Below are 56,458 nucleotides of genomic sequence, written 5' to 3'. Positions count from 1 at the left end.
CACATGCTGCTCGATCACCGACACGGCCAGCACCGCGGCATCCACCTGGCCAGCGATCACGTCGGGAATCAGGTTGGCCGCGCCCCGGTAGGGCACATGGGTCATGGAAATACCTTCCTGCTTTTCAAAAGTCACCATGGGCAGGTGAGCAATGCCGCCCGCGCCGGAAGATCCGTAGCTCAGCGGCTTGCCCTGGGCCTTGGCCTTGCGGGCCAGCTCGACAAACTCGGTCACGGTGTTGGCCGGGGTGTTCTTGTGGGTGAAAAGCATCAGCGGCAAGCTGATCAGCTGGCTGATGGGTACCAGGTCGGTCTCCACGTTGTAGGGCAGCTTCTTGTAGAGGTGCGGGCTCATGGTGAGCGAGGCTTCGGTGCCAGCGAACAGGGTGTAGCCGTCGGGCGCGCTCTTGGCGACCTGGTCGGCGCCAATGATTTCGTTGGCGCCCGGCTTGTTGAGCACCACCACCGGCTGCTTCCAGCTGTCGGACAGCTGCTGGCTCAGGGCCCGGATGAAGTTGTCCACCGGCCCACCCGCGGAATACGGCACCACGATGGTCACAGGCTTGCTGGGATAGGCCTGGGCGTGGACCTGGGTCACCGCCGTGGCGGAGCACAGGGCCAGGGTCACTGCGGCAACGGGGGAAAGGCGTTTTTTCATGTTGTCTCCTGAGGATGGGAAAGGGAAGCGGGCAAGACTGGGAAATCAGACGGGATCAGGCGTGACTTGTGGACGGGCGCTTGAGGATGAGCAGATCGCTGCGGCCTTCCTGCACCACCTGGCCGTGCTGGTCGCGCAGCTGCAAATGCCGGCCCAGGCGACCCATGCGGGCGCTGCTGCCAGGGTCCAGCTCGGTCACGGTGAGCTGCAGGCGCAGGGTCTGTCCCATCAGGATGGGGGCCTTGAAGCTCCACTCCTTGAGCGACAGCATGGCCACCGCCGTGCCCTCGAAAATTCCCATCTGGTGCATGAAGCCTGTCAGCAAGGCCACGCCAAAGGCGCCGTGGACGATGCGCTGGCCGAAGCGGGTGCCGGCGGCAAATTCGGCGTCGGCGTGGATGGGATTCCAGTCGCCCGAGATCATGTTGAACAGGGTCAGATCGGCTTCGGTGACGGTGCGGCCCGAGCTGGTGAAATGCTCGCCCACGGTGAAGTCTTCAAAGTAACGGGGGTTCATGCGGGCTCCTTGGGCTGGGCGGTTTCGGCGGCCAGGCGTTCCTGCGCCATCTGGCGCAACTGCGCACGGGAAATCTTGTTGCCGTTGGCGCCCTGGGTCAGCGGAAAGGCCGCCAGCATCCACACCCGCTGCGGCACCTTGTAGCTGGCAATCGACTGGCGCAGCGGGGCCAGCAAGGCCGCCGTGTCGGGCCCCGCCCCCACCTCGGGCACGATGAAGGCCACGGGGCGGTCCTGGCCCTGGATCGGCACCGCAACCACCTGGGCTTCACGCACCCCGGGATCGCGCTGCAGGAGTTCTTCGATTTCCGCCGGGTTGACCAGATTGCCGCCCAGGCGCACGGCATCGCCCAGGCGCGTCTCGAACACCAGGCTGCCATCGGGCCGCAGATGGCCCAGGTCGCCGGTCTTGAAATAGCCCTCGTGCATGGCTTCTTCCGTGGCCGCCGGATTGCCGAAGTAGCCCTGGAACAGGCTGGGCGCCTGAATTTCGATCTGTCCCGACTGTCCGCTTGGCAGCAACTGGCCCGTGGCCTCGTCGCGGATGCGAATGCGCGCCTGCGCCCCGGCCACGGGCATGCCGCCACCTTCCAGGCGCTGCGCCAAGGGCAGGTCGCCGGCCTGGGCGGAGAAAACCGCCAGCACCTCGCTGGAACCGTACAGGCCGTGCAGCGGGATACCCCGCGCACAACAGGCCTGGGCGATTTCGGTGAAATTCGACGTGAAGGCACCAAAGCCAAAGAAGCGCAGCGACGCAAAAGGCTGCGCCGCCTCCGAGCTTTCCGCCAGGCGGCGCACCATCTCGTCACTGCCAAAGCAATGCGTCACCGCATGGCGCGCCAGCAAGGCCGCGGCCTCGTCAGCTTCAAACAAAGCCGGCAAGACGACCGGCGCGCCCGCGGCGAACGCGGCCAGGGTGCTGTTCAAGCCAAAAGCGCCGCACAGCGGCAGCAGAGTCAGCAGGCAGGCACCGGGCGCATCCAACCGGTAAGCCGCCGTGCAGCGCAAGGCATGGTCCACCAGGGTGCGCTGCGGGTGCATCACCAGCTTGGGCGCCTTGGTCGTTCCCGAGGTGGAGAACAACACCACCGTGGCGTCGGGGTCCGAATCGTCCGGCCCGGTATCGAGCGCGCATGGCTGCCAGTCCAATGGAACCAGCCGCCAGGCCAGGCCGGCGGCAAGGTCGGCCACGCCAGCAGGCGCGGCGCTGCCGCTGCCCAATACGGCCACCTGCTGCAAATCGGGCACTTGCGCGGGGTCCAGGCCTGCCAGGATGGCCAAAAAGTCCAGCCGTTGATGGGGCAGCTGCGTCACCAGCAGACGGGCGCCGCTGGTGCGCAGAATGTGAGCCACCTCCTCCCGGCGGTAGCGGGTATTGACCGCCGCCACCGTGGCGCCGATGCGTGCGGCGGCCATCAGCAGCGCCAGCCATTCGACCCGGTTCACCAGCCACACGGCCACCCGGTCCCCGGGACCGATACCCGCGGCACGCAACCAGGCCGCCATGCACTGCACCTGATGCGCCAGCGACGCCACCGTGGTGACGCCCTCGCCGTGCACAAAGGCCGGAGCCTGCGGGTCGGCCGCCAGGCGGGCCTGCATCAACTGAGAAAAACGTAAATCCGACACAATCCGGGCTCCTCCAGGGACAACGGGCTTCGTGGGCCATCACGCTCCCGTGCTTTTTGGTGCAAGGAGAGCATCGATCGCGACTCGGCTCGATTGTTTCACCAGAGCGCCCCGTCAGGAAGACGGTCGGATCACAATGGATTGGTGCTTAATTCACATCAATCATTCGGGTTTGTACCAGGCATCACTGTCACTCCATTCCGCTTTGCTGCAGCGCCCACATGCTGGCGTAGCGCCCGTCCAGTGCCAGCAGCTCGCCGTGCGTGCCGCGCTCGACGATCTGCCCCGCGTCCATCACCAGGATCTGGTGCGCATCGACCACGGTGGACAGGCGGTGGGCGATGAGCAGCGTGGTGCGGTTGCGCGCGGCGCTTTGCAGTTCGGCCTGGATGGCGCGTTCGTTGGCCGAATCCAGCGCGCTGGTGGCCTCGTCGAAGATCAGCACCGGCGGGTTTTTCAGCAAGGTGCGCGCAATGGCCACGCGCTGTTTTTCACCGCCCGACAGCTTCAAGCCGCGCTCGCCCACCTGGGTGGCGTAGCCCTTGGGCGTGGCGGCGATGAAGTCGTGGATGCGTGCCGCGCGGGCGGCTTCCTCGATCTCGGCCTGGCTGGCGCCGGGGCGGCCGTAGGCGATGTTGTAGGCCACGGTGTCGTTGAACAGCACGGTGTCCTGCGGCACGATGCCGATGGCCTGGCGCAGGCTGGCCTGCGTGACGTCGCGGATTTCCTGCCCGGCCAGGGTGATGCGGCCCTGCTGGATGTCGTAGAAGCGAAACAGCAGCCGCGCCAGCGTGGACTTGCCCGAACCCGAAGGGCCGACCACCGCCACCGTCTTGCCCGCCGGAATCTCGAAGCTGATGCCCTTGAGGATGGGCCGGGCCGGGTCGTAGGCGAACTGCACATTCTCAAAGCGCACCGTGGGCTGTGCCAGCCCCACCAGCGGCTGCGCGCCGGGGGCATCGGCCACCTCGCGCTCGCGGTCCATGAGGGTGAACATCTTGTCCAGGTCGGTCAGGCTCTGCTTGATCTCGCGGTAGATCACGCCCAGGAAGTTGAGCGGGATGTAGAGCTGGATCATGAAGGCGTTGACCATGACCAGGTCGCCCAGCGTCATGTGGCCATCGACCACGCCCTGCGTGGCGCGCCAGAGCATGGCCACCAGGCCCGTGGCAATGATGAGCTGCTGGCCGGTGTTGAGCAGCGAGAGCGAGCTTTGCGCCTTCAGGCGCGCGGCACGCAGGCGCTGCAGGCTTTCGTCGTAGCGGCGGGCCTCGAAACTTTCGTTGTTGAAATATTTGACGGTTTCGTAGTTGAGCAGCGAATCCACCGCCTTGCTGTGCGCGGCCGAATCGAACTCGTTGGCCTGGCGGCGGAACTGGGTGCGCCACTCGGTCAGCAGCACCGTGAAGGCGATGTAGCAGGCCAGCGCAGCCAGCGTGATCCAGGCAAACCAGGCATCGAACTTGACGGCCAGTACCGTGAGCACCATGGCCACTTCGATCAGCGTGGCGCCGATGTTGAACAGCGTGAACGAGATCAGCGACTCGATGCCACGCACGCCGCGCTCGATGTCGCGCGTCATGCCACCGGTCTGGCGCTCCAGATGAAAGCGCAGGCTCAGCGCGTGCAGGTGCTCGAAGGTCTGCAAGGCAATCGAGCGTGCCGCGCCCTGCGTGGCCTTGGCAAACACCAGTTCGCGCAACTCGGTGAACAGCGAGGTGGACAGGCGCAGCAATCCGTAGGCCAGCAGCAAGCCGGCCGGCACCACCAGCACGGCAGCCGGGTCGCCGGGCCTGAGCGCCATGGCATCGACCAGGTTCTTGAGCAGCACCGGCACGCCCACATTGGCGACCTTGGCGCCCACCATGAACACGATGGCCAGAACGACGCGCCCCTTGTACTGCCACAGATACGGCAGAAGGCGTGAGAGCGTGGCCCAGTCAGAGCGTTTGTGCGCGGGGTCGTTCGGAGAAGGAGGGGGAGAAGAATCGCCGTGGTGGCGCATAGGGGACAATTCCGGGGGTTGCTTATTCACCCCGATTGTGCCCATGCCTGATTTGCCCCACCTCCCCGCACCCGCCTTGCCCTCCAGCCATGAACTGGTACTGAAGGTCATTCCCATGCCCGCCGACAGCAACGCCAATGGCGACATCTTCGGCGGCTGGGTGATGGCGCAGGTCGATCTGGCCGGTTCGGTGCTGCCCGCGCGCTATATCCAGGGCCGCATGGCGACCGTGGCGGTGAACGAGTTCATCTTCAAGCAGCCGGTGCGGGTGGGCGACATCCTGTCCTTCTTCGCCACGGTCACGCGCATTGGCCGCACCTCCATCACGGTAGAGGTGGAGGTGTATGCCGAACGCTTCTCGGACCAGGGCCAATACCTGAAGGTGACCGAAGCGCGCCTGACCTATGTGGCCATCGACGCCGACGGCCGGCCGCGCCCGGTGCCGGTGCCGGTGCCGGTGCCGGTGCCTACCTGAACGCCCTGCGTTCAGGCCAGAGCCACGGCGGGCACTGGTGCGTCCATGGGCCGCGCTGCGGCCGCCGGACGGGCACTGGTGGCGGTGCCCACGCCCACCTCGATTTCGCCCGACAGCTGGCCACCCTCTTCCACCACCAGCTTGCCATAGCGGATTTTCCCGCTGACCTTGCCGGTGGCAAAGACGACGAGCTTGTCGCGCACGGTGAGCGTGCCATTGAACTCGCCGCGGATTTCGGCGATATCGATGTCGGCCGAACCACGGAACGCACCCTGCTCGGCAATCTGGATGACCCGCGAATCCATGGTGGCTTCCACCGTGCCTTCCACCACCAGGGTGTCGCAATCGGTGATCTCCACCCCCTTGAGCTTGATGTTGGGGCCCACGGTGAGCTTGCTGCCACTGCTTTCTGCCGGCGCCTTGGCGGCAGCGGCTGCCACCGCTGCACTGGCACTGGGTGACACATTGCTCACGGTGCTGGGGGTGACCGTGTTGTGGCGGGGCTGGAAGGTTTCAGTTTCGCGCTTGCCAAAAAAGGGGTTCTGCACAGCCATCGGATCTCCTTGAAAAGAAGGCATCGTAGGAGTGCCGGGGCATTGCACCTTGGCGTCTTGCGCAAGATCAGTAACCAAATCGTTCGCTGGTTGCATGCACTTGCATCACTTGCATGGACACACCAGATCGGGCGCGTTCAGGACACGATATAGGCTGCGGCGGCCGCTGACATGAGCACGCCATCGGGTCCCAAAAACTCCATGCGCGTGGTGGCCACGCGCGAGCCCAGGCGCAGCACCTCGGCGCGCAACTCGAAATGGCTGCCGATGCCCGGCCGCAGATAGTCCACGCGCAGATCAATGGTGCCCAGCCGGGCAAAGCGGTGCAGGCGCTGTTCGGGCGTCTCGTCCATGTGCTTGGCGCCCATGGCGGCCATCACGGCCAGGCCGCCCATGGCATCGAGGCCCGCGCTGATCACGCCGCCGTGGATGCGGTTGTAGGCAAAGTGGCCGACCAGTTCGGGCTTCATGTCGATGCGGGCCACCACACGCTCGGGCGCGAGACTGACCACCTTGAGGCCCAGCACCTGGTTGAAGACAATCTTTTCCTCAAAAATGGTTTTCACGCCGGCAATGAACTCGGGCTCGAACGCGACGGGTGTTGCTATGGTTTTTGTCATCGGTGTCCCTGGGGCGGCGGGCGCAGCGCTGGTTTCAGCATTGGCTGAAGTCGGGCTTGCGTTTTTCCATGAAAGCGCCGAAGGCTTCGCGCGCTGCGGGCTCGCGCAGCATGCGGCCAAAGCTGGCGCCTTCTTCGGCCATCACGGCGAGCACCTGGGGGGCCTGGCTTTTTTTCATGAGGCGCTTGGTCTCGATCAGCGCCGACAGCGGCTTGGCGGCCAGCTTGCGCGCCTGTGCCTGTGCCACGCCATTGCATTCCGTGGGGGGCACCACGCGGTTGACCAGGCCCACTTCGAGCGCCGCCTCGGCCATGAAGGGTTCGCCCAGCAGCAGGGCTTCGGCAGCGCGGTGGTAGCCCAGCATCTGCGGCACCAGCAGGCTCGATGCTGCCTCGGGGCACAGGCCCAGGTTGACGAACGGCATGGAGAATGCGGCGTTGTCGCCCGCATAGACCAGATCGCAGTGGAACAGCAGGGTGGTGCCTATGCCCACCGCCGGGCCGCAGACCGCTGCAATCACGGGCTTGGGGAAAGCGGCCAGGCCGCGCAGGAAGCGGAACACGGGCGAATCCTGGGTGGCGGGCGGCTGCTGCAGAAAATCACCAATGTCATTGCCGGCGCTGAATACCGCCACGTCGCCCTGGAACACCACGGCGCGCACGCTGGCGTCCGCCTCGGCAGCAGCCAGCGCGTCGGCCATGGCGGCATACATGGCGGTGGTGATGGAATTTTTCTTGTCCACGCGGTTGAAGGTGATGGTGGTCACGCCCGCTTCGGTGTGCACGAGGATGTCTTGGGTGGCTTCGGTCATGGTGGGTCTGGGGGTGGTGAGGGGAAACGAGGGCGACACAGTGCCCGCTTCTTATTCCTTGTAGTAAACGATCTGGTGGCTGGTGGCCAGCATGGTGCCCGCCTCGTTCCACAGCTGCACGGTCTGGTCAAAAAAGCCGTTGCGAAACTCCTGCCCGCGCGCCTGGCCCAGCAGGTAGCCCATGCCGGTTTGCTGCAACTGCTCGGCGCTGGCGTGAAAGTACACCGTGATGGACACCGTGCCCGCTGGCACCCGGTGCGCACGGCGCAACCAGACACGGGGAAAGAACACATCGGCCAGCGCCGCCAGCGCGCAAAAGTCGAGCGGGCGCGGGGGTGCATCGCGCATCCACAGCTGGGTCAGGCTGTGGTCGCCACTGCCATCCCAGGCGCGTGGCAGCGTTCCAGTCACGGGTCGCATCTCATAGCGGCTGAGCCATTCCGAACCAAAGCCCGGCGGAATGGCGGGCAGGTCCGCCGGCTGCGGCACGTCGGGCAGGGGCACATCGCCCGCGCTCCAGGTCTCGCGGCGCACGGCCGTCACGGCGGTGGCGGTGGTGGTGACCACCTGGGCGCCATCGGCATCGGCCTGCAGGATCGACAGCGTCCAGTGCTGGGTAGAGCGATTGGTGCGCACCGGCGTGGCCTGCACGGTGAAAGGCCCCGCCACCAGGGCGCCTGCGTAGTTGACGGTGAGCGACAACGGGTCGCCCAGCCGCGCCGGGTGCTGCATGACGGCCTGCAGCAACGTGGCTGCGGTGATGCCGCCAAAGGGGCCCACCATGTTCCAGTAGCCCGCATGGGTCTGGCCCTGGTACTGGCCGGGGATTTCGGCGTGTAGCTGTATGGCTTGATCGAATGGGTGTGGGTCGGTCATGGCTGTAAGTGTGCCGCGAAACGGGCGGGGTGAGGGTCGTGGAGGGGACTGGGTTGGGGGTGGGTTGGATTGTGGGTGGTTTTGGTTGAGGGCGGAGGCCGGGTCTCGGCCCGGCGGCCGACTCACTTTCTTTTGCTTCGCCAAAAGAACGTAAGCAAAGAAAAGGCGACCCACAGCCTGCGACCCCTTCGGGGCAGACCTGCGTCGGGGCGGTTGCGGGGTGCGCCGTGGAACTCGCTTTGCGCTGCGCGCGCCGCTCGGACAGCCACGGCGAGTCAGTTCACGAGGCGGGTGTGTCCTGCGGCACACCCGCCACCCCGCAATCGCCCCGCCGCAGGCGCAGCCAGATGGGGTTGAAGCCAAATACGGGCCATCGCTGCGCTCGGCCCCCTCTCGCGGGCGCAAGCGCCTCGCGCTGCGCAGCCCGGGCCGAGCGCAGCGATGGCCCGAAGGGATGTCCGCTCAGGTTCCCTTCAGGTTGCCCGCCGGGGCGAGACCCGGCCTCCGCACTCAACCAACGCACACCGCCCAAACCAGCGCACCAGCCCTGGCTTCGACAAGCTCAGCCCGAACGGGTGGGGAAGGCATCTCAGGCATGTAGCCAGTCAAGTCAAATCAAATCAAACAGCCTCAAAAATCCCCGCAGCCCCCTGCCCCATCCCCACACACATCGTCACCATCCCATACCTCAACTTGTTCCGCTTGAGCGCATGCACCACCGTCGCCGACCGGATCGCCCCCGTCGCCCCCAGCGGATGCCCCAGCGCAATCGCGCCCCCCATCGGGTTCACCTTGGCAGGGTCCAGCCCCAGCGTGTTCATCACCGCCAGCGACTGCGCCGCAAAGGCTTCGTTCAGCTCGTACCAGTCGATGTCCTGGTGCTTGAGGCCTGCATAGCGCAGTGCGGCCGGAATGGCTTCGATAGGGCCGATCCCCATGATGTGCGGTGGCACGCCCTTGGCCGCGTAGCTCACGAAACGCGCCAGTGGCGTGAGGCCAAAGCGCTTCACGGCCGCTTCGCTGGCCAGGATCAGCGCACCGGCGCCGTCGCTGGTCTGCGAGCTGTTGCCCGCCGTGACCGAGCCGCGCGCAGCGAATACCGTGCGCAGCCTGGCCAGGCCTTCGAGCGAGGTGTCGGCGCGCGCGCCTTCGTCCAGGCTCACGGTGCGGGTGGTGGCGATGGACTCGCCGGTTTCGAGGTTGGCCGTGCGGTCGGTCACCTCGATGGGCGTGATCTCGTCGGCAAAGTAGCCGGCCTTTTGCGCAGCCAGGGCCTTCAGGTGCGACTGCAGCGCAAACTCGTCCTGCGCTTCGCGGCTCACCTTCCACTGCTGCGCCACTTTCTCGGCCGTGAGGCCCATGCCATAGGCAATGCCCACATCGCCTTCGCGCTCGAAAATGCTGGGCGACAGGCTGGGGCTGTTGCCCATCATGGGCACCATGCTCATGCTTTCCACACCGGCGGCGATCATCACCTCGGCCTCGCCCACGCGGATGCGGTCGGCGGCCATCTGCACGGCCGACAGGCCCGATGCGCAGAAACGGTTGACGGTGATGCCGCCCACGCTGGCGGGCAGGCCGGCCAGCACGGCGCCAATGCGCGCCACGTTCAGGCCCTGCTGCGCTTCAGGAATGGCGCAGCCGCAGATGATGTCTTCAATCGCTGCCGGGTCAAGGCCCGGCGCAGCCGCCAGCGCCGCCTTGAGGGTGGTGGCCAGCAGATCGTCGGGGCGCATGTTGCGAAAGAAGCCGCGGTGCGAGCGCCCGATGGGCGTGCGCGTGGCTGCGACGATGTAGGCTTCCTGGATGGGTTGGGCCATGGGGTAACTCCTTCAATTCTTGGCGGGGCGGCTGGCTGGAACCCAGGCCCACGTAAAAACACATTCGACCGGCTCCACGCCGGCTTCATCGGTCACGGTGACCGCGACCTGCACCTCGCCCTGGTCGCTGGCCTGCAGGGTGGCGCGCTGCTCGGCGCTGAGCGTGGCCACGGCCTTGAGGCCACCCGTGGCGCGCTTCCTGAACGCCATGCTGAACTCCTTGGCCAGCGGCGTGCAGTCGTCGCGCACATTCATGCCCACCACCATGCCGGTGGCGGTTTCGGCCAGCAGGTTCATGGCCGAGGCGTGCACGCCACCGATGTGGTTTTGCACCCGGTGTTCGTTGGCGAGGCGCACTTCGACACGCTCGGGCGTGAGCGTGTCGAAGCGGATGCCCGCCGTGCCCGTGAAGGGCACGGCACGGCGCAGGATGATGTTCTGCACAAAGCCGCGCATGAAAGCGGGTGCCTCGTCCAGGCGCATCAGCGAACGCTGCAGCTTGTTGGGTGCGCGGTCCATCGTGGCGCTCAGTTCCTCACCGGCTTGCCGGTGTTGAGCATGCCCAGGATGCGCTCCTGCGTCTTGGGGTGCTCGATGAGCGCGCAGAAGGCCTTGCGTTCCAGCGCCATCAGGTACTCCTCGCTCACCAGCGTGCCCGCATCCACGTCGCCGCCGCACACCACTTCGGCGATCAGGCTGGCGATGTGGAAGTCGTGCTGGCTGATGAAGCCGCCATCGCGCATGTTGACCAGCGAGCCCTTGATGGTGGCGATGCCGCTGCGGCCCGCCACGGGAAACAGGCGCTTGTGCGGCGCACGCCAGCCGCCGCTGGCCAGGGCCTTGGCTTCGTTGATGGCCACGAACAGCAGCTCGTCCTTGTGCGGCACGATCACGTCGCTGTGCAGCACATAGCCCAGCTTGCGCGATTCGAGCGCGCTGGTGCCCACCTTGGCCATGGCGGCGGCGGTGAAGCCTTCGGTGAGAAACGGCAGCAAGTCCTTGCCGGTCGAGGCCTCGGCGTTCTCGGCCGCACGGCGGGCGATGTAGGTCAGGCCGCCAGCGCCGGGCACCAGGCCCACCCCCACTTCGACCAGGCCGATGTAGCTTTCCATGTGCACCACGCGGCGGGCCGAGTGCACGGCCAGCTCGCAGCCACCGCCCAGCGCCATGCCGCGCACGGCAGAGACCACGGGCACGTTGGCGTAACGCAGGCGCAGCATGGTCTGCTGCATTTCGTGCTCTGCCCCTTCGACCGCGCTCACGCCGGCGATCATGAAGGCGGGCAGCATGGCCTGCAGGTCGGCGCCCACGCTGAAGGGCTCGTCGCCCGACCAGATGACCACGCCCTGGAAGTCCTTCTCGGCCATCTCGACCGCCAGGTTCAGGCCCTCGCACACGTCGGGGCTGATGGCGTGCATCTTGGTCTTGATGCTGGCGATGAGCACTCCGCTACCGGAGGGACGGTCATCGCCGTCCAGCGTCCACAGGCGGATGGCGTCGTCTTCGTGCAGCGTCTTGCCAGCCGTCTTGTAGTCGGGCAAGGCTTCGCCCAGCAGTCTTTCAGGAAAATGCTGCCTGGCGTACACGGGCAAAGCGCGACGCGCTACGAATTTGGCAGCGGATGCACTCCACGAGCCTTGCGCGGTGTGCACGCCGCCGGCCTCGGCCACGGGGCCCTTGAAGACCCATTCGGGCAACGGCGCACGGCTCAATGCCTTGCCGGCATCGATGTCTTCCTGGATCATCTTCGCCACTTCGAGCCAGCCGGCTTCCTGCCACAGCTCGAACGGGCCCTGCTGCATGCCGAAGCCCCAGCGCATGGCCTGGTCCACGTCGCGGGCGTTGTCGGCAATGGTGCCCAGGTGCACGGCGGCGTAGTGAAAGCTGTTGCGCAGGATGGCCCACAGGAACTGGCCCTGCGCGCCTTCGGCATTGCGCAGCAGCTTCAGGCGCTGGGCGGCAGGCTTCTTGAGCATGCGGCCGTACACCTCGTCGGCCTTCTGGCCGCCAGGCACGTACTCTTCGGCGTCGAGGTCAAAGCGCAGCACATCGCGACCGACCTTCTTGTAGAAACCGGCCTGGGTCTTCTGGCCCAGGTGGCCCAGCTCCAGCAGCTTTTTCAGCACGGCGGGCGTTTCAAAGCTGGCGTAGAACGGGTCGCTCTTCTCGTCCAGGTTGTCCTGCAGCGTCTTGATGACGTGGGCCATGGTGTCCAGCCCCACCACGTCGGCGGTGCGGAAGGTGCCGCTGCTGGCACGGCCCAGCTTCTTGCCCGTGAGGTCGTCCACCACGTCAAAGCTCAGGCCGAAATTCTCGACTTCCTTCATGGTGGCCAGCATGCCGGCGATGCCCACGCGGTTGGCGATGAAGTTGGGCGTGTCGTGCGCGCGCACCACGCCCTTGCCCAGGCCGCTGGTGACGAAGGCTTCGAGCTGGTCGAGCACCTCGGGGGCGGTGGTGGGGGTGTCGATCAGCTCCACCAGCGTCATGTAGCGCGGCGGGTTGAAGAAGTGGATGCCGCAAAAGCGCGGCTTGATGTTCTCGGGCAGCGCCTCGCTCAATTTGGTGATCGACAGGCCCGAGGTGTTGGACGCCACGATGGCGTGCGGTGCCACGAACGGCGCGATCTTCTTGTACAGGTCGAGCTTCCAGTCCATGCGCTCGGCGATGGCCTCGATGATGAGGTCGCAGTCGCGCAATTGCTCCAGGTGCTCTTCGTAGTTGGCCTGGCCGATCAGGGCGGCGTCGTCGGCCACGCCCAGCGGCGCGGGCTTGAGCTTCTTGAGGTTGTCGATGGCGCGGGTGACGATGCCGTTCTTTGCGCCTTCCTTGGCGGGAAGGTCGAACAGCACCACCGGCACCTTGACGTTGACGAGGTGCGCAGCAATCTGCGCGCCCATCACGCCTGCGCCGAGCACGGCGACTTTCTTCACTTGGAATCTGGACATATTTTGATGAGTTTCAATTCCGTTCGGGCTGAGCTTGTCGAAGCCGTGGCGAGGGGTTGCATCCAGGCCCTTCGACAAGCTCAGGGCGAGCGGGGGTTAAGAGCGTGGGCGTTTACTGCACCCGGATCCAGGTCTGCGTGCGACCAAAGGGGCCGATGGAGCCGCGCACTTCGAGTTTTTTGCCGCCCTCGATGGGCGTCAGGCGCAGCGTGTAGTTGCGGCCGTTCTCGGGGTCGAGAATCTTGCCGCCCTCCCACACATCCTTGTCCTCGGCCTTCTTGGCGTTGCGGATGATCTCCAGGCCCTGCAGCGGCTTATCCTTGCGGTCGTCGCTGCACTCCTTGCAGACTTCGTCGGGCTTGGCATCCTTGGTCAGGCGCTTTTCGAGCACGCCAGACAGTGCGCCACCGTTGTCACGGATGCGGATTTCCGCCTTGGCCTCACCGGTCTTGTCGTCGATGTTGCGCCACAGGCCCTCGGGCGTCATCTGCGCCCATGCGGGCACCGCAGACGCTACCAACACAATAGCTGCTACCGCTTTATACATAGAGGCTCCATTGCAAAAAGGCTTGAAATCCGCCCCACCTGCCGGTCAGGCCAGGGCCAGGTCGGTGTCCATCAGCACCTGGCTGCCCGCACGCGCCGTACGCATGAGCGTGGCGGTCTCGGGGAACAGCTTGGCGAAGTAAAAGCGTGCGGTCTGCAGCTTGGCGCCATAGAACGGGTCGGTGTTGCCGGCGGCGATTTCGCGCAGTGCCACCTGGGCCATGCGGGCGAAGAAATAGCCAAACACCAGGTGGCCGGCCACGCGCAGGTAGTCCACGGCGGCGGCGCCCACTTCGTCAGGGTTCTGCAGGCCCTTGAAACCGATCTCGGTGGTGAACTTGGTCATCTGGTCGCCGAGGTAGGCGATGGGGTTGATGAACTCGGCCATCTTTTCGTTGACGCCCTCTTCCTCCACCAGCTGGCCCACCAGCTTGCCAAACTTCTTGAGCGAGGCGCCGTTGTTGCCCAGGATCTTGCGGCCCAGCAGGTCCAGCGACTGAATGGTGTTGGTGCCTTCGTAGATCATGTTGATGCGCGCATCGCGCACATGCTGCTCCATGCCCCATTCCTTGATGTAGCCGTGGCCGCCAAAGACCTGCTGGCACATCACGGTGGCTTCAAAGCCGTTGTCGGTGATGAAGGCCTTGACGATGGGGGTCAGCAGGGCCAGCATTTCGCCGGAGTCCTTGCGCACCTTCTCATCGGGGTGGCTCAGTTCCTTGTCCAGCAGCACGGCGCAGAAGCACTGCAGCGCACGGGCGCCTTCGGCGTAGGCCTTGGCGGTGAGCAGCATCTTGCGCACGTCGGGGTGCACGATGATGGGGTCGGCCGGCTTGTCCTTGGCCTTGGTGCCCGAGAGGCTGCGCATCTGAATGCGGTCCTTGGCGTAGGCCAGCGCGTTCTGAAAGGCTACTTCGGTCAAACCCAGCGACTGGTTGCCAACGCCCAGGCGGGCGGCGTTCATCATCACGAACATGGCGGCCAGGCCCTTGTGCGGCTGGCCCACCAGGGTGCCGGTGGCGCCGTCGATCACGATCTGCGCCGTGGCGTTGCCATGGATGCCCATCTTGTGCTCCAGGCCGCCGCAGTAAATCGCGTTGCGCTCGCCCAGGCTGCCGTCGGCATTCACCTTGAACTTGGGCACCACGAACAGGCTGATGCCCTTGCTGCCCGCGGGCGCATCGGGCAGGCGGGCCAGCACCAGGTGCACGATGTTGCTGGTCATGTCGTGCTCGCCGGCCGAGATGAAGATCTTGGCGCCGGTGATCCTGTAGGTGCCATCGGCCTGGGGTTCGGCCTTGGTGCGCAGCAGGCCCAGGTCGGTGCCGCAGTGGGGTTCGGTCAGGCACATGGTGCCGGTCCACTCGCCGCTGGTCAGCTTGGGCAGGTAGATCTTCTTTTGCTCTTCGGTGCCGTGGGCGTGCAGGCACTCATAGGCGCCGTGCGAGAGGCCGGGGTACATGGTCCAGGCCTGGTTGGCCGAGTTCATCATCTCGTAGAAGCACTGGTTCACCACGAACGGCAGGCCCTGGCCGCCGTACGCGGGGTCGCAGGAGAGTGCCGCCCAGCCGCCTTCGACGTACTTGGCGTAGGCTTCCTTGAAGCCCTGGGGCGTGGTCACTGCATGGGTGGTCTTGTCGAGCGTGCAGCCTTCGGTGTCGCCGCTGATGTTGATCGGAAAAGCCACCTCGGCCGCAAACTTGCCGCCTTCTTCGAGCACGGCGTTGATGGTGTCCGCATCCACGTCGGCATGCGGCGGCAGCGCCTTCAATTCATCACTGACCTTGAGCACTTCGTGCATGACGAATTGCATGTCGCGCAGGGGCGGCGTGTAGGTAGGCATGGGTTTACTCCTTGGGGGTTTGGGTGGAAACGGGGCGACCCTTGGCCGCAGCCGGTTGGCTGCAGCGGGCCAGAATGTTGTTGAACCCCGTGATGGCGCGATCGATGGCCCCCGGGGTTTGCAGAAAACGCGCTTCGTAGTGCAGCGCCAGGATGAGGCCGTGGATTTCAAACAGCATCTGTTCGGGACTCACCTCGTCGCGCAGCTGGCCCAGCTCCTTGCAGTGTTCGATGGCGCGCTGCATGGCAGCCAGCCAGGTGCGCACCGAATTGACCAGCGCATCGCGCACCAGCCCGGTACGGTCGCCAAACTCGATGGCGCCGCTGATGTAGATGCAGCCCGAGTCGATCTCGATCGAAGTGCGCTTCATCCAGTTGTCGAACAGGGCCCGCAGGCGTGGCACGCCGCGCGGTGCGCTCATAGCCGGGTAGAACACCTCTTGCTCGAAGCGGGTGTGGTATTCGCGGATGACCGAGATCTGCAACTCTTCGCGCGAGCCGAAATGGGCAAAGACACCCGACTTGCTCATGCCGGTGATATCCGCCAGCGCACCAATCGACAACCCTTCCAGGCCAATGTGGGTGGCCAGCCCCAGGGCGGCCTCCACGATGACGGCCTTGGTTTGCTGGCCTTTTTGCAGGGCGCGGCCCGTGCCGCCGGCAACGCGCGGGATACGGGTGGCCTGACGGGAGTTGGTAGGTGAGGGCATATGCAAAATAAAACGAACGTTCGTTCTATTTTGCAGCATTTTTGATGCTGCGTCCAAAGCCCCATCAAAGATTTGGGCTTATTTTTGCGGGCGTTGTTCGCACGCCACCGGCCGCCACTGTCCGATGTGGCCGCCAGAGGCGGCCAAGTTGCGGCTGCCGGCCTATGCCGTCACAGCATCAGCGCAAGACTAGCGTCCAGATGCTCGGTTGGCAACCGCCGAAAACCCGAACGGGCATAGCGCTGCAAGCGGCCCAGCGTGAAGGCCGTCAGCACACTGGCCGCCACCTGGGCGTCCACCGTGGGCGTGGCGGAGTTCGCCGTGCCCGCTGCCGCGCGCAGGCACTGGCGCAGCGAGGATTCGATGCGCTCGAAGAACTGGTTCATGCGCTGTTGCAGGCGCTCGTGCTCCAGCACCAGCGCATCGCCCACCATCACCCGCACCAGGCCCGGATTGCGCTCGCCAAACTGCAGCAGCAGCGCCACCACGCGCGCCGCCTGGTGGGCACCGCCTTCAATGGCTTGCCCACCATCGGCCAGGTCGCGCCCGACGATCTGCGCCACCCGCGTGAACACGGTCTGCTCGATGAAATCGATCAGGCCCTCGAACATCTGCGCCTTGCTGGCGAAATGGCGGTACAGGGCCGCCTCGCTGACCGACAGGCGCGCCGCCAGCGCCGCCGTGGTGATGCGCTCGGCCCCGGGCTGCTCCAGCATCCCGGCCAGCGCCTGCAGGATCTGCGCCCGGCGCTCGCCGGGCTTGGGCCGCTTGCGCACAGCGGTGCCGTCGCCCGCATCGGCAGCGCTGACTGGCTCGGAGGTGGGCGATGGTTCAGACATGCAGCAAACAAGAAGTGGAGGCACCGGCCCCGTGCACGCAACCCACGTACCGGGGCGCGCAAGGCAGGCAATCCATGGGGTGGGCAAGTGCGTAAATCATGTATGGAAATGATTCTCGCACAGGCATTCCACGGTGCCGGCAGGCGCGGCAGCGCAGCCATTCAGGCGCCGGCAACTGGCGGCTAGGGCGGAAACACCACCGTGACCACCAGCCCACGCCCTTGAGCGCCGGCCCCCAGGGTCAGCGTCGCATGGTGCACGCGGGCAATCTCATCGGCAATGGCGAGCCCCAGGCCAGTGCCCTCGCCCACCGAGCCGGGCACGCGGTAAAAGCGCTGCATCACCCGCCCGCGCTCGGCCTCGGGGACACCGGGGCCATCGTCTTCCACCTGCAGGAACACCCGGTGCAGCCCCATGGCATGGCGCACGCCGCAGCGAATGGTGACCACACCGCCAGCCGGCGTGTACTTGATGGCGTTGTCCACCAGATTGGAGAGCAGCTCGCGCAGCAACCAGTCATGGCCGGCGACATGCGCAGACTGCACATCGAGCCCCAAATCCAGCCCCTTGCCGGTGGCGGCATCAAGAAAGGATTCGAGCAGGGCTTCGCACAGGTCCTTCAGGTCCACGCGCTGGGACGGCTGGGCATCCAGGCTGCGCGCGTCGGCCCGCGACAGCGCCAGCAACTGGTGCGCCAGCTGCGAGGTGCGGCGCGTGGCGTGGCGCAGCTTTTCGATCTGCTCAACGCCTAGAACAATAGCGCCTGGCGCCTGCCCATCCTGCGCTGGCGGGTGCTTTTTATCAAAATTCAACGGCAGGGGTGCCGGCACGGAGGCGCGGGCCATCATGGCCCATGCCTCCACCTGGGCCTGCAGGCCGGCCAGCGGTGTGCGCAGCTGGTGGGCCGCATCGGCCACAAAGCGGCGCTGTCCTTCGGCCTGCGCGTTCACCAAGGCAAACAGGCGATTCAGCGAGTGCACCAGGGGCCGCACCTCGGCGGGCGATGCGGCTTCATCGATCGGGCTCAGGTCGCGCGGCGAACGGCGCTCCACTGCGTCGGCCAGGTCCACCAGCGGCTTGAAGGCCCGGCGCACCGCCCAGTGAATGGCCAGCCCCGCAGCGCCCACCAGCACCAGGTTGGGCAGCAACACCCGCAGCAGCAGCTGCTGCGCCCATTGCTGGCGCGGATCGGACCCATCGGCCAGCGCCACCACCAGCTCGCCAGCCCCCGTGCGCCCGCGCTGCACCGCCACGCGGTAGGTGACGCCACCATATTCCAGGCTGTGGAACTCGGGCGCCTGCGTGGTGGGCACGGCAGGCTGCACCCAGGCGTCGCCCAGCAACAGACGGCCGGAGGTGTCGCGCACGCTGTAGGCCGCGTAGCCTGGGTGCTGGCGCAAAAAATCCTCCACCGGCGGCGCCAGCAGCAGCAAGGGCGGTTCGCTGTCGCGGATGGGCGGAGCCAGCACGGAATCGGCCAGCGCCGGCAGCAGGCGCAGCAGGCGCTGGTCGTGCCGCGCTGCGGCCTCGTCCGCCGAGCGGTAGTCGAGCCAGACCCCCACCAGCGCCAGCGCCAGCAGGGGCAGCACCAGCAGTATCAACAGCCGGTTGCGCAGATCGGAAGTCATCGCGCGAAGTCGGGGCCGCTGCATGGTGGAGCCCGGGTTTACTGCGCGTGCAATTCCAGCCGGTAGCCAAAGCCGCGAATCGAGCGCAGGGCCACGCCATGCGGCTCCAGCTTGCCGCGCAGCCGCGACACATAGACCTCGACGGCGTTGGGCGTGATCTCCTTGTCCCAGCCGGTCAGCGCCTGCAGCAGCTTGTCCTTGCTGGCCGGCTTGGGGGCATGGATGAGCAGGTATTCCAGCACCGTCCATTCACGCGGGCCGAGATCGATCACCTGTTCGGCATCGTCAGTCCGGATGCTGGCGCGGCGCCCGGCCGTGTCCAGCGCCAGCGGGCCAAAGCTCAGCACCGCCGTGGTGGCGGCCTGTGAGCGGCGCAGCAGGGCGCGCAAACGCGCCAGCAGCTCGGGCAATTCGAAGGGCTTGACCATGTAATCGTCCGCGCCCCAATCGAGCCCCTGCACCCGGTCGTGCAGGGCATCGCGGGCCGTGAGAATCAGCACCGGCATCGCGGGGCTGGCCATGCCGGGGCGGCGCAGGCGGCGGGTCAGCTCCAGCCCGTCCATGGCGGGCAGGCCGATGTCGATGATGGCCGCATCGAAAGACTCGGTGCGCAGCACCTCTTCGGCGCGCTCGCCACTGCCCACCCAGTCGACCGCGTAGCCGGCATCGGTGAGCCCCAGCTTGATGCCGCTGGCCACCATGACGTCGTCTTCGACCAGCAGCAAGCGCATGTCAATGCTCCACCGGGCCGCGCACGGCTCCCGGCCCCAGCAACTGGCGCGGCCAAGGCCAGTGCACCCGTGGAACTGGCTTTGCCAGGCCACCGGGTGCGTCCCCCTCCCGAAGGAGAGGGGGAAGGCGCCAAAGGCGACTCAGGGGGAGCATCTCAATGACTGCGGATCATGGTGCCGTAGGCCTGATCGGTCAGGATTTCCAGCAGCATGGCGTGCGGCACGCGGCCGTCGATGATGTGCACGGCATTCACGCCGGCCCGGGCGGCATCCAGCGCCCCCGCAATCTTGGGCAGCATGCCGCCCGAAATGGTGCCGTCGGCAAACAGGGCATCGATCTCGCGCGCGGTGAGGTCGGTGAGCAGCTGGCCCGCCTTGTCCAGCACGCCGGGGGTGTTGGTCAGCAGCATGAGCTTTTCGGCCTGCAGCACCGTGGCCAGCTTGCTGGCCACCACATCGGCATTGATGTTGTAGCTCTCGTTGTTTTCGCCAAAGCCGATCGGGCTGATGACGGGGATGAACGCATCGTCCTGCAGGGCCTTGACCACGCTGGGGTCGATGGACACGATGTCGCCCACCTGGCCCACGTCGTGCTCGATGCTCGGGTCCTTGCTGTCCACCATCTTGAGTTTTTGCGCGCGGATCATGCCGCCATCGCGCCCGGTCAGGCCCACGGCCTTGCCGCCGGCCTGGTTGATCAGGCCCACGATATCCTGCTGCACCTCGCCGGCCAGCACCCACTCCACCACTTCCATGGTTTCGGCGTCGGTCACGCGCATGCCCTGGATGAAATGGCCCTTCTTGCCCAGGCGGTTGAGCGCCGTCTCGATCTGCGGGCCGCCCCCGTGCACCACCACCGGGTTCATGCCCACGAGCTTGAGCAGCACCACGTCTTCGGCAAAGTCGGCCTGCAGGTCGGGGTCGGTCATGGCGTTGCCGCCGTACTTGATGACCATGGTCTTGCCATGGAACTTGCGGATATAGGGCAGCGCCTGCGCCAGGATTTCAGCCTTGTCGCGCGGGCCGATGTGGGACAGGTCGGGATCGGGGGAAGGGTCGGTCATGGAAGCGGGCCATTCGGTGAAAACAATGAGGCACAAATTGTGCCGCATCCATGGGGTCCGTCAGGCCTTGGGGCCCTGGGGCTCGCGCAGCAGCTGCACCAGCGCATCGCGCCAGGCGAACAAGGCAGCCAGCACACCCGCCAGCACGGCCGCCAGCGCAATCACCATCAGCGGGCGCGGACGCTCCGGCCGGCTGGGCACGGACGGCTGGGCGATGAACTGCGCTTGCGACAGGAAACGCGCGCTGATGGACGACATGTCTGCCGCCAGCGAAGACAGCTTTTCCCGCTGCGCCTCGGTGTTGGCCTCCTTGGAAAACCGCACGATCACATCGGCCAGCTTCAGTACGCTCTCGCTGCCGCTGCGCGCCTTGCCCAGCTCTGCCTGTGCGTCGGTGATGAGCGCCTTGGCAAACGCCTGTTGCTCCATTTCGCGACCGAGTCGCTGGAGCTTTTCGCGGATATCGATCATTTCAGACTCTGTACCCACCAACTGCGCCACGGGCGACATGAACTTCTCGTTGTCCTTGCGCACGTCCACCACTTGCTGGCTTTCGCGCCGCGCTGCGTCGGGATAACTGGCCATGATCTTCTTCAACGCCGCCACGCGGTTCTGCGCCTGCTCGATGTCAAACTCGTACTTGAGCTTGCGCTCCAGCGCGCGGTCGGAGAACTGGCGGTTGTCCGCCGCCCAGCGGGAGACCAGCTCGCGCACCGTTTCGCGCGTGGCCACGTCCTTGAAATACGCCCCCAGCCAGCCCGCCACATCGGCGGCTTGACGGGGGTCGGGTGCCGAATAGCCCAACTGCACGCCCAGGTAAACCGATGCCTTGGCGCCATCCCTGCTGAGAAGCGCCTTTTCACGCTCTTGTTCGACCTGCAGCAGAATATCCGGCAGCTGCTTGGCATCCACCTTGCTGACCTTGGGCACGGGCATGAGCCATTCGCCTCGCGGCATGTCACGTACCAGTTTCTCGACCTGGGATGGCTCCAGCCCCGGCGGCGGCACCACGCCGACATATTGCTGCATCGTGTGCCCGTCCACGGCCAATTCCGCGAATCGCTTGTATTCCGCCGTACCGATTTCCATGCTGAGCACGCCTTCGGATTTGTAGCGCAGCAGCGGGCCATAGCCCAGAGCCGCCCCAACACCCGCACCCACCACTATGGCAACCAACACGGCCACGACTTTTTTACGCATTCTTCACTCCAAAATATTCAGTTGAGCCGATGTACAGGGTGTGTGCCGTTGCGGGGCCGCCCCGTTTGCTTTCTCCGTGGTGGATGCCCTCAAGGACTCGGGGCTGTATCCATGCACCAGTTGCAGCAGGATGCTTCTCATGGTTTCCTGATCGCTCTGTATGGCGGCGTGCCGCATTTCCACCAGTACCGGTGCCAGTTGCGGCCAGGGCAGGAAGTCTTCATGCGCCTTCATGATGCGCGCGTGGGCGGTGCCTTCGGGATTATCGCTAATGAGCAGCTCCTCATAGAGCTTCTCTCCGGGCCGCAGGCCGGTGATGCGGATTTCGATGTCGCCGCCAGGATGGTCTTCGTCGCACACCGTCATGCCTGACAGCTCCACCATGCGCCGTGCCAAGTCCATGATCTTCACCGGCTGCCCCATGTCCAGCAAAAACACATCACCGCCGCGCGCCATGGCGCCGGCCTGCAGCACCAGCTGGGCGGCCTCGGGAATGGTCATGAAATACCGGGTGACTTCCGCGTGCGTTACCGTCAACGGGCCGCCATCGCGCAATTGTTTGCGAAACAGGGGCACCACGCTGCCGCTGCTGCCCAGCACATTGCCGAAGCGCACCATGGAAAACAGGGTGCGGTTGCGAACCTCGGGGCTGAGCGATCCGTCGGGCAGGTGAAACACCACCGAGCCGCTGGCCGACAACGCCTGCAGCACCAGTTCGGCCATGCGCTTGGTGGCCCCCATCACGTTGGTGGGACGCACGGCCTTGTCGGTGGACACCAGCACAAAGTGGGCTACTTCGCTTTCCATGGCCGCGCGGGCCATGTTCAGGGTGCCGAACACATTGTTCAATACCCCCTCGGACGGATTGCTCTCCACCAGCGGCACATGCTTGTAGGCGGCCGCGTGGTACACGGTGGCGGGCCGGTACAGGTGGCAAATTTCCTTCAGGCGCCCAAAATTGCCCACGCTGGCCAGCAGCGGAACCAGCTCCACCCGCAACGCATGCTCGGTGCACAGACCTTCCAGCTCGCGGTGGATGGAGTAAAGGCCAAACTCGTTGTGCTCCACCAGCACCAGCTGGCGCGGTTTCTCTTGAATGATCTGGCGGCACAGCTCGCTGCCGATGCTGCCGCCAGCACCAGTCACCAGCACGACCTTGTGGGCCAGGTTCTTGGCCAGCAAGGTCGAATCGGGCGGTACGGGCGGGCGCCCCAAAAGGTCTTCGACATCGAGCTCCTGAAAATCCTGAACCGTCACCCGGCCCGATGCCAGGTCGCCCATGCCGGGCAGGCTGCGCACGTGCACATGCAACCCACGCAACATGGCAACGATTTCATTGCGGCGCGCGCGGTCGAGCGATGGCATGGCCAGCAAGATATCGGTAACGCCCATGCGCTCCACGGCATCGGCCACCTCGTCAGGCGCAATGACGTCAACGCCGTTGATGCTGCGCCCCGCCTTGGCCTTGTCATCGTCGATAAAACCCAGCAGCACAAACTGGTGCGCCAGGCCCAACGCGTACGCTGTTTGCACCCCCGCATCGCCGGCCCCGTAGATCAGCAAGCGGCCCTGGGCATGGCGCGCCTTGCGGGAGCCACCCGCCAGCCAATAGCGCGCAATCGCCCGGCTGCCCCCGACCAGCAGCAAAAAGATCAGCGGCTGAATCAGGCCCAAGCTGCGCGGCACCCCGTCCCACTTCAACACCAGCAGAGCGGTAAAAAACAGTACCGCATAGACCCCCACGGCCTTGGCTGTAGTGAACAGCGCCGCCATGCCGGTGTAACGAAAAATGGCGCGGTACAGCCCAAAGCGCACAAACAGGGGAAACGCCAGCAAGGGCGCCAGCAGGTAAACATACTTTTGCTGCGCTTGCGGCAGACCCGTCTGGTCGACGCGCAAATAGAACGCAACCCAGACCGAAAGCAATGACAACACCAGATCGATCGCTACCACCACCAGCCGTTTGGCGGGGCGCGGCAGCGCCAGCAAGGGCGTCGCTATGAATTTATGAAATGGCATTTCTCGACTTCTTATTTTTCGGCCACAGCCTGACCGGGGTGCAACACCACCCCGGCTACCACCCTGACCCCATAGCCCAGCACAGCCCCCGCCTGCATCCAGGCGCCATGCCCCAAGACCGAACCGCCCGCCATGCCCGCCTTCACACCCAAATGGCCAAAATCTTCCACCTGGCAATGGTGGTCTACCACCGCACCGCAATTGACGATGACGCCAGTGCCCAACTGTGCTTCGGTGCCGACAATGGCACCGGCCATGACGGCACTGCCAACGCCAATGCGCGCCCGGGGCGACACCATGGCCTGGGGGTGAATCACCGTAGCCAGCTCGAAACCGGCGGCACCCAGCCTGTGGTGCAGTTCCTCGCGCAAGCGGTTGTTGCCTATGGCCACGATGGCGGTATCTGCATGTTGGCGGCACCGATCCAGCTCCACCGTGCTGCCGAATACCGGCCAATCCCACACCTGGCGCAAACCAGGCGCCGCATCGTCCACGAAGCCCGCCAACTTGAAGACACCACCGGCCAGCACCGCCTCGGCCACCGAACGGCCATGGCCACCGGCACCCACGATCAACAAACGTTTCATTACAGCCATTCCATCAATGGGTGATTCCGTCGCGTCGAATGACCTTCACGAAAGTCAGCCACAGGATGCGCATATCAAACCACAGCGACTGGCGCTGCAGATACTCCACATCCAGCTTCACCTTGTTGGGTATGGGCAATTCGTCGCGCCCATTGATTTGCGCCCAGCCCGTGAGCCCCGGCACCAATGCATGCACACCCAACTGCGTGCGCAGTTCAATCAGGTCATGCTGATTAAACAACGCAGGCCTGGGGCCGACAAAACTCATGTCACCCACCAGAATGCTCCAGAGTTGGGGCAATTCGTCCAGACTGCTCTTGCGCAAAAAACTGCCAATCGGCGTGAGATGCGCCTTGGGGTCGGCCAACAGGTGCGTGGCCACGGCGGGCGTGCCCACGCGCATGCTGCGGAACTTGGGCATCTTGAAAATCCTGTTGTGACGCCCAACGCGGTCGGACCAGTACAGGGCAGGACCAGAAGATGTCAGGCGGACCGCCATAGCCACCAGCAATACCGGAACCACCAAAATCACGGCGGCTACCAAAGCCAGCAGCAAATCAAATAACCGCTTCACGCCCACACCCTTCTGCTGCCTTCTTCAAACCTTGGTCCAGTGTAAGAGGCGGGCTCCACCCCAATAGCTGGCGCGTCTTTTCAATATCCACCTGCAAAGAGTCACACAAGCGCTGCGCCACATCCCGCTTGCCCACCAGGGCTGCCGCCACTTGCAGCCAACTGGCCGGCACAGGCAGCAAGCGCGCCGGCTTGCCCATCGCCCGACCCATTCGGCGTAACAGCTCGGTGGTGGAAACATCCTCACCATCAGATACCAGAAAGGTTTGATTGGCTGCTGCGGGATGCGTGAGGCAGGTCAAGATCAAATCAACCAGATTATCCAGGGCCACCAGACTGCGCTGATTGTGGATGGCACCCAGCGGCAAGGGTACGCCGCGCTTGAGCCAGCGCATCATGGCAGCAAAGTTGGCTTTGACACCAGGGCCGTAGACCAAAGGCGGACGGATGATGACCACCTCCATTCCTGTTTGAGAGGCGATCTCCCGCAGACCCTGCTCGGCCTCCATCTTGGAGATGCCATAAGCATCCAGCGGTGCAGATACATCATCTGCCCTGAACGGATGGTCCGGCTGCGTTGATTCACCATTGACCTTAACAGAGCTGATAAATACAAAACGCTGCACGCCAGCCGCAGCGGCCTGCCGAGCCAGATTCAAAGTGCCTAGTACATTAACGCGGCGAAACTCATCCAGTGGATTTTCCGCCGTATCAGCCATTACATGCACGCGGGCAGCAAGATGCATGATAACTTTTGAATCCTCAAGCGCTCCCCGCCAATCGGTGCGTTCATTCATATTGCCAACCACAAAGTTTTCACTGCCGTAGGGCAAATCGTAAGTGGAACGGGTAATGCCGCGCACGGTAGAACCACGTGCCACCGCGCCAGCGCACAAGGCCCGACCCACAAAACCATTGGCGCCGGTGACCACTAACCGCTGCTGCTGGTTCATTGGGGGCGGCTTCCCACTAAACACAATGCAATGCACGACAAGAAAAATAATATTTTGTCACGCACACGCCTTCTACATTGCCAGGCGTGAAAGGCAAGCCACAACAAGCCGGCTCTGCTGCCCCCTGACCACCGCTTGACGAACGGATTATTACCCAATCCAACCAATTCAGAGATCAAGGCTGACTGAGCCAGCCCCCAGCCATTTGATACCTTACGTGCCCGGTGAAAAAAGGCTTTGAACCCAGAGTTAACGCCCACCTGATTATTCTCGTGCTGCCTATATAACATTCCAGCGCAATCATCAATAATCCATCGATAGCCATTAGAACGGGCAAACGCATAGAAAAACCAATCGTGCAGCCCCACTTTCTGGACATCAGTCCAACGGGTTTTTATTAGCGCTTGAATAGCATATACCAACTCTTTTCGCATAACATAGGTACAACCCGGCCCCGCAGCCTCAAATAGAAAATCCCATTGAACTTGCGCCTGATTCTTTGCAATCAAATGCTGACTGCCATCTGGCCAGAACGCAGTGACATTGCTAGAGTATGCATCTGCATCAATCTTCAATAACACCTCGTGCGCTCGGAAAAGTTTTTCTGGCAACCATATATCATCTTGGTCAGAGAAAGCGATGAAATCGAAAGCAAAAAAATTCACATCACGAAGCAGGCGGAAGAAGTTTTTCGCAGCACCACCAAAAATTTCTCCATGAGGAAGAATTATGATATTTGAGTGCTCTTTAGCCATCAACTCAACCCAATTCTCAGTATCATCCGTTGATTTATCCACGCTAATAAAAATCGTGACAGCAACCCTTTTTTGCTGAAGAATGGATGTCAACTGCTGCGCCAGGAAATCCATTCCATTAAATGCCGCCAGACAAACCGCCACTGAAGGCAGGACATTTAATTCCCGGTCAGCTTCGCACCGCATAATACCCCCAAAATCCACACCACATTAAAAATATTCACAACTCCAATAAAAATCAACAACATTCAACATCTCAGAAAAAGTAGTTTCATCCTTCTGCTTAAATTCAAAAAACGCCTCCCAAGCGGCGACACAACACACATTCCAAAAATATATTTAAAATTAAAAGTCAACAGAAATTCAGTAAATAAAAATCCGCTTATTTCACAAAAATTCTTCCGCGCACGCGATATATCAGTAATTTGCCCAGAATGCCGACGATAACAAAAAAGAATTTCATTCAAATTATGAAATAGATTTTCCTTATTGCGAGAAATTCTTATAAATAACTCATGATCTTCCGACATATGCCCATATTTATACCCCCCCATCTGCAACAGCAAGGAGGTTTTTGCCATTATTGCCGGATGCAGAATAGTATTTCTAATAGGAAGATTTTTTCTGATGGAAGCATTGTCCCCATAAAATTTGAACTTCTGCGCCAGCAATTCTCCGCGCTCATCAATTAAAACACTATCACATCCAACAAGAACGACGGACGGATTTTTCTCCATAAAATCATATTGAGCCTGCAACCTATTTTCAAGCGATATATCATCGGCATCCATTCTCGCTATATATATTCCTTTCGCTTGGCAAATACCAAAGTTCAAGGCATTAGCCAAACCACCCAAAGATATTCTAAACAGTCTAATTCTAGAATCAATAAATTTATGAAGATATTCAAATAAATTATCATCGCAATTATTTGCCACAATAATAAATTCAAAATCTCGGAAAGATTGCGCCAGTATGCTGTTTATTGCATCATCCAAAAATCCGTCGAGACGATTCACCGCCATCAAAACACTTACCCGTGGACTTGGCATTTACACCCCCTCAAGCATCCAATTTTTATAAACTCCATCGAACCCCTCTCGAAAAGAGACGTTAAAGAAGATTGATACCGTCGCATACAAAAAAACAAACGCCATCAACAGGAAATAGCGTCGCCGCTCCCCTATGGCGGCAAACAAATAAAGACATTGAGCCATTATTATTGGCTCCACAATCGCAAAATAAGAGGCCATTCTTCTGGCAAGCAAATCAAACTCAACAAATATAAGCAAAAAAAATACAGATGCCATATATATTTTTACCGTGTACCCCAAACTAACTACAGCCATGTCATTTGAGATTTTTTTGTTTTTCGAAAATTCGTCAAAAATCAAAAAAAACAAAATGCAAAAAGCCATCTGCTTAACAGTTTGCGGATTACTCAACCCTATATTACTGTAGTAATCCGTTCCAATATAGTCACTCAATCTTTCAGGCAAATATTGACCCACCAAACCAAGAGCCATATCCAACCAACCGACAAAACCCAAAACAAAGGCAAATGCCAGCAATGCAAAAAGAGAATAAAAACTCCGCTTGATTATAAAATGCGCAAGAAGAAAAACCAATGCAGCAGAATGTATAAGCGATGCAAGCACTACAGAGAAAAAATATTTTTTATTTTCAAAATTTTTAAGATAATAAAAAGCCATTAGCAAGATAGCTGAAGATAAGCCGTTTCTTATTTGCCCCATTTCCTTCAGGAAATAGTTATGACTAAAATACAGCAACACAGCAACAGTAACGCCCCACCCAAACTTATTAAAAGCATAGACGGTAATAAATACACTCAAAAGTGCGAAAACCAACGAAAACCCTTCAAAACTCAACCCTATTGACTTTAATACGGAACATAGAAGTAGAAAAAAATACTCTCCATGAATATCAGTCAATGCATCCGAGCCGAAAAATTCATTTAAGCAAGGAACATCTTCAAATATTTTTCGATACTCATCATAATCGACACCATAATCCATTCTCCCTCCCGCCAGGAAGGTAAGAAAAGCAATGGAAAATATTAAAAATGCGAGCCGCCCCCGCTTCAGCTTAAAGAAGCCGGAAGATAAAAATAAAGTCAGAAAAATAACGTAAGCAAACCACAACACAATTCAAGCATTCCAGATTTTTAAGTACTTCTGCGCCACATCTATGTAGTCGTGATTTTTCTCAATAAAAACTCTCGACTTGTACCCGAGCTCTGGAATAATTGTTCTTTGATCCAGCAAAGATTCAACCTCAGAGATGATGCATTTTTCGTCTGGCAGGATATTAATTGCCGGGCTACGCTCCTGATTCAACTCTCGCATTGACTCTGGCTCATTTCCGCCCATTACGACCTTCCCCATTGCCATTGAAATGAGTGCATTCATTGCACAGGAATATGAACTTGTCTGATCTATAATTACATTGGTTTTTTTTATGATTTCCAAGTATTCAAGATATGGAGTACTATTTCCGATGATGAATTCCGCACTATCTGCATGCAAATTACGTAGCGCGTCGAACGCTTTCATGATATGTCGAGTGCCTTTAAATCCCGGCCTATTAATACCATGATAAAAAACAACTCTTTCATCTAGCTCGTTTTCTACATATTTTATTTTTTCTACGTTTATTGGCATCGGCACAGTCGTTTTGACATTTTTGTGATCACGATAGGCTTCAGCATATTCATATGCAATTGGAATAATTCCATCAACGCGACTGGCAAGCTCCTTATTCCACTCAATAACTGCCGATTCGCCATATGGAAAACTTCGGCCACGCAAATCAAATTTCAGGTAATCTTGCAAAGGAGCGTATCTGAATTTCTGCGAATCAACCGCAGCGGTATAAAAAGAATCATCCCCTGCAGCCGAAAGAAATATTTTGTTATTGTTTTTCAAAATGAACTGGAGAAACGTTCTATTGATTCCGAAATTTCGATAAAGAACAAGCGGATTGATGATCTGAACCACGTCAAAACCACTCAATTGCCCCAGCTTAAAGAATGGCAATATATTCTTCGCCATCTTATTTATAATTGGTGAAACATCTGTATCAAAACGTATGTCTGAAGTAATTTTCTTCCATCCGTCTCCTCCAGCGGCGATGACAGCCTCATGCCCCAGCTTCCTTAGCCCATCCCTCAGATTTGTATAAAGCCCGCTATACTCACCCAGCAATAAAATTCTCATAATTCTTCTCTTATGAATTCATATTATTAAAATCATTAATGCAAAGCGTCTTGAAAAATAGATGCCATCAACATGAGCGCTTGATGTCGCCACCATCCGTCACAAACAGCTCTCAGGCAAAAAGTCCATATTACCCACAATATGAATTTCGATTAAATCAGAATATCTTCCCATTCGAAAAATAATCACAATTTGCATTGCCTTATATTAATCAATCGCATCATTTTTCCGTCCTGATATTCGGGCGCGCATTTTAGATATAGGTCCGCTTAAAGCATTTATTTGAGAAAGACGAGCCAGCGCGTGAAGAGCCCAACATATGGCAGCCAGCAAGCCAAAAATTGCGCTGGCAAATTGAGACCACATCGATATACCCTTCAAAAGGGCGCATAAAAATACGAGCACTCCGGTGTACCACCAGATTCCTGCGGTCCATCGAAATCCTGTTTTGTACCGTGCCAACCAATAGACCATAGGCAGATACACGAGATACATACCCACAAAAGCAATGCCTGTGGCCTGAACACCAAAAAAACGCAAACCCAGCCAAGTCAACGCCGTGAAGATACCAAAACCAATGGACTCAGTGATAAGAAAGGATCGCCCATCACCAGAGGCCAAGAGGATGAAGCCCAATGGCCAACTAACCACTTTGAGCACGTCCCCAATGATTTGCCAACGCAATACGCCAGCAGCCTCATGAAAGTGGCTGGAATAAAGCAGTTCAATAACCCATGGTGTCAGGCCCATCATTGCCAGCAGCACGCCCCCCCCAAGCAGCAAGGCCACTTCAGTTTGTTCGTTCACCATTTGATTAGTGGAGGCATGGTCATGGATGGAGGCGGTGAGACGTGGGTAGTAATCCGTGCCCATGGCGGTGAGCACAAAACCCAGATACGTCATCGAAATTTGCCACGCGGCTTGGAAGTTTCCTAGCGCTTCCGTTCCCAACTGGCGTTGCAACATGGTGCGCACCAGGAGTTGCGTCAGGGTGGCTACCAGTCCAGCCAACATGAAAGCGGCCCCCAATCTTGCCAATGTGCGCCACTGTCCAACCAGCGCAGGCCAAGGTGTGGGCGGAGCACTTACTTTGGGTAGTCGTGCAACGTACCAATGCCCCACCACAAAAGTGCACAACGGCGTTGTCAGCACAAAAACCAGTACGCCGTTTTGTCCCCACAGCAGTAGCGCTGTAACGCCTAGCACTGTGGAGCACAACGCGGAGATCACGCTCACGCGGGCGATGTCTCCAATACGGCGCAGACCATTGAGCAGCGCGCTCTGAGAACCTGCCGCCACCATCAGCGCCACGCCCAGCGCCAGCCAGCCAACCGGGGTGGCAAAAATTGCACTACCAAGCACCCGGACGGCCAAGACATCGCGTGCAGCCCAAAATATCGCTGCGCCGATCACGGCCAAGGCTAAGGTCCCCAGGAACAACGCACGTCGCGCAGCCGCCACCGCTTGCGTATCCTGTTGCCCTTCAGCTTCGGCAATTTGCCGAGTGCCTACGTTGCCGAAGCCCAAGCCTGCGACAGAGGCGGCAGTGGCCATCAGGCTCTGAAAAATACCAATTAGGCCTACGCCTGATGGTCCAAGCAGGATGGCTGCAGCCTTGGTGCGCGCCAGCCCCACCAGAATGTTCAGTACTGACGCTCCGCCGATGATGTATGACGACCGCAGTATCTGGCGATAAGATTTGGCTTCAGTCATCAGCTCCAACGCTGCGAAGAAGTGCAGAGAGCACCTGACTACCTTGAGTTGTTGGCATATGTGGTCCCATGGGCAGACTCAGGACTTCGTTTGCCATTCGGTGGGCCAGTGGAAATGCATCCGCCCGCCAACCCACCTGCGCATAGGCCTGTTGCAAGTGCGGCGGAATGGGGTAATGAATCAGCGTGCCCACACCAGCATCGGTCAGCGCCTGCTGCAGCGCGTCGCGCTTCGGGTGCTGTACCACATACAGGTGCCACACAGGTTCCGCCCACGCTGGAACGTGAGGCAAGGTTAGTTTGCTGCCCGTCAGGCCATCCTGGTAAAGCTGAGCAATGGCGCGACGCCGGGCATTCCACGCATCCAGATGCGCCAGCTTGACGCGCAAGATGGCGGCTTGCAGCGGGTCGAGCCGACTGTTATAGCCTTGTATTTCGTTGACGTACTTCACGCGCGAGCCATAGTTGCGCAGCACGCGCAGGCGGTCGGCAATTTGCGGGTCGTTGGTCGTCACCGCGCCGCCGTCGCCCATGGCGCCCAGGTTCTTTCCGGGGTAGAAGCTCCAAGCGACCGCATCCCCGTGCGCGCCTAGGCGCCGGCCCTTGTAGCGCGCGCCGTGGGCCTGCGCTCCGTCTTCAAGCACGCGCAGACCGTGCTTGCGCGCAAGCGCCAGGATGGGGTCCATGTCGGCCGGCTGGCCGTACAGGTGTACGGGCAGGATGACCTTGGTACGCGGGGTGATGGCCGCTTCAATCAGCGCCGAGGCAATGTTGTAGGAGCGAGCATCGGGCTCGACCGGAACAGGCGTGGCACCGCACTGGCTGACGGCCAACCAGGTGGCGATGTAAGTATTACTGGGCACGATGACTTCGTCGCCCGGCCCAACATCCATGGCGCGCAACGCCAAGTGCAGGGCATCCAGGCCGTTGGCCACGCCGACCGCATGCGCAGCGCCACAGTATGTGGCGTACTCCGCCTCGAACTGATCTACCTCTTCGCCGCCAATAAACCAACCGGAGCTGACGACGCGCGCAATGGCTTCGTCCAGCTCCTGCTTGAGTTCCAGGTAAGGGGCTTTCAGGTCAAGAAATGGAATCATGTTGAGGCTCCTGCAAGCTGAAGAAATTCTGAATAATCGCGGATGTAGTCTGCGTTGTCGTAGTAGTGGGATGCAAAGACCAGCAGGACGGCATCTGGCGAATACTTATATTGAATACCCCACACCATGGGCGGCAGGTGGATACCTATATCAGGTCGATCCAATAGAAACTCTTGGCGATTGGTTCCGTCGTCTGCTACTACTGCGCAACTACCGCGCACACAAATCAAAAACTGGTGACATGCGCGGTGCGCATGCTCGCCACGCGTTTCCATGCTCGGCACGTCGAACACCATGAAGTAGCGTTTGGCGGTAAACGGAATACTGCGGTCGAACTCACCTACCGTCAGGCTGCCACGAATGTCAGCCACCCGTGGCATGCGGTGTAGGTTGACCCCCGTCACGCTGGTTGCAGTTGCTCCCACTTTATGCTTTGTCGCTGCCACGTCCAAAACATCACTACGTGCTGCATCCACATAACCCACGATCTTGGCTGGGTTACCCACCACCACAGCATTGGGTGGTACAGACCGGGTGACCACGGCACCCGCAGCCACCATGGCCTTGCGGCCGATGACGACGCCAGGCAGGATGACAGCGCCCGCCCCTATAGACGCGCCATCGTGGATGGTGGTGACGAGAAATTTCTCCGGTTTTTGTTGGCTGCGAGGAAACCTGTCATTGGTAAACGAGGCATTGGGGCCGATGAACACATCATTTCCGACTCGCAAGCCATCCCACAATTGCACGCCGCTCTTGACAGTGACGCCGTCACCGATCACCACGTCGTTTTCGATCAAGCAGTGGGAGCAGATATTGCAGTTTCTCCCAATCTGAGCGCCAGGCAGGACAATGACAAACTGCCAAAGACGCGTACCCGAACCTATGGAAGAGGATTTAACATCTGACAGCGGGTTAATATAGGGTTGAGTCATGAGGTTTTTCAAGCATTCTGGTAATTGACGGGGTTGAGTAATTCACTATATTTTTAATAGCCTCTTACACGTACCCTATAGCAGTCAGCGCTTTTTCTCATCGTTATTTTCTCCACGCATCTTTCATATAATCTTCAAAACGTTTCAGCCTCGCGCAGCGTCAGGCCCTGCTGGTCTTTGGTCGACAAGCCAGGCTTCGCCGACAAGGGCCATTGAATACTAATAGAGGGGTCATTCCAGGCAATGCAGCGCTCATGCTGAGGTGCGTAATAGTCAGTGGTTTTGTATAGAAAGTCCGCTGAGTCGCTGAGCACCACAAACCCATGCGCAAAGCCCGGCGGCACCCACAACTGCTTGTGATTCTCCTCGGTCAATTCAAGCCCCACCCACTGGCCAAACGTGGGCGAACCCTTGCGGATGTCCACGGCCACATCAAATACCGCTCCGCGCACCACGCGCACCAGCTTGCCCTGGGGTTGCTGAACCTGGTAATGCAAACCGCGTAGCACGCCCTTGGCGCTGCGGCTGTGGTTGTCCTGAACGAATTGGTGGTTGGTTCCGGTGGCTTCGTTGAAGGCTTTCTGGTTAAAGCTTTCATAGAAGAAGCCGCGCGCGTCGCCGAACACCTTGGGTTCGATGACCAGCACGTCGGGGATGGCGGTGGGGGTGACTTTCATGCTTTGTTCTTTTCTTTCAGCAGGCGCTGCATGTATTGCCCATAGCCGTTCTTCAGCAGGGGCTGGGCCAGTTTTTCAAACTGCTCGGCGCTGATGAAGCCGTTGCGCCAGGCGATCTCTTCGGGGCAAGCGATCTTCAGGCCCTGGCGGTGCTCCAGCGTGGCGATGAACTGGCTGGCTTCGAGCAGGCTTTCGTGTGTGCCGGTGTCCAGCCAGGCGTAGCCGCGCTGCATGATTTGCACGCTGAGCTGGTCTTTGTCCAGGTAGGCCTGGTTGACGGCGGTGATTTCCAGCTCGCCGCGCGCACTGGGCTTGACGGCCTTGGCGATGTCCACCACCTGGTTGTCGTAGAAGTACAGGCCGGTGACGGCGTAGTTGCTCTGGGGCGTCTTGGGCTTTTCTTCGATGCTGCTGGCCTTGCCGTTGGCGTCAAAGGCCACGACGCCATAGCGTTCGGGGTCTTGCACATGGTAGGCAAACACGGTGGCGCCACTGGTTTGCGCATCGGCATCGGTCAGCAGTTGCACGAAGTCGTGGCCGTGGAAGATGTTGTCGCCCAGCACCAGCGCACTGGGGTGGTTGCCCACAAACTTGTCGCCAATGATGAAGGCTTGCGCCAGGCCGTCCGGGCTGGGCTGCACGGCGTATTGCAGGTTCATACCCCACTGGCTGCCGTCGCCCAGCAGCTGCTCAAAGCGCGGGGTGTCTTGCGGGGTGCTGATGATGAGCACGTCGCGGATGCCGGCCAGCATGAGGGTGCTGAGCGGGTAATAGATCATGGGCTTGTCGTACACCGGCAGCAGCTGCTTGCTGATGGCCAGGGTGGCCGGGTGCAGGCGGGTGCCGGAACCGCCGGCGAGGATGATGCCTTTGCGTGAAGTCATGTGGTGCTTTGTTGTGTTCAGAGAATTTCGGCCAGCATGCGGTCGACGCCTTGCTGCCAAGGTGGCAGGGTGAGCCCGAACACCGTCTGCAGCTTCGAGGTGTTCAGCCGCGAGTTGTGCGGACGCGCCGCCGGCGTCGGGAAGGCACTGGTGGGAACCGGGGTGACCTCTTTTGCTTTTATTGTGATAGCAGGCTGTCGTTTCTGCGCCTGGTCTATGACGTGATTGGCATAGGCATGCCAAGTGGTTTCACCGCTGGCCACCAGGTGGTAGATGCCGGCGTCCTTGCCGGAGCTGGCGTCGCCGTGCATCACCTGCCGGATGGCATGTGCCGTGACATCAGCCAGCAGCTCGGCACCCGTGGGTGCGCCCCATTGGTCGTCGATCACGGTCAGCCGCTCGCGCTCCTGCGCCAGGCGCAGCATGGTCTTGGCGAAGTTGCCGCCGCGTGCGGCATAGACCCAGCTGGTTCTGAAGATCAGGTGCTTGGGGCAGTGCTTGGCAATCAGCTGCTCGCCTTCCAGCTTGGTCTGGCCATAGATGTTGAGCGGTGCTGGCGTGTCGGTCTCTTTCCAGGGCTGGCTGCCGCTGCCGTCAAACACATAGTCGGTGCTGTAGTGCACCAGCCAGGCGCCCAGTTGGTGCGCCTCTTGCGCCAGCACGCCGGGGGCGGTGGCGTTGAGGGTGCGGGCCAGGTCGGGCTCGCTTTCGGCCTTGTCCACGGCGGTGTGGGCGGCGGCATTGACGATGACGTCGGGGCGGACCGCGCGCACCGTTTCAGCCAGACTTTGCAGATTGGAGAGGTCGCCGCAAAAATCCGTGCTGTGGCGGTCGAGCGCGATCAGCTCGCCCAGCGGTGCCAGGCTGCGCTGCAGCTCCCAGCCGACCTGGCCGTTTTTGCCGAGCAGAAGGATCTTCATGCAGCAACCGTGCCTGCGTACTGCGTCTGCACCCAGTCGCGGTAGGCGCCACTTTGCACGTTGGCCACCCACTCGGGGTGGGCCAGATACCACTGCACGGTCTTGCGGATGCCGGTGTCAAAGGTTTCGGCAGGCTTCCAGCCCAGCTCGCGCTCGATCTTGCTGGCGTCGATGGCGTAGCGCCGGTCGTGGCCGGGGCGGTCTTTGACGTAGCTGATCTGCGTGCGGTAGCTGCTGCTGTCCGCCTTGGGGCGCAGCTCGTCGAGCAAGGCGCACACTGTCTGGACAATCTCGATGTTGGGTTTTTCGTTCCAGCCGCCGATGTTGTAGACCTCGCCCAGCTTGCCTGCGTCCAGCACGCGGCGGATGGCGCTGCAGTGGTCCTTGACGTAGAGCCAGTCGCGCACCTGCATGCCATCGCCATACACCGGCAGGGGCTTGCCGGCCAGGGCGTTGACGATCATCAGGGGGATGAGTTTTTCAGGGAAGTGGTAGGGGCCGTAGTTGTTGCTGCAGTTGGTGGTGAGCACCGGCAGGCCGTAGGTGTGGTGGTAGGCGCGCACCAGGTGGTCGCTGGCGGCCTTGCTGGCCGAGTACGGGCTGTTGGGCTCGTAGCGGTGCTGTTCGGTAAATGCCGCGTCGCCTGCGGCCAGCGAGCCATAGACCTCGTCGGTGGAGACATGCAGCAGGCGAAAGGCCGCTTTGCCTTCGGCGGGCAAACTGCTCCAGTAGGCGCGCACGGCTTCGAGCAGGCGAAAGGTACCGACCACATTGGTCTGGATGAAGTCTTCGGGGCTGTGGATGGAGCGGTCCACATGGCTTTCGGCGGCAAAGTTGATGACGGCGCGCGGCTGGTGCTCGGCCAGCAGGCGGGCCACCAGGGCGCTGTCGCCGATGTCGCCCTGCACAAAAGTGTGACGTTCATCGTCTTGCACCGAGGCCAGGGTTTCGAGGTTGCCGGCGTAGGTGAGCTTGTCGAGGTTGACGACGGGTTCCTGCGATTGCGCCAGCCAGTCGAGAACGAAATTGGCGCCGATGAAGCCGGCGGCGCCGGTGACGAGAATCATGATGTGCCCCAAAGATACTGCCTGCCGGCAAAACTTAAAATTATCCCATCCGCTTCGGATTGTGACGTAACCAGGTGCTGCACAGGGCGGGACACTGTCCGTGCCGCCATCCTCTACACTTTATTATTTCCCCTTATTGGAGGTTCCATGGCCAAGAAGATGCCCAAGACCAGCGGCAACAAGAAGCAGAGCGATGCCCAGCTGTCCAGCACCGTCAAGGATTCGGCGCAGCAGATCTGGCTGGCGGGCCTGGGCGCTTTTTCGAAGGCGCAGGAAGAAGGCGGCAAGGTGTTTGAAGCCCTGGTCAAGGAGGGCCTGACCATCCAGCGCAAGACGCAGGCCGTGACCGAGGAGAAGATCACCGAAGCCACCAGCCGCATGACCACCATGGCCAGCGACATCGGCTCCAAGGCCCAGGGCCAGTGGGACAAGCTGGAGAACCTGTTTGAAGAGCGTGTGGCCAAGGCCCTTGCCAGACTGGGCGTGCCCTCGGCCCGCGACATCGAGGCCCTGAATGCACGCATCGAGGCGCTGACGCAGGCTGCAGCAGGCAAGGCAGCCGCCGCGCCGACCAAGACCGCTGTGCGCAAGGCAGCGGCCAGGCCCGCCGTGAAAGCCGCGCCGGCAAAGAAAGCCTTGGCAAAGTCCCGCACAGCAGCGGCGCCCAAGGCCGCGACGGCTGCCGACGACACCCCTGCGGCCTCCTGAGCCTTGCCCGGGCCTGGTGCCCGGGCTTTGCCCCGGCCATGAAAGCGACCGGCATGCCCCGCATGCGGTCGCTTCTTTTTTGCGCTGCCCGCGCCACGGCATGCCATGCCATGCCATGCCAACGATGCGCATGCCTTCGCAAGCCGCGCCGGTGCTGCGTCTTCGTGCTGCAGTGCAGCAAAACGACTGGGGTAGAGTAGGCCTCCGAGAGCAAGCAAACACGGCACCAACAACGACACGAAGGGGGCACGCATCCATGGTGAAGAAAGCACCGCGCCGCACCGCCGAACGCATCCTGGAGGTGGCCCTGGAGCTGTTCAACCGGTTTGGCGAACCCAACGTATCCACCACCCTCCTCTCGGCCGAGCTGCGCATCAGCCCCGGCAACCTTTACTACCACTACCCGGCCAAGGACGTGCTCATCAACGCGCTGTTTGACCGGTATGAACAGTCGCTGAACGACCTGCTGGGGGCCAGCGACAACGTGCGCAATGTGGAAGACGCCTGGTTCTTCATGCACACGCTGTTTGAAATCATCTGGCAATACCGCTTTCTGTACCGCGACCTCAACGACCTGTTGTCCAAGAACCGCCGGCTGGAAACGCATTTCCAGACCATACTGAAAGAAAAGACCCGCGCGCTGCGGGCCATGCTCGATGGCATGGGCCGCGCAGACGCCTTGCGCATCGATGCCAGCGACCGGCAGGCCACCGCCACCAGCATGGTGGTGGTGCTGACCTACTGGCTGAGCTTCGAATACGTGCAGGACCCGCGCCGCGCGCTGGAGCCCGAGAGCGCCCAGGCAGCGCTGCTGCGGGGTGCGCACCATGTGCTGAACCTGCTCCTGCCCTATCTGGAGAGTGCGCAGCGGGCGCATCTGCAACAGATCGTGGGCGCCTACGCACCGGCCACCGGCTGACCACCGCACACCATCCCCAACCGAGGAGACACACCATGGCCCCATGGACCCCTTTCCCCCATGCTGGTGGCTACCATCTGGATGCGGCCAGCGTCAAAGCGCAGTGGAGCCGCCTGCACTGCGACGATGCCGAGCCCTGCCCCCAGGATGCCGCCGTGCTGCAGGCCTGGGCGCTTTATCACAACGGCGAATTCGAGCAGGCCGCGGCGGCGGGCCTGCGTGCCGGCGGGGCCGGCATCACGGTTGCCAACAAAGCCACCGCGGTGTATGCCAACTACCTGGAGCCCGGGGAAAAAGCCCGCCTCGATCTGTTCATGCAGGTCGCCGGGCGCGCCGAGGCCCAGGCGGCGCAGGAGCCCGAAAACGCCAATGCCTGGTACTGGCAGGCCTACGCCCTGGGCCGCTACAGCCAGGGCATCAGCGTAGCCAAGGCGCTGGCGCAAGGGCTGGGCGGCAGGGTCAAGCATGCGCTGGAGAAGGCGATCGCACTGGCACCCCGGCATGCCGATGCCCACATTGCACTGGGCACCTTCCATGCAGAGGTGATCGACAAGGTGGGCCCGCTGATTGGCGGCATGACCTATGGTGCCAGGAAGGACGTGGGCCTGCAGCTGTTTCAGCAAGCCCTGCGGATCCACCCCGGCTCGGCCATCGGCATGATCGAATATGCCAATGCGCTGGTGATGCTGGAAGGCGACCCCAAAATGCAGGAAGCCACGCAGCTCTACGAAAAGGCGGCCGCCACCGAGCCCCTGGACGCCAGAGAGCGCCTGGACGTGGAAATGGCGCGCATTGAGCTGCAAGAGAACTGAACGCCGTGCAGCCCTGCGGCTGCACCAAGGGTCAGCCGAAACGCCGCGCGGCGATCTCCAGCAGGCCGTCAAAGATCAGGTTGTCCACCAGCTCGAACGGCCGCGTCATGCTGGGCGCCATCTTCCAGCCCGCACCGCCGGTCATCACGCAGGCAGGCTCGGCGCCGCAGTGGGCCTTGACATGCTGCACCATGCGCTCGACCGCCCCGGCAATGGCATAGGTGCCGCCGCTGGTCAGTGCATCGCTGGTGTTGGTGGGGAAAAGGCGCACCTCGCCCGTGGGCACATGCAGCCCGGCGGTGCCGGCCTCCAGGGCGCGCAGCATGATGCCGTGGCCCGGCAGGATCAGGCCGCCCAGAAAACGCCCTTCGGTATCGATGCATTCCACGGTGACCGCCGTGCCCACCATCACCACCACGATGGGGCGCGCCGGGCCTTGCGCGAGCACATGGTGGCGCGCGCCTATCATGGCCACCCAGCGGTCCGAGCCCAGGCGCGAGGGGTAGTCGTAGCCGTTGGTGACACCGGCCTCTTGTGCCGACGACACCACCCATTGCGCCGCCACATCCCACAGCTCCATCTGGTCCTGCACGCGGCGCTTGACGGCGTCGCCCGCCACCACGCAGCCCAGCATCTTGGCCGGTGCGGGCAGCTGCGCCCACGAGCCTTCTGCCAGGCGGTCGATATGGTCGAGGAATTCGGCGCCATGCGCCAGCAAGGCAGCACCCGGACGGTGAGCGTCGTACAGCGCCCATTTGAGACGCGTGTTGCCGACGTCAATGGCCAAGAATGTCATGCGGCGGATTATCCAGAGTTTTTTTACCCGCCCATTTGGGCGCCACGTCAGGTGCCGCCCAGCGCAGGCACTGCGCGCGAGATCGGGCATTTGTCCGACATGCCGCACGGCCGCCGCGGGGATACAGTGGCCTCTCCCCCCACTCTGCAACCACAGGAGAATCGACATGGGTTTATTCAGTTTCATCAAGGAAGCCGGCGAGAAGCTTTTTGGCGGCAAGGACGCGCAGGCGGCACCGGGCAGCCCGGCCGCCACGGACGAACTCAACGCCAATGCCGCCAAGGCCATCGAAACCTACATCGCATCCCAGAACCTGGGCGCCAGCAACGTGCAGGTGGCCTTTGATGGAGCGCAGGGCAAGGTCACCGTAAAAGGCACGGCACCCACGCAATCGGTCAAGGAAAAGATCACCCTGTGCTGCGGCAACGTGGCCAATGTGACCAGCGTGGACAACCAGATGGATGTGACCAACCCCGAGCCGGAAGCCCAGTACCACGACGTGGTGCGCGGCGACACGCTCTCGGCCATCGCCAAGAAGTTTTACGGCGATGCCAGCAAGTACCCCCAGATCTTCGAGGCCAACAAGCCCATGCTGACGCACCCCGACAAGATCTACCCCGGGCAGAAGCTGCGCATTCCGGCAGTCAAGTAGCCCCCTGAGTCGCCTGCGGCGCCTTCCCCCGAGGGGGACGCACCCGGTGGCCCGGCAAAGCCGGTTCCACGGGTGCACTGGTGCACTGGTGTGGGCAGTGGTAGCTCAAGCGCTGCCGATGGATGCGGCGCGGGAGCAAGCCGAATTTGAGAAATCAGCTGGCAGCGCTTCACATGCAAGCGCTGGCGGCTATTTTTTTGGCCACCTCAACCCTGCTTCCACGGCAGGCCCTGAAAACGCCAGCCGCCCCTCTTGCCGCGCTGCGCATGGCCATCGGGGTCGCCCTCGAAGCCTTCGAGGATGTTGTAGGCGGTGATGCCCAGCTCGGTGGCGCGCCGCGCGGCAGCCACCGAGCGCACGCCGCTGCGGCACAGCAGCACGGCGCGGCCGCCCTCGGGCACGGCGGCGCGCAGCTGGGCGTCGAAATCGGCATTCATCGCCATGCCGGGCCATTGCTTCCAGGCCACGGCAATGGCGCCGGGCACCTGCCCCACCCATTCGCGCTCGGCATCGCTGCGCACATCGATCAGCACGGCCTGCCCGCTCTGCACCCATTGCCAGGCCAGCTGGGCTGACACATCGCCCGCATAGCCCTCGGCCGTGCGCGGTGCCTGCAGGGTGGCGCCATCGGCGTCGTGCCGCAGGCCCGAATGCAGGTTGGCGGGCACGGCTTCGTCGATGCGGCGCGGGCGCGGCAGGTGCAGCGACTCCATCAGCGCCACGAATTCGGCCTGGCTGCGACCGGCCACGCGGGCATTGCCGGCCTTTTCCGCGGCGATGGTGGAGTGGCTGCGCCCGTGGTAATCGTGGCCGGGCCAGACGGTGGTTTCCGGCGGCAGGGCAAACAGCACGCCGGTGATGCTGTGGTACAAGTCGGCCGCGCTGCCCGACTGGAAATCCGTGCGGCCGCAGCCGTTGATGAGCAAGGTGTCGCCAGTAAAGACATGGTTGCGCCACCGGTACGACATGCCGCCCGCCGTGTGGCCAGGGGTGTGCAGCGCGCGCAGGGTTTCGCCACCGAAGGCCAGCGTCTCGCCGTCGAGCAGCTGCACCGCTGCCGTGCCGATGCCGCAGCCCGCGGGCACCGCCGTGTGCGCCCCGGTGTGCTCGGCCAGGCGGCCGGCGCTGGTGATGTGGTCGGCATGCGCATGGGTTTCCACGGCCCAGCGCAGCGTGAGGTGGTGCGCCTGCAGCACTGCCAGGTCGCGGTCGAGCTGCTCGTCCACCGGGTCGATGATGAGGGCATCGCGCGTGGCGGGGTCGTGCAGGATGTAGGTGTAGGTGCTGGAAGCAGGGTCGAACAGCTGCAGGGGAATCATGGTGGGCATCCTGACGGTGAGATCCATGCGGAACGAACTGTCATTTTGCCGCCAGCCGCCCTGGCTTTCAAACGCGGCCAGAGTGCCTCTGCGCGCTTGGGCGACGCTGAATAAGTCCCCGCGATGGCGCGCGCCCTGGTTTGGGATGGGCTGCAAGGCGCAAAGCACAGCAATAGCCATCGCTATTGCGAGCATTTGCAGCGCCGCAGACCGCCCAAAACAGGGATGCGCGGCACGCGAGGGACTTGTTCAGCGTTGCCCTTATTCCCACAGCGGTGCCGGCTGTTCGCGCAGGGCGTGGCGCAGCACCGGGTAGTCGGGCACCACCGTGGCCACGGTGCCCCAGAAGCGTGGGCTGTGATCCATCACGCGCAGGTGGGCCAGCTCGTGCGCCACCACATAGTCGATGATGGCCGGGCGGTAGTGCAGCAGGCGCCAGTTCAGGCGGATGGAGCCATCGGCCTTGGCGCTGCCCCAGCGGGTCTGGGCGCTCGACAGGCGCAGGCTGGTCCAGCGCACACCGAGCAGCGGCGCAAAGTGGTCGAGCCGGTCGGTGAAATGGCGGCGCGCATCGCGCATCAGCCAGGCCTGCACGGCATCGCGGATCTGCGCCGGGCTGGCGCTGTGGGACAGGCCGATGCGCAGGTGCGCCCCCCCGGCGCCTTCACTGCCGGCGTGCAGGGCGCCGCCCTTGCCGGTGAAGCCGTGGGTGGGGTCCAGCACCACGGTGAGGGGTTCGCCCAGATAGGGCAGCTGCGCTCCGTGGGCCCAGACGATGCGCCCCCCCTCGCTGCGCTGCTGGCGCGCGCGGGCTTCATCGAGCTTGCGCAGGATCCAGCCCGATTTTTCGCGCAGCGCCGCATCCACGGCCGGCAGGGTGACCCAGGTGGGCGCCCGCACGGCCAGGCCATCGGCCCCCACCGTGAAGCCGATGCTGCGCCGGCGCACGCGCTGCAGCGCATAGGCCACCACGGCATCGCCCAGCAGCACCTCGCGGTTGGCCCGTGGGTGGCGGAACTCGGCGGGGGACAGCAGCGACGGCAGGGCCGCTGCGTCAGGAGGCACCGGGCACGGATCAATCGCTACGCTCTCAGGCGCATCTGGCGCAGCACCCACCGGCGCTAATGGCCTTCTTGGCTTGATTTCTTGCGCGGGAGGCTCTGGCACCACAGGCGCCTCATCCGCCTGGCGATCCGCACCAGGAGGGTCGAACAGATCGAGCGCCAGCTGCACCAGCCGCTGCATCATGGCGCCCTCACGGATTGGAAGAAACGGCCTCGGGGTAAGCCTCCGGGTCGAGGCGGCGCATTTCGGATTCGATCCAGGCCTCGACCTCCTGCATCAGCTCGTCGGGCTTGCGGCCCACGCTGGGGATGGGCTGGCCGATCGACACATCCACCACCCCGGGGCGCTTGATGAAGGCCTTGCGCGGCCAGACCCGGGCCGAGGTGACGGCCACGGGCACCACGGGCACCCCGGTATCAATGGCCAGCCGCGTGCCGCCGCTCTTGTACTGCCCCGCCTGCCCCCGTTCTATCCGGGTGCCCTCGGGAAACATGATGACCCAGGTGCCCTGGGCCAGCAGCGCCCGGCCCTGCTGCACCACCTTGACGAAGGCGCGCGCGCTCTGGCCACGGTCGATGTGGATCATGTCCAGGCTGCCGATGGACCAGCCGAAGAAGGGCACGCGCAGCAGCTCCTTCTTGAACACATAGGCCAGCGGGCGCGGCATGATGGCCGGCATGAGGAAGGTCTCATAGGTGGACTGGTGCTTGACCAGCAGCACCACGCCCTGGTTTTCCGCGGCGGGCAGGTGCTCCATGCCGGTGATGCGGGTGCGGATGCCCATGATCACGCGCGCCGAATCCACACTGAGCTTGAGCCAGGCCCGCGCGATGCGGTAACGCGTGCGGCTGCTGGCGCCCAGCATGCGCACCAGCAGGATGGCCAGCGTGTAGGGCACCACGGTGATGCCCATCCAGAGCATGTGGAGGATGGAACGGATCAGGGCCATATGTTTTGCAAGTGTTTTCGGAAGATGGCGCTTGCCAGACAGGCGCTGCAAGCGATCAAATGAGCAGGATCAAGCCGCCAGGGGCGGCGCAGGTGTTGGGGACGGCGCAGGCGCCGCAGGCAGCAGTTGTTCGGCAAACGCCCCCAGGCTGGCATGCACCTGCGTCGTGGCGGGAAAGTCGATGGGCAAGGCCTGTCCGGGCTGCCAATGGGCCGACCGGCCCGTGCACACCAGATGCACCTGCGCACCCAGCGCGGCCCCCGCCTGCAGATGCTCCGCGCAACTGCCCACCACCTGCACATCGAAAGGCTCCACGCCATAGCGATCGCAGATCTGTTCGAGCAAACCGGGCGCCGGCGCGCGGCAATGGCAGGCCTCATCGGGCGCGTGCGGGCAGTAAAACACCGCGTCGATGCGCCCGCCCACCGCAGCCACCTGCCGCAGCATCTTGGCGTGGATGGCGTTGAGCGACACCACGTCGAACAAGCCCCGGCCCAGCCCGGGCTGGTTGGTGGCCACCACCACCCGCCAGCCGCCATGGTTGAGCCGGGCCACGGCCTCCAGCGCGCCCGGCTGGGCGCTCCACTCATCCGGCGAGGTGATGAAATCATCGCCCTGCGGGTTGAGCGTGCCGTCGCGGTCGAGGATGACGAGTTTCATGGGGTGGGTTTCCCTTGTGAGAGCCGCCAGCCTATCAGCACCAGGCTCACACGGCCAGGCGCGACAGATCGGCCACGCGGTTCATGGCTTCGTGCAGCGTCTTGAGCAGGCCCTGGCGATTGAGGCGCAGGTCGAGCTGCTCGGCGTTGACCATCACATCGTCAAAGAAGGCATCCACCGGCGCACGCAGCACGGCCAGGGTCTGCAGGCTGGCGGTGTAGTCGCCGGCTGCGAACCGCGCATTGGCTTCGGGCACAAAGCGCTGCAGGGCGGCGAACAGGTCCTGCTCGGCCTGCTCCTGCAGCAGGGCGGGGTTGACGTGGGCGTCCACCGGGCCTTCGAGCTCGGCCTTCTTGAGGATGTTGCCCACGCGCTTGTTGGCCGCGGCCAGGGCCGGGCTTTCGGGCAGCGCGGCAAAGGCGCGCACGGCGGCCAGGAACTGGGGCACCTGCGCCAGGCGCTGCGGGCGCAGGGCCAGCACGGCATCGACCTCCTGCGCGCTGTAGCCCTGCTCGCGCAGGCTGCCGGCAAGGCGGTCGTAGATGAAGTCGGCCAGCGCGGCCGAGGCATCGGTGATCTTGTCGCCAAAGGCAGGCACGGCGCCCGCCAGCAGGGCATGCAGATCGAGCGGCAGGTCCTTTTCGACCAGCATGCGGATCACGCCCAGCGCATGGCGGCGCAGCGCGAACGGGTCGCGGTCGCCCGTGGGCAGGTTGCCGATGCCGAACATGCCGACCAGTGTTTCGAGCTTGTCGGCCAGGGCCACCACCACGCCCGCGGTGTTGCGCGGCAGCGCATCGCCGGCAAAGCGGGGCTTGTAGTGGTCTTCGATGGCGTCGGCAATGGTTTCGCCCAGGCCGTCATTGAGCGCGTAGTAGCGGCCCATGGTGCCCTGCAGCTCGGGGAACTCGCCGACCATGTCGGTCACGAGGTCGGTCTTGGCCAGCAGCGCGGCCTGGTCGGCATCGGCGACCAGGGCGGCGTCGCCCAGCTGCGTTGCGATGGCCTTGGCGATGGAGCGCACGCGTTCCACGCGCTCGCCCTGCGTGCCCAGCTTGTTGTGGTAAACCACCTTGCCCAGGCCTTCCACGCGCGAAGCCAGGGTTTTCTTGCGGTCCTGGTCGAAGAAGAACTTGGCATCGGCCAGGCGCGGGCGCACCACGCGCTCGTTGCCGCCGATGACCAGGCTGGCATCGGCGGGCGTGATGTTGCTGACCACCAGAAACTGGTGGGTGAGCTTGCCAGCGGCGTCGAGCAGCGGAAAGTACTTCTGGTTGGCCTTCATCGTGAGGATGAGGCATTCCTGCGGCACGTCGAGAAACTCTTTCTCGAACGAGCAGGTGAGTACGTTGGGCCGCTCGACCAGCGCAGTGACTTCGTCGAGCAGCGCGTCGTCGTCAATCGGGCGCGCGCCGTTGCCTACCTTCGCGGCGGCGGCGGCAAGCTGGCGGGCGATCTCGGCCCTGCGTTCGGCAAAGCTGGCGATCACGGCGCCCTGGCTGGCCAGCTGCTGGGCATAGCTGTCGGCGCTGGTGATGACCACCGGGTCCACCGCAGCCTCGAAGCGATGGCCGTGCGTGGCGTTGCCCGCGGCCAGGCCCAGCGCCTGCACCGACAGCAGCACCTCGGTGCCGTGCAGCGCCACCAGGCCGTGCGCGGGGCGCACGAAGTGCACGCTGCTCCAGCCGTCCTGCAGCTGGTAGCGCATCACCTTGGGGATGGGCAGCCTGGCAATGGCCTCGTCCAGCGCCTTTTGCAGGCCTTCGGCCAGCGTCGCGCCCTTGGCGGTGCTGTTGTAGAACAGCACGTCGGCCTTGCCGTCGTGCACACGCTCCAGGCTTGCCACGGCAGACGCATCGGCGCCCAGCGCAGCCAGTTTCTTGAGCAGCGCCGGTGTGGCCTGGCCGTCGGCGCCCAGCCCCACGGCCACGGGCATGAGCTTTTGCGACACGGCCTTGTCGGCCGCGCTGGCGGCCACTTCGGTGATGTGCGCGGCCAGACGGCGCGGCGAGGCATAGGCGGTCAGGCGCGAGCCGGCAGCCGCCAGGCCCTGGGCCTGGAGCTGCTCCAGCAGCACGCCGGCAAAGGCGTCGCCCAGTTTCTGCAGGGCCTTGGGGGGCAGTTCTTCGACAAACAGTTCGACGAGAAGATTCGGGTGGGTCATGGTGGTTTCAGTGCTCCGCGCTGCGCCTTCAGGCGGCCTTCTTGTGCTGTTGCTGCTGCTCGGCCCGGGCCAGGTCGGCCAGCACCTCGGCGGCCCACTCCTTGGGCGCCATGGGGAAGCCCAGGCGCGCACGGCTGTCCAGATAGCTCTTGGCCACGGCACGGGCCAGGTTGCGGATGCGGCCGATGTAGGCGGCGCGCTCGGTCACGCTGATGGCGCCGCGCGCATCGAGCAGATTGAAGCTGTGCGCGCCCTTGAGCACCTGCTCGTAGGCAGGCAGGGCCAGCTGCTGCTCCATGAGGTGCTGGGCCTGCTTCTCGTGCGCGTTGAATGCGGTGAACAGGAAGTCGGCGTCGCTGTGCTCGAAGTTGTAGGTGGACTGCTCGATCTCGTTTTGCTTGTACACGTCGCCGTAGCTCAGCTTGCTGCCGTCGGCGCCTTCGGTCCAGGTCAGGTTGTAGACGTTGTCCACGCCCTGCAGGTACATGGCCAGGCGTTCCAGGCCGTAGGTGATTTCGCCGGTGGCGGGCTTGCAGTCAATGCCGCCGACCTGCTGGAAGTAGGTGAACTGGGTCACCTCCATGCCGTTGAGCCAGACCTCCCAGCCCAGGCCCCAGGCGCCGAGCGTGGGGTTTTCCCAGTCGTCCTCGACAAAGCGGATGTCGTTTTTCTTCAGATCGAAGCCGAGCGCTTCCAGCGAGCCCAGGTACAGCTCCAGGATGTTGGCCGGTGCGGGCTTCAGCACCACCTGGAACTGGTAGTAGTGCTGCAGGCGGTTGGGATTCTCGCCGTAGCGGCCGTCCTTGGGGCGGCGGCTGGGCTGCACGTAGGCGGCCTTCCAGGGCTCGGGGCCGATGGCGCGCAAAAACGTAGCGGTGTGCGATGTCCCGGCGCCCACTTCCATGTCATAAGGTTGCAACAGCGCGCAACCCTGGGCGTCCCAGTAGGTCTGCAGCTTGAGAATGATTTGTTGGAAGGTCAGCATGGCTGGGGGATTCGGGTGAGAGGGCGCGGCAGCGCGCGCGAACCCATCATTTTACGAGCCATGCCCTGCCCCGCCGTCAATCCGCAAAAAGAGCCGTTGGTGCTTGTCAGACAAGCGCCAACGGCTCTCCATTGAATAGCAACGAAAAAGTGCGCCCTACGCCACCCAGCGGCGCAGCACCAAGCTGGCGTTCGTGCCGCCAAAGCCGAAGCTGTTGGACAGCACGGTGGTGAGCTGCGCATCGCGCGTTTGCGTGACCAGGGGCATGTCGCCCAGGGCCGGGTCGGGCGTCTCGACGTTGGCCGAGCCTGCGATGAAACCCCGGTTCAGCATGATCATGCAGTAGATCGCCTCCTGCACGCCCGTGGCGCCCAGCGAGTGGCCGGTGAGCGACTTGGTGGAGGAAAACGGCGGCACCTTGTCGCCGAACAGGGCGCGCATGGCGCGCACTTCCTGCATGTCGCCCACGGGCGTGGAGGTGCCGTGGGTGTTGATGTAATCGATGGGGGCGCCCAGGCCTTCCATGGCCTGCTGCATGCAGGCAATGGCGCCATCGCCCGACGGGGCCACCATGTCTTCGCCGTCGCTGGTGGCGCCAAAGCCCACCACTTCGGCCAGGATGGTGGCGCCGCGGGCCTGGGCGTGCTCCAGACTCTCCAGCACCACGGCGCCGCCGCCACCCGCGATCACGAAGCCGTCGCGGTTCGCGTCGTAGGCGCGCGAGGCCTTTTCGGGCGTCTCGTTGTACTTGCTGGACATGGCGCCCATGCCGTCGAACAGCAGCGACATGCCCCAGCTCAGCTCTTCGCCGCCACCGGCAAACATCACGTCCTGCATGCCCCAGGCGATCTGCTGCGCGGCCGCGCCGATGCAGTGGGCCGAGGTGGAGCAGGCCGAGGTGATGGAGTAGTTGATGCCCTTGACCTTGAAGTTGGTGGCCAGGCAGGCGGACACGGTAGAGCTCATGCAGCGCGTGACCTGGTAAGGGCCCACGCGGCGGATGCCTTTTTCGCGCAGCGTGTCGGCCGCTTCGATCTGGTTGGCGGGCGAGCCGCCGCCCGAGCCCATGATGAGGCCGGTGCGCGGATGGCTGACCTGCTCGGGCGTCAAACCGGCTTGCTGGATCGCGTCTTCCAGGGCGATCTGCGCATAGGCCGCCGCGTCGCCCATGAAGCGCAGCTGCTTGCGGTCGATGCGCGCCTCGATGTCGATCTCGGGAGCTCCGCCCACCTGGCTGCGCAGGCCCAGCTCCTTGAACTTCTCCACGGCCTTGATGCCGCTGGTGCCCGCGCGCAGCGAGGCTTCCACGGTGGCCAGGTCGTTGCCAATGCACGAGACGATGCCCGCGCCGGTGATGACTACGCGCTTCTTGGTGGTCATGCTGCTTCCTTGCCGTCTTCCTCGCGTTTGAACAGGCCCACGCGCAGGTCATTGGCTACATAGATTTCCTTGCCGTCGGCCAGCAGGCGGGCATCGCCAATGGCCATGACCAGCTTGCGCTTGATGACGCGCTTGATGTCGATTTCGTAGGTGACGAGCTTCACGCCAGGGCCCACCTCGCCGGTGAACTTGACTTCGCCCGCACCCAGCGCACGCCCGCGGCCGGGCAGTTGCAGCCAGGTCAGGTAAAAGCCGATGAGCTGCCACATGGCATCGAGCCCCAGGCAGCCGGGCATGACGGGGTCGCCCTGGAAATGGCAGGCAAAGAACCACAGATCGGGCTTGACGTCGAGTTCGGCGCGGATTTTCCCCAGCCCGTGCGCGCCGCCATCGCTGTCGATGTGGGTGATGCGGTCAAACATCAGCATGGGTGGCAGCGGCAGACGCCCGCTGTCAGCGCCGAACAATCGGCCCTCGCCCGAGGCAATCAGTTGTTCGTAGGAAAAGGAATCTGCCATTTTCAGTCGTGCTCCAGAACAGCGGCCGTGCCGCTTCAATAATTCACCGTTCGCAACCCCTGCTCACAGTTGCAGGGCTCCATTATCAAGGCACAACACGGCCCATGGCCCGCATACCCGCCGATTGAACCGCCGGCCAACCGCGAGAGCTCCCTTTATTGCTTGATCTGAGTCAATTCGCGACAGGCCCGGAGCCCGCGCCAGCCTGCCGTCTCAGCCCCGCAAGCGCCTGCGCCGCGCCAACGCTGCCCCGGCGACCACGCAAAAGCCTGCCGCCCACAGGGGTGCCAGCCCCCAGCGTGCCACCCACCAGGCATAGGGCGTGATGCCCCAGCCGTCTTGCGCGCTGAGCCCGCGCCCCTGCACCTGGCCGGTCAGCACCCCGCGGGTGTGGCGCGCCAGCGCATGGGTGACCACGCCCCGGTGGTCGATGATGGCGGTGGCACCGGTGTTGGTGGCACGCACCATGGGGCGCTCGAACTCCAGCGCGCGCATGCGGCTGATCTGCAGGTGCTGGTCGATGGCAACCGTGTTGCCGAACCAGCCGATGTTGCTGAAATTGACAAACAGCGTGGGGGCGCTGGCCGGATCGGCAAAACGCGCGCCCAGTTCTTCGCCAAACAAGTCCTCGTAGCAGATGTTGGGCGCAATGCGCTGGCCCGCCCAGACAAAGGATGGCTGCCCGATGGCGCCCCGGTTGAAATCGCCCAGGGGAATGTTCATCATGGCCGTGAACCATCGGAAAAACGGCGGAATGAACTCGCCAAACGGCACCAGGTGGTGCTTGTCGTACTGGTAGGGGGCCGGCTGCGCGGGTTTCAGGCCGAGCACCGAATTGGTGTAGCCCTGCACTTCATCGCCCATCGGGATACCCACCAGCGCCGCCTGCTGGCCCTGGCCGAAATGCGCCGCCAGCCCCTCCAGATAACCCGGCATGAGTTGCTGCGGCAGCAGCGGAATGGCGGTTTCCGGCGCCACGACGAGGCTTGCCGTGGCAGCCCGCAGTGCATCGGCATACCACTGCAGCGCCAGCGGCACGCCGCTGCCGGGCTGGAATTTTTCGTCCTGCGGGATGTTGCCCTGGAGCAGCGCCAGGCTGATCGGTGGCGGCGGCGGCAGCGCCGGGGTGTGGCACGACTCAATGGCGCATTGGCGCTGCAGGCCTGCGCCCACCAGCACCAGCGCACCCAACGCCACCAGCGCCCAGGCACGCAGGCGCAGGAGATCGCCGGGGCGCGCCTGCGCCAGCAGCATGGCCAGCACCGCAGCCACGCAACCGACGCCGTACACGCCCACGGTACGTGCCAGCGCGCTCAGGGGCCCCTGCACATGGGCATAGCCGCCGGCGCCCCACGGAAAGCCCGTCCACAGCGTGCCGCGTGCCAGCTCCGCCAGCATCCAGATCGCTCCGAAAACAATAGCTGCCAGCGCACGATGGGTTGGTGCCAGACGCGCAAAAAGCGCCAGAACCGCCGCATAGTAGGCACCCAGAAAGCCCGCCAGCCCCAGCACGGCCACCACCGCCAGTGGCGCCGCCAGGCCACCGTAGTGGTGCATGGAAATGAACAGCCACCAGAAGGTGGCCGCCATCCAGGCCGTGGCAAACACCCAGCCCAGGCCCGCCGCACGGCGCCAGGGCGCTGGTGCCCGCACCAGCCACGCCAGCACGGCCAGCGACAGGATCTGCAACCACCATTGCGGCTCGCCGCTCCACGGCAGGGCCAGGGACAGGGCCTGCGCCACGCCCGCCGCAGCGGCCAGGCAGGCCTGCCCCGCAAGCGCAGCACCCGGCAGGCGTTGCAGCCGGACCATCAGCCGGGGGGACTGTCTTCGTCGATGCGCGACACCTTGAACCAGCGCACGGCGCCGCCCTTGGTGTGCAGCACCACAAAGTGCAGGCCGCACAGCTGCAGGTGTTCGCCCCGCTTGGGCACATGCCCCATTTCGTGGGCGATCAGCCCGCCCACGGTGTCAAAGCTTTCCTCGGGATCACTGCCTTGCAGGGTGATACCAAAGGCTTCGGCCACGCGTTCGATGGGGGTGTCGCCGCTCACGCGGTAGGTATGGTCGGCAAGGCCGAAGATGTCGCCCTCGTCCTCGGGGATGTCGAACTCGTCTTCGATCTCGCCCACGATCTGTTCCAGCACGTCTTCGATGGTGATCAGGCCCGCCACCCGGCCGAACTCGTCGATCACGATGGCCAGGTGGTTGCGGTTGCCGCGGAACTCGCGCAGCAGGTCGTTCAGGCCCTTGCTTTCCGGCACGAAGGCAGCCGGGCGCAGCAGGGCGCGGATGTTCAGCTCGGGCGCCCGCTGCAGCTTGAGCAGGTCCTTGGCCATGAGGATGCCGATGATGTTTTCCCGCTCGCCCTGGTACACCGGAAAACGCGAGTGCGCGGTGTTGATCACCAGGCGCAGCAACTCGTCAAAGGGCGCATCGATGTTGACGAGGTCCATGCGGGGTGCGGCCACCATCACGTCGCCGGCCGTCATGTCGGCCATGCGGATGACACGCTCCAGCATCACGCGGGAGTCGGCGCCGATGACTTCGTTGTCCTCGGCCTCGGCCAACGTCTCGATGAGTTCTTCGGTGGAGTCCGGTCCGGGATGGATGAACTCGGCCACCTTTTGCAGGAAAGTGCGCTTGTCTTCCTTTTCGGGCAAGCGCTGGGGGTGCGGGTCAGACACTGTCTTGGAGTGCAGGACGTGCGGTAGTTGAACAGACCCCTAGGATAGCGGATTGTCATGACACCGCCCGCGCCGCAGGCGGGCAACGGCCCTATTCGGCCGACTGGTGGCGTCCGTGCTGCACGCCCTTGCGCACTTCCTGCACCCCGGCCAGGAAGTCCCAGAACTGCTTGGCCTGGCGCTTGAGGCGGTAGTCCATCTCGGCGAATTGCTGCTCGACGATTTCGGTCATGCGCGTGTCCAGGCTGGCGGGCGGAATCTGCAGGTAGGCCTCGGATTCGGAGCCGTCGCGCTGCACCGTGGCGCCCGCATTGCGAGCGATCTTGAGCATGGCGGTGTTTTCCGTCAGCGCATGGATGAACACCATGCTCACCCCCGCGTTGCGGGCATGCATGATGGCGCGGTCAAACAGACGTGCGCCAAACCCCCGGCCCCGTGCCTGCTTGAGCACCGACACGCCAAACTCGGCACATTGCTTGTGCTCGGGGTGCTCGGCAAACGCCAGATGGGCCATGGCGATGAGTTCCAGACGGCGGTTGTAGATGCCAAAGATTTCGTCACGGTCGAAATCGAGCCGCTCGGTGTAGCGGCGGATCTGCTCGTCCGTGGCGGCATAGCCAAAGCGCAGATACCGGTCGGGCGGCTCCAGCTGCAGCAGATGCTGCGTGATGCGCTCGCGGTAGGACGGGCCCAGCGAACGGATGGGCACCATCAGCGGAGTGGACGCGGGGGCATCATCCAGCGAAGGGCCGCCAAAGGGCGCCAGCATGTCTTTGCTGGCGCCCCACGAAGCCTTGAGCCAGTCTTTGGTTGCGATCATGGTATGGAATTTAAGGGTTTTCCCTCATTTATTCCAGTACTTTTGCTGCACTGCACCAAAATAGAGACGAACATCCAATCAGAGCAAAAACCGTGATATCCAAAACAGACAATGCGCCATAAGCTATTGAATTGATAGCCACTGTTACAAAAAAACCCGCCCCGAGCGCCCCGGGACTCACACCGGCACGGCGGTGGTGGCCTTGACCCGGTCGAGCACAAAGCTGGTCTTGCAGTCCTGCACGCTGGGGTGTTTGAGCAGCGTGTCCATGATGAAGCGGCTGTAGTGCGCCATATCGGCCACCACCACCCTGAGCAGGTAATCCATCTCGCCGGTGAGCGCCGCGCACTCCACCACTTCGGGCCAGGTCTGCACGCTGGCGCGGAACAGGTCCATGGGGTTGCGCTTGTGGCTTTCGGTGTGTTTTTCGAGGCGCACATTGAGGTAAGCCGTGAGCCCCAGCCCCACGGCCTCGGGCCGGACCAGGGCCACATAGCGGGCGATCACGCCGCTGTCTTCCAGGCGCTTCACGCGCCGCAGCACGGCACTCGGCGACAGGCCCACCTGCTCGCCAATCACGTCGTAGGTTTCGCGCCCGTTGTCTTGCAGGCGGCGCAGGATGGCCTTGTCCAGCTTGTCGAGTGCGTTGGCATCGTTCATTGCGCAGGATTCTACGAACGAACACCCGCAACGCCCATTGCGGCGAAGAGGCGGCGCACGCACCGGCCCTTGCGCGGGCTGCAACCCGCCGCTGCGGCACGCTGAGCCGGCACGCCGCTAAAGCCGCCGAATATTTCGCGAAAAAACGGCGCGAAATTATCAACATCCGTCGTTCGTCAAATATTGATTTGGCGCATGATTCCTGCAAACAATACCCCATTGACTCTCCAATTCGCCAGAAACATGAGGACTTGCGCGCCTACAGTGCACAGCATTCCACATTTTTGACCGGAGACAACATGAACGCAGCATTGCCGCAGCAAGCCACCCAGGACACCGCCGCCTGGGAGAACCCCATGGGCACGGACGGGTTCGAATTCATCGAATTCGCGGCGCCCGATCCGCAAGCCATGGGCAAGGTGTTCGAGGGCATGGGCTTCAAGCCGGTGGCGCGCCACCGCCACAAGAACGTGCTGCTGTACCGCCAGGGCGAGATCAACTTCATCATCAACGCCGAGCCCGACAGCTTTGCCCAGCGCTTTGCCCGCCTGCACGGCCCCAGCGTCTGCGCCATTGCCTTTCGCGTGCACGACACCAAGGCCGCCTACGAGCGCGCGCTGGGCCTGGGCGCCTGGGGCTACGCGGGCGTGGCCGGCCCGGGCGAGCTGAACATCCCCGCCATCAAGGGCGTGGGCGACAGCCTGATCTACCTGGTGGACCGCTGGCGCGGCAAGAACGGCGCCCAGCCCGGCGACATCGGCAACATCGGTTTCTTTGACGTGGACTTCGAGCCCCTGCCCGGCGTGTCGGCCGACGAGGCCCTGAACCCCAGGGGCCATGGCCTGACCTACATCGACCACCTCACGCACAACGTGCACCGCGGCCGCATGAACGAATGGGCCGATTTCTACGAGCGCGTGTTCAACTTCCGCGAGATCAAATACTTCGACATCGAGGGCCAGGTCACTGGCGTCAAGAGCCGGGCCATGACCAGCCCCTGCGGCAAGATCCGCATCCCGATCAACGAAGAGGGCAAGGAGAAGGCCGGCCAGATCCAGGAATACCTGGACATGTACAAGGGCGAGGGTATCCAGCACATCGCCATGGGCTCGGACAACCTCTACGACACGGTCGATGCGTTGCGCGCCAGCGGCGTGCGCCTGCTCGATACGCCCGACACCTACTACGAGCTGGTCGAAAAGCGCATCCCCGGCCACGGCGAGCCGGTGGAAGCACTGCACCAGCGCAAGATCCTCATCGATGGCGTGGCCGGCAAGCTGCTGCTGCAGATCTTCAGCGAGAACCAGCTGGGCCCGATCTTCTTTGAGTTCATCCAGCGCAAGGGCGACGATGGCTTTGGCAACGGCAACTTCAAGGCGCTGTTCGAAAGCATCGAGCTCGACCAGATCCGGCGCGGCGTGCTCGAAGGCAGGAAAGACTGAACGGGAGCCGGCCATGGCCACCGAACCCGTCGTCTATGGCGCCAGCGCGCGCCCACCGCGCGGCGACTACACGCGCGCCGCCGCCGACTACACCTGCCCGCAGAACTTCGCGGCCTATACCGCCGCCGACCACGACACCTACCGGCGCCTGTACGAGCGCCAGTCGGCCCTGCTGCCCGGCCTGGCCAGCGAGGCCTTCGTAGCGGCCCTGCCCTCGCTAGGCATCAAGGACCATATCCCGCGCTTCGAGGAAATCAACGAGCGCCTGTACCGCGCCACGCGCTGGGAGATCGTGGCCGTGCCAGGGCTGATTCCCGAGGTGCCGTTCTTCACCCTGCTGGCGCACCGCAAGTTCCCGGTGACGGACTGGATCCGCACGCCGGCCGAGTTCGACTACATCGTCGAGCCCGACATCTTTCACGACCTGTTCGGCCATGTGCCGCTGCTGTTCAACCCGGTGTTTGCCGACTACGTGCAGCGCTACGGCCAGGGCGGCCTGAAGGCGCAGCAGCTGGGCGCCTGCGAGATGCTCAGCCGCCTGTACTGGTACACGATCGAGTTCGGCCTGATCCGCGAGGCGGGCGGTCTGCGGGCGTATGGGGCCGGCATCCTCAGTTCATCGGGCGAGCTGCCCTACTCCGTGCAAAGCCCCGAACCGCAGCGCCTGCCCCTGCAACTGGAGCGCACGATGCGCACGCGCTACAAGATTGACACCTACCAGCAGACGTACTTTGTGATCGACAGCTTCGAGCAGTTGTTCGACATGACGGCGGGGGACTTTGCGCCGATTTATGAGCGGCTGCGGGGGTTGCGGGAATTTGCGGCGGATGAGAGGGAAGGGGTGGTTTGATTTTTTGGATCAAGCTGGGTTGTAGCGCTTATTTTTAAAGCTCTGGTAGCTCTTGTTTTTGTAGTTTGCTGTGTGCTTTTGCTGAGGGCGGAGGCCGGGTCTCGCCCCGGCGGGCGAGGTACTTTTCTTTGCTTCGCCAAAGAAACGTACCCAAAAGAAAGGCGACCCACAGTCTGCGACCCC

At 62.9% G+C, this 56,458-nt stretch carries 54 protein-coding genes and 1 pseudogene (1 of these 55 cut by a window edge); 7 read left to right on the top strand and 48 right to left on the bottom strand.

Annotated features, from left to right (window positions below):
• The 4 genes from BLW02_RS06750 to BLW02_RS06735 all read right to left on the bottom strand — a co-directional run.
• Positions 1-657, bottom strand: partial view of a Bug family tripartite tricarboxylate transporter substrate binding protein gene (locus tag BLW02_RS06750; RefSeq protein WP_092697604.1) — the 5' portion only. The gene continues 336 nt to the left of window position 1, outside the view; only the first 657 of its 993 coding nucleotides appear in the window; its start codon is at positions 655-657; its stop codon lies beyond the left edge, outside the window.
• A gap of 55 nt (positions 658-712) precedes the next feature.
• Complete coding sequence (locus BLW02_RS06745; protein ID WP_092697603.1) at positions 713-1,174, bottom strand: MaoC/PaaZ C-terminal domain-containing protein; 462 nt, start codon at positions 1,172-1,174, stop codon at positions 713-715.
• Positions 1,171-2,802 (bottom strand): AMP-binding protein, encoded by a 1,632-nt coding sequence (locus BLW02_RS06740; RefSeq protein ID WP_244273636.1) that lies wholly within the window; start codon positions 2,800-2,802, stop codon positions 1,171-1,173. The genes BLW02_RS06745 and BLW02_RS06740 overlap by 4 nt, the downstream gene beginning before the upstream one ends.
• A 190-nt stretch (positions 2,803-2,992) precedes the next feature.
• Entirely contained in the window at positions 2,993-4,807 is a 1,815-nt protein-coding gene (locus BLW02_RS06735) for an ABCB family ABC transporter ATP-binding protein/permease (protein ID WP_092697601.1), read from the bottom strand.
• A gap of 43 nt (positions 4,808-4,850) precedes the next feature.
• Here BLW02_RS06735 and BLW02_RS06730 point away from each other — a divergent pair, with 43 nt between their 5' ends.
• Positions 4,851-5,282, top strand: coding sequence for an acyl-CoA thioesterase (locus BLW02_RS06730; RefSeq protein WP_092697600.1), 432 nt, complete (start codon positions 4,851-4,853; stop codon positions 5,280-5,282).
• A gap of 11 nt (positions 5,283-5,293) precedes the next feature.
• Here the strand turns inward: BLW02_RS06730 and BLW02_RS06725 are convergent, their stop codons facing one another.
• From BLW02_RS06725 to rfbB, 30 genes are all read right to left on the bottom strand, one after another.
• Positions 5,294-5,836: a bactofilin family protein gene (locus BLW02_RS06725; RefSeq protein ID WP_092697599.1), complete on the bottom strand. Its 543-nt coding sequence runs from the start codon at positions 5,834-5,836 to the stop codon at positions 5,294-5,296.
• 137 nt (positions 5,837-5,973) lie between these two features.
• Positions 5,974-6,456, bottom strand: coding sequence for a thioesterase family protein (locus BLW02_RS06720; RefSeq protein ID WP_092697598.1), 483 nt, complete (start codon positions 6,454-6,456; stop codon positions 5,974-5,976).
• A 34-nt stretch (positions 6,457-6,490) separates the two neighbouring features.
• Entirely contained in the window at positions 6,491-7,267 is a 777-nt protein-coding gene (locus tag BLW02_RS06715; RefSeq protein WP_092697597.1) for an enoyl-CoA hydratase, read from the bottom strand.
• Positions 7,268-7,318: 51 nt separating this feature from the next.
• Entirely contained in the window at positions 7,319-8,143 is an 825-nt protein-coding gene (locus tag BLW02_RS06710; RefSeq protein WP_092697596.1) for an acyl-CoA thioesterase, read from the bottom strand.
• Positions 8,144-8,763: 620 nt separating this feature from the next.
• Positions 8,764-9,963: an acetyl-CoA C-acyltransferase gene (locus BLW02_RS06705; RefSeq protein ID WP_092697595.1), complete on the bottom strand. Its 1,200-nt coding sequence runs from the start codon at positions 9,961-9,963 to the stop codon at positions 8,764-8,766.
• A 12-nt stretch (positions 9,964-9,975) separates the two neighbouring features.
• On the bottom strand, positions 9,976-10,482 hold the full coding sequence (locus tag BLW02_RS06700; protein ID WP_092697594.1) for a DUF4442 domain-containing protein: 507 nt from the start codon (positions 10,480-10,482) through the stop codon (positions 9,976-9,978).
• 8 nt (positions 10,483-10,490) lie between these two features.
• A complete protein-coding gene (locus tag BLW02_RS06695) occupies positions 10,491-12,911 on the bottom strand; it encodes a 3-hydroxyacyl-CoA dehydrogenase/enoyl-CoA hydratase family protein (RefSeq protein WP_092697593.1) in 2,421 nt (806 codons plus the stop codon).
• A 112-nt stretch (positions 12,912-13,023) separates the two neighbouring features.
• Positions 13,024-13,458: a DUF2147 domain-containing protein gene (locus BLW02_RS06690; protein WP_092697592.1), complete on the bottom strand. Its 435-nt coding sequence runs from the start codon at positions 13,456-13,458 to the stop codon at positions 13,024-13,026.
• Between the two features lie 45 nt (positions 13,459-13,503).
• The gene (locus BLW02_RS06685; protein WP_092697591.1) at positions 13,504-15,300 is read right to left on the bottom strand and encodes an acyl-CoA dehydrogenase C-terminal domain-containing protein; all 1,797 of its coding nucleotides are present in this window, start codon (positions 15,298-15,300) and stop codon (positions 13,504-13,506) included.
• A gap of 4 nt (positions 15,301-15,304) precedes the next feature.
• Positions 15,305-16,009 carry a TetR/AcrR family transcriptional regulator gene (locus tag BLW02_RS06680; protein ID WP_092697590.1) on the bottom strand — a complete coding sequence of 235 codons (705 nt, stop codon included), beginning with the start codon at positions 16,007-16,009 and terminating at the stop codon, positions 15,305-15,307.
• Positions 16,010-16,179: 170 nt separating this feature from the next.
• Positions 16,180-16,848 (bottom strand): nucleoid occlusion factor SlmA, encoded by a 669-nt coding sequence (gene slmA, locus BLW02_RS06675; protein WP_092697589.1) that lies wholly within the window; start codon positions 16,846-16,848, stop codon positions 16,180-16,182.
• A gap of 182 nt (positions 16,849-17,030) precedes the next feature.
• Positions 17,031-18,476, bottom strand: coding sequence for a sensor histidine kinase (locus BLW02_RS06670; protein WP_092697588.1), 1,446 nt, complete (start codon positions 18,474-18,476; stop codon positions 17,031-17,033).
• A gap of 38 nt (positions 18,477-18,514) precedes the next feature.
• On the bottom strand, positions 18,515-19,207 hold the full coding sequence (locus BLW02_RS06665; RefSeq protein ID WP_092697587.1) for a response regulator transcription factor: 693 nt from the start codon (positions 19,205-19,207) through the stop codon (positions 18,515-18,517).
• A 155-nt stretch (positions 19,208-19,362) separates the two neighbouring features.
• On the bottom strand, positions 19,363-20,271 hold the full coding sequence (argB, locus tag BLW02_RS06660) for an acetylglutamate kinase (RefSeq protein ID WP_092697586.1): 909 nt from the start codon (positions 20,269-20,271) through the stop codon (positions 19,363-19,365).
• A gap of 60 nt (positions 20,272-20,331) precedes the next feature.
• On the bottom strand, positions 20,332-21,471 hold the full coding sequence (locus tag BLW02_RS06655; RefSeq protein ID WP_092697585.1) for a GumC domain-containing protein: 1,140 nt from the start codon (positions 21,469-21,471) through the stop codon (positions 20,332-20,334).
• Positions 21,472-21,474: 3 nt separating this feature from the next.
• Positions 21,475-23,490, bottom strand: coding sequence for a polysaccharide biosynthesis protein (locus BLW02_RS06650; RefSeq protein ID WP_092697584.1), 2,016 nt, complete (start codon positions 23,488-23,490; stop codon positions 21,475-21,477).
• An 11-nt stretch (positions 23,491-23,501) separates the two neighbouring features.
• The gene (locus BLW02_RS06645; protein WP_092697583.1) at positions 23,502-24,077 is read right to left on the bottom strand and encodes a PglD-related sugar-binding protein; all 576 of its coding nucleotides are present in this window, start codon (positions 24,075-24,077) and stop codon (positions 23,502-23,504) included.
• Between the two features lie 13 nt (positions 24,078-24,090).
• Positions 24,091-24,651, bottom strand: a complete 561-nt coding sequence (locus tag BLW02_RS06640) for a sugar transferase (RefSeq protein WP_092697682.1) — start codon at positions 24,649-24,651, stop codon at positions 24,091-24,093.
• Positions 24,635-25,603 carry a UDP-glucose 4-epimerase family protein gene (locus tag BLW02_RS06635; RefSeq protein ID WP_092697582.1) on the bottom strand — a complete coding sequence of 323 codons (969 nt, stop codon included), beginning with the start codon at positions 25,601-25,603 and terminating at the stop codon, positions 24,635-24,637. The genes BLW02_RS06640 and BLW02_RS06635 overlap by 17 nt, the downstream gene beginning before the upstream one ends.
• Positions 25,600-26,544, bottom strand: coding sequence for a glycosyltransferase (locus tag BLW02_RS06630; protein WP_092697581.1), 945 nt, complete (start codon positions 26,542-26,544; stop codon positions 25,600-25,602). Before BLW02_RS06630 ends, BLW02_RS06635 begins: the two co-directional genes overlap by 4 nt.
• 62 nt (positions 26,545-26,606) lie before the next feature.
• Positions 26,607-27,410 carry a glycosyltransferase gene (locus BLW02_RS06625; RefSeq protein ID WP_092697580.1) on the bottom strand — a complete coding sequence of 268 codons (804 nt, stop codon included), beginning with the start codon at positions 27,408-27,410 and terminating at the stop codon, positions 26,607-26,609.
• On the bottom strand, positions 27,411-28,523 hold the full coding sequence (locus BLW02_RS06620) for an EpsG family protein (protein WP_159433771.1): 1,113 nt from the start codon (positions 28,521-28,523) through the stop codon (positions 27,411-27,413).
• Between the two features lie 3 nt (positions 28,524-28,526).
• Positions 28,527-29,594, bottom strand: coding sequence for a glycosyltransferase (locus BLW02_RS19595; protein WP_139285335.1), 1,068 nt, complete (start codon positions 29,592-29,594; stop codon positions 28,527-28,529).
• A 207-nt stretch (positions 29,595-29,801) separates the two neighbouring features.
• Positions 29,802-31,307: an O-antigen translocase gene (locus BLW02_RS06610; protein WP_092697577.1), complete on the bottom strand. Its 1,506-nt coding sequence runs from the start codon at positions 31,305-31,307 to the stop codon at positions 29,802-29,804.
• Positions 31,300-32,406: a DegT/DnrJ/EryC1/StrS family aminotransferase gene (locus tag BLW02_RS06605; protein WP_092697576.1), complete on the bottom strand. Its 1,107-nt coding sequence runs from the start codon at positions 32,404-32,406 to the stop codon at positions 31,300-31,302. Before BLW02_RS06605 ends, BLW02_RS06610 begins: the two co-directional genes overlap by 8 nt.
• A complete protein-coding gene (locus BLW02_RS06600; RefSeq protein ID WP_092697575.1) occupies positions 32,403-33,341 on the bottom strand; it encodes a WxcM-like domain-containing protein in 939 nt (312 codons plus the stop codon). Before BLW02_RS06600 ends, BLW02_RS06605 begins: the two co-directional genes overlap by 4 nt.
• A 134-nt stretch (positions 33,342-33,475) precedes the next feature.
• Positions 33,476-34,018: a dTDP-4-dehydrorhamnose 3,5-epimerase gene (rfbC, locus tag BLW02_RS06595; RefSeq protein WP_092697574.1), complete on the bottom strand. Its 543-nt coding sequence runs from the start codon at positions 34,016-34,018 to the stop codon at positions 33,476-33,478.
• Positions 34,015-34,902 (bottom strand): glucose-1-phosphate thymidylyltransferase RfbA, encoded by an 888-nt coding sequence (gene rfbA / locus BLW02_RS06590; RefSeq protein WP_026436727.1) that lies wholly within the window; start codon positions 34,900-34,902, stop codon positions 34,015-34,017. The genes rfbC and rfbA overlap by 4 nt, the downstream gene beginning before the upstream one ends.
• Before the next feature lie 17 nt (positions 34,903-34,919).
• On the bottom strand, positions 34,920-35,822 hold the full coding sequence (rfbD, locus tag BLW02_RS06585) for a dTDP-4-dehydrorhamnose reductase (RefSeq protein WP_092697573.1): 903 nt from the start codon (positions 35,820-35,822) through the stop codon (positions 34,920-34,922).
• Positions 35,819-36,889 (bottom strand): dTDP-glucose 4,6-dehydratase, encoded by a 1,071-nt coding sequence (gene rfbB, locus BLW02_RS06580; protein ID WP_092697572.1) that lies wholly within the window; start codon positions 36,887-36,889, stop codon positions 35,819-35,821. The genes rfbD and rfbB overlap by 4 nt, the downstream gene beginning before the upstream one ends.
• 147 nt (positions 36,890-37,036) lie before the next feature.
• On the opposite strand from rfbB, the gene BLW02_RS06575 reads away from it, so the two are divergent.
• The 3 genes from BLW02_RS06575 to BLW02_RS06565 all read left to right on the top strand — a co-directional run bounded on the left by BLW02_RS06575 (position 37,037) and on the right by BLW02_RS06565 (position 39,328).
• Positions 37,037-37,597 (top strand): phasin family protein, encoded by a 561-nt coding sequence (locus BLW02_RS06575; protein ID WP_092697571.1) that lies wholly within the window; start codon positions 37,037-37,039, stop codon positions 37,595-37,597.
• 256 nt (positions 37,598-37,853) lie between these two features.
• Positions 37,854-38,516: a TetR/AcrR family transcriptional regulator gene (locus BLW02_RS06570; RefSeq protein WP_092697570.1), complete on the top strand. Its 663-nt coding sequence runs from the start codon at positions 37,854-37,856 to the stop codon at positions 38,514-38,516.
• Positions 38,517-38,551: 35 nt separating this feature from the next.
• Positions 38,552-39,328, top strand: coding sequence for a tetratricopeptide repeat protein (locus BLW02_RS06565; RefSeq protein WP_092697569.1), 777 nt, complete (start codon positions 38,552-38,554; stop codon positions 39,326-39,328).
• 31 nt (positions 39,329-39,359) lie between these two features.
• Here BLW02_RS06565 and BLW02_RS06560 read toward each other — a convergent pair whose 3' ends face one another.
• Positions 39,360-40,124, bottom strand: coding sequence for a type III pantothenate kinase (locus tag BLW02_RS06560; RefSeq protein ID WP_092697568.1), 765 nt, complete (start codon positions 40,122-40,124; stop codon positions 39,360-39,362).
• Between the two features lie 166 nt (positions 40,125-40,290).
• Here BLW02_RS06560 and lysM point away from each other — a divergent pair, with 166 nt between their 5' ends.
• A complete protein-coding gene (lysM, locus tag BLW02_RS06555) occupies positions 40,291-40,776 on the top strand; it encodes a peptidoglycan-binding protein LysM (RefSeq protein ID WP_092697567.1) in 486 nt (161 codons plus the stop codon).
• Positions 40,777-40,982: 206 nt separating this feature from the next.
• On the opposite strand, the gene BLW02_RS20175 is transcribed toward lysM, so the two are convergent.
• The 13 genes and pseudogenes from BLW02_RS20175 to BLW02_RS06495 all read right to left on the bottom strand — a co-directional run bounded on the left by BLW02_RS20175 (position 40,983) and on the right by BLW02_RS06495 (position 53,983).
• The gene (locus BLW02_RS20175; protein WP_238323230.1) at positions 40,983-41,420 is read right to left on the bottom strand and encodes a rhodanese-like domain-containing protein; all 438 of its coding nucleotides are present in this window, start codon (positions 41,418-41,420) and stop codon (positions 40,983-40,985) included.
• A 174-nt stretch (positions 41,421-41,594) separates the two neighbouring features.
• Positions 41,595-42,095, bottom strand: a pseudogene (locus tag BLW02_RS20170) (MBL fold metallo-hydrolase); the annotation flags it as partial.
• A 261-nt stretch (positions 42,096-42,356) separates the two neighbouring features.
• Positions 42,357-43,340 carry a M48 family metallopeptidase gene (locus BLW02_RS06545; RefSeq protein WP_026436736.1) on the bottom strand — a complete coding sequence of 328 codons (984 nt, stop codon included), beginning with the start codon at positions 43,338-43,340 and terminating at the stop codon, positions 42,357-42,359.
• Between the two features lie 10 nt (positions 43,341-43,350).
• On the bottom strand, positions 43,351-44,109 hold the full coding sequence (locus BLW02_RS06540) for a lysophospholipid acyltransferase family protein (RefSeq protein WP_026436737.1): 759 nt from the start codon (positions 44,107-44,109) through the stop codon (positions 43,351-43,353).
• A 69-nt stretch (positions 44,110-44,178) separates the two neighbouring features.
• The gene (gmhB, locus tag BLW02_RS06535) at positions 44,179-44,769 is read right to left on the bottom strand and encodes a D-glycero-beta-D-manno-heptose 1,7-bisphosphate 7-phosphatase (protein WP_026436738.1); all 591 of its coding nucleotides are present in this window, start codon (positions 44,767-44,769) and stop codon (positions 44,179-44,181) included.
• A 46-nt stretch (positions 44,770-44,815) separates the two neighbouring features.
• Positions 44,816-46,933 carry a glycine--tRNA ligase subunit beta gene (gene glyS, locus BLW02_RS06530; protein WP_092697566.1) on the bottom strand — a complete coding sequence of 706 codons (2,118 nt, stop codon included), beginning with the start codon at positions 46,931-46,933 and terminating at the stop codon, positions 44,816-44,818.
• 28 nt (positions 46,934-46,961) lie between these two features.
• Positions 46,962-47,918, bottom strand: coding sequence for a glycine--tRNA ligase subunit alpha (gene glyQ, locus BLW02_RS06525; RefSeq protein WP_026436740.1), 957 nt, complete (start codon positions 47,916-47,918; stop codon positions 46,962-46,964).
• 156 nt (positions 47,919-48,074) lie between these two features.
• Positions 48,075-49,298, bottom strand: coding sequence for a beta-ketoacyl-ACP synthase I (fabB, locus tag BLW02_RS06520; protein ID WP_092697565.1), 1,224 nt, complete (start codon positions 49,296-49,298; stop codon positions 48,075-48,077).
• On the bottom strand, positions 49,295-49,816 hold the full coding sequence (gene fabA, locus BLW02_RS06515) for a 3-hydroxyacyl-[acyl-carrier-protein] dehydratase FabA (RefSeq protein WP_092697564.1): 522 nt from the start codon (positions 49,814-49,816) through the stop codon (positions 49,295-49,297). Before fabA ends, fabB begins: the two co-directional genes overlap by 4 nt.
• 213 nt (positions 49,817-50,029) lie before the next feature.
• A complete protein-coding gene (lnt, locus tag BLW02_RS06510) occupies positions 50,030-51,628 on the bottom strand; it encodes an apolipoprotein N-acyltransferase (RefSeq protein WP_092697563.1) in 1,599 nt (532 codons plus the stop codon).
• Positions 51,628-52,503: an HlyC/CorC family transporter gene (locus tag BLW02_RS06505; RefSeq protein WP_026436745.1), complete on the bottom strand. Its 876-nt coding sequence runs from the start codon at positions 52,501-52,503 to the stop codon at positions 51,628-51,630. The genes lnt and BLW02_RS06505 overlap by 1 nt, the downstream gene beginning before the upstream one ends.
• A gap of 91 nt (positions 52,504-52,594) precedes the next feature.
• Positions 52,595-53,323, bottom strand: coding sequence for a GNAT family N-acetyltransferase (locus tag BLW02_RS06500; protein WP_092697562.1), 729 nt, complete (start codon positions 53,321-53,323; stop codon positions 52,595-52,597).
• Between the two features lie 177 nt (positions 53,324-53,500).
• A complete protein-coding gene (locus BLW02_RS06495) occupies positions 53,501-53,983 on the bottom strand; it encodes an Lrp/AsnC family transcriptional regulator (protein ID WP_024813046.1) in 483 nt (160 codons plus the stop codon).
• 299 nt (positions 53,984-54,282) lie between these two features.
• Here BLW02_RS06495 and hppD point away from each other — a divergent pair, with 299 nt between their 5' ends.
• Together hppD and phhA are read left to right on the top strand one after the other, a co-directional pair.
• Positions 54,283-55,425, top strand: coding sequence for a 4-hydroxyphenylpyruvate dioxygenase (hppD, locus tag BLW02_RS06490; protein ID WP_092697561.1), 1,143 nt, complete (start codon positions 54,283-54,285; stop codon positions 55,423-55,425).
• 13 nt (positions 55,426-55,438) lie between these two features.
• Positions 55,439-56,275 carry a phenylalanine 4-monooxygenase gene (gene phhA / locus BLW02_RS06485; protein ID WP_092697560.1) on the top strand — a complete coding sequence of 279 codons (837 nt, stop codon included), beginning with the start codon at positions 55,439-55,441 and terminating at the stop codon, positions 56,273-56,275.
• The last annotated feature ends 183 nt before the right edge of the window (positions 56,276-56,458 follow it).

Origin of the sequence: Acidovorax soli (assembly GCF_900107605.1) — a bacterium.
In the GTDB taxonomy this organism is placed as follows: domain Bacteria; phylum Pseudomonadota; class Gammaproteobacteria; order Burkholderiales; family Burkholderiaceae_C; genus Acidovorax; species Acidovorax soli.
The sequence above is the reverse complement of the archived record's forward strand: the minus strand, read 5'-3'. Positions and strand labels throughout refer to the sequence as shown.

Excerpts from the sequence above, each read along its gene's own strand:
- rfbB (WP_092697572.1), bottom strand. The coding sequence starts at position 36,889 with ATGATTCTCGTCACCGGCGCCGCCGGCTTCATCGGCGCCAATTTCGTT.
- fabB (WP_092697565.1), bottom strand. The coding sequence starts at position 49,298 with ATGACCACCAAGAAGCGCGTAGTCATCACCGGCGCGGGCATCGTCTCG.
- BLW02_RS06665 (WP_092697587.1), bottom strand. The coding sequence starts at position 19,207 with ATGCGCTTGCTGCTGGTCGAAGACGACGTCATGGTGGCCAGCGGCATC.
- glyQ (WP_026436740.1), bottom strand. The coding sequence starts at position 47,918 with ATGCTGACCTTCCAACAAATCATTCTCAAGCTGCAGACCTACTGGGAC.
- BLW02_RS06630 (WP_092697581.1), bottom strand. The coding sequence starts at position 26,544 with ATGCGGTGCGAAGCTGACCGGGAATTAAATGTCCTGCCTTCAGTGGCG.
- BLW02_RS06715 (WP_092697597.1), bottom strand. The coding sequence starts at position 7,267 with ATGACCGAAGCCACCCAAGACATCCTCGTGCACACCGAAGCGGGCGTG.
- BLW02_RS19595 (WP_139285335.1), bottom strand. The coding sequence starts at position 29,594 with ATGAGAATTTTATTGCTGGGTGAGTATAGCGGGCTTTATACAAATCTG.
- rfbC (WP_092697574.1), bottom strand. The coding sequence starts at position 34,018 with ATGAAAGTCACCCCCACCGCCATCCCCGACGTGCTGGTCATCGAACCC.
- BLW02_RS06545 (WP_026436736.1), bottom strand. The coding sequence starts at position 43,340 with ATGCAGCGGCTGGTGCAGCTGGCGCTCGATCTGTTCGACCCTCCTGGT.
- BLW02_RS06705 (WP_092697595.1), bottom strand. The coding sequence starts at position 9,963 with ATGGCCCAACCCATCCAGGAAGCCTACATCGTCGCAGCCACGCGCACG.
- glyS (WP_092697566.1), bottom strand. The coding sequence starts at position 46,933 with ATGACCCACCCGAATCTTCTCGTCGAACTGTTTGTCGAAGAACTGCCC.
- rfbD (WP_092697573.1), bottom strand. The coding sequence starts at position 35,822 with ATGAAGATCCTTCTGCTCGGCAAAAACGGCCAGGTCGGCTGGGAGCTG.
- BLW02_RS06725 (WP_092697599.1), bottom strand. The coding sequence starts at position 5,836 with ATGGCTGTGCAGAACCCCTTTTTTGGCAAGCGCGAAACTGAAACCTTC.
- BLW02_RS06570 (WP_092697570.1), top strand. The coding sequence starts at position 37,854 with ATGGTGAAGAAAGCACCGCGCCGCACCGCCGAACGCATCCTGGAGGTG.
- rfbA (WP_026436727.1), bottom strand. The coding sequence starts at position 34,902 with ATGACTTCACGCAAAGGCATCATCCTCGCCGGCGGTTCCGGCACCCGC.
- BLW02_RS06695 (WP_092697593.1), bottom strand. The coding sequence starts at position 12,911 with ATGTCCAGATTCCAAGTGAAGAAAGTCGCCGTGCTCGGCGCAGGCGTG.
- BLW02_RS06565 (WP_092697569.1), top strand. The coding sequence starts at position 38,552 with ATGGCCCCATGGACCCCTTTCCCCCATGCTGGTGGCTACCATCTGGAT.
- BLW02_RS06670 (WP_092697588.1), bottom strand. The coding sequence starts at position 18,476 with ATGACTTCCGATCTGCGCAACCGGCTGTTGATACTGCTGGTGCTGCCC.
- gmhB (WP_026436738.1), bottom strand. The coding sequence starts at position 44,769 with ATGAAACTCGTCATCCTCGACCGCGACGGCACGCTCAACCCGCAGGGC.
- BLW02_RS06575 (WP_092697571.1), top strand. The coding sequence starts at position 37,037 with ATGGCCAAGAAGATGCCCAAGACCAGCGGCAACAAGAAGCAGAGCGAT.
- argB (WP_092697586.1), bottom strand. The coding sequence starts at position 20,271 with ATGACCGACCCTTCCCCCGATCCCGACCTGTCCCACATCGGCCCGCGC.
- BLW02_RS06730 (WP_092697600.1), top strand. The coding sequence starts at position 4,851 with ATGCCTGATTTGCCCCACCTCCCCGCACCCGCCTTGCCCTCCAGCCAT.
- hppD (WP_092697561.1), top strand. The coding sequence starts at position 54,283 with ATGAACGCAGCATTGCCGCAGCAAGCCACCCAGGACACCGCCGCCTGG.
- BLW02_RS06680 (WP_092697590.1), bottom strand. The coding sequence starts at position 16,009 with ATGCCCTCACCTACCAACTCCCGTCAGGCCACCCGTATCCCGCGCGTT.
- BLW02_RS06605 (WP_092697576.1), bottom strand. The coding sequence starts at position 32,406 with ATGATTCCATTTCTTGACCTGAAAGCCCCTTACCTGGAACTCAAGCAG.
- BLW02_RS06690 (WP_092697592.1), bottom strand. The coding sequence starts at position 13,458 with ATGTATAAAGCGGTAGCAGCTATTGTGTTGGTAGCGTCTGCGGTGCCC.
- BLW02_RS06685 (WP_092697591.1), bottom strand. The coding sequence starts at position 15,300 with ATGCCTACCTACACGCCGCCCCTGCGCGACATGCAATTCGTCATGCAC.
- BLW02_RS06645 (WP_092697583.1), bottom strand. The coding sequence starts at position 24,077 with ATGAAACGTTTGTTGATCGTGGGTGCCGGTGGCCATGGCCGTTCGGTG.
- BLW02_RS06655 (WP_092697585.1), bottom strand. The coding sequence starts at position 21,471 with ATGCGTAAAAAAGTCGTGGCCGTGTTGGTTGCCATAGTGGTGGGTGCG.
- BLW02_RS06635 (WP_092697582.1), bottom strand. The coding sequence starts at position 25,603 with ATGAACCAGCAGCAGCGGTTAGTGGTCACCGGCGCCAATGGTTTTGTG.
- BLW02_RS06500 (WP_092697562.1), bottom strand. The coding sequence starts at position 53,323 with ATGATCGCAACCAAAGACTGGCTCAAGGCTTCGTGGGGCGCCAGCAAA.
- BLW02_RS06625 (WP_092697580.1), bottom strand. The coding sequence starts at position 27,410 with ATGCCAAGTCCACGGGTAAGTGTTTTGATGGCGGTGAATCGTCTCGAC.
- BLW02_RS06495 (WP_024813046.1), bottom strand. The coding sequence starts at position 53,983 with ATGAACGATGCCAACGCACTCGACAAGCTGGACAAGGCCATCCTGCGC.
- fabA (WP_092697564.1), bottom strand. The coding sequence starts at position 49,816 with ATGGCAGATTCCTTTTCCTACGAACAACTGATTGCCTCGGGCGAGGGC.
- BLW02_RS06720 (WP_092697598.1), bottom strand. The coding sequence starts at position 6,456 with ATGACAAAAACCATAGCAACACCCGTCGCGTTCGAGCCCGAGTTCATT.
- phhA (WP_092697560.1), top strand. The coding sequence starts at position 55,439 with ATGGCCACCGAACCCGTCGTCTATGGCGCCAGCGCGCGCCCACCGCGC.
- BLW02_RS06540 (WP_026436737.1), bottom strand. The coding sequence starts at position 44,109 with ATGGCCCTGATCCGTTCCATCCTCCACATGCTCTGGATGGGCATCACC.
- lnt (WP_092697563.1), bottom strand. The coding sequence starts at position 51,628 with ATGGTCCGGCTGCAACGCCTGCCGGGTGCTGCGCTTGCGGGGCAGGCC.
- lysM (WP_092697567.1), top strand. The coding sequence starts at position 40,291 with ATGGGTTTATTCAGTTTCATCAAGGAAGCCGGCGAGAAGCTTTTTGGC.
- BLW02_RS06710 (WP_092697596.1), bottom strand. The coding sequence starts at position 8,143 with ATGACCGACCCACACCCATTCGATCAAGCCATACAGCTACACGCCGAA.
- BLW02_RS06735 (WP_092697601.1), bottom strand. The coding sequence starts at position 4,807 with ATGCGCCACCACGGCGATTCTTCTCCCCCTCCTTCTCCGAACGACCCC.
- slmA (WP_092697589.1), bottom strand. The coding sequence starts at position 16,848 with ATGTCTGAACCATCGCCCACCTCCGAGCCAGTCAGCGCTGCCGATGCG.
- BLW02_RS06650 (WP_092697584.1), bottom strand. The coding sequence starts at position 23,490 with ATGCCATTTCATAAATTCATAGCGACGCCCTTGCTGGCGCTGCCGCGC.
- BLW02_RS06610 (WP_092697577.1), bottom strand. The coding sequence starts at position 31,307 with ATGACTGAAGCCAAATCTTATCGCCAGATACTGCGGTCGTCATACATC.
- BLW02_RS06700 (WP_092697594.1), bottom strand. The coding sequence starts at position 10,482 with ATGGACCGCGCACCCAACAAGCTGCAGCGTTCGCTGATGCGCCTGGAC.
- BLW02_RS06600 (WP_092697575.1), bottom strand. The coding sequence starts at position 33,341 with ATGACTCAACCCTATATTAACCCGCTGTCAGATGTTAAATCCTCTTCC.
- BLW02_RS06745 (WP_092697603.1), bottom strand. The coding sequence starts at position 1,174 with ATGAACCCCCGTTACTTTGAAGACTTCACCGTGGGCGAGCATTTCACC.
- BLW02_RS06560 (WP_092697568.1), bottom strand. The coding sequence starts at position 40,124 with ATGACATTCTTGGCCATTGACGTCGGCAACACGCGTCTCAAATGGGCG.